The organism is Reinekea blandensis MED297, assembly GCF_000153185.1.
In the GTDB taxonomy this organism is placed as follows: domain Bacteria; phylum Pseudomonadota; class Gammaproteobacteria; order Pseudomonadales; family Natronospirillaceae; genus Reinekea; species Reinekea blandensis.
Map to the genome: position 1 here is coordinate 562,855 of NZ_CH724152.1, position 57,392 is coordinate 620,246.

55 protein-coding genes are annotated in these 57,392 nt (G+C 53.4%); 27 read left to right on the plus strand and 28 right to left on the minus strand.

Annotated elements, in window-relative coordinates; translation table 11 throughout:
• From MED297_RS14185 to MED297_RS14195, 3 genes are all read left to right on the plus strand, one after another.
• A partial coding sequence (locus tag MED297_RS14185) for an ATP-binding protein (protein ID WP_008046067.1) occupies positions 1 to 797 on the plus strand: 797 nt, incomplete at its 5' end.
• A gap of 57 nt (positions 798 to 854) precedes the next feature.
• On the plus strand, positions 855 to 1,568 hold the full coding sequence (locus MED297_RS14190; protein ID WP_008046070.1) for an SGNH/GDSL hydrolase family protein: 714 nt from the start codon (positions 855 to 857) through the stop codon (positions 1,566 to 1,568).
• A gap of 373 nt (positions 1,569 to 1,941) precedes the next feature.
• Complete coding sequence (locus tag MED297_RS14195; protein WP_154650954.1) at positions 1,942 to 2,130, plus strand: hypothetical protein; 189 nt, start codon at positions 1,942 to 1,944, stop codon at positions 2,128 to 2,130.
• A gap of 67 nt (positions 2,131 to 2,197) precedes the next feature.
• On the opposite strand, the gene MED297_RS14200 is transcribed toward MED297_RS14195, so the two are convergent.
• The 3 genes from MED297_RS14200 to MED297_RS14210 form a co-directional block, all read right to left on the minus strand.
• Positions 2,198 to 4,222 carry a beta/gamma crystallin-related protein gene (locus MED297_RS14200; protein ID WP_008046074.1) on the minus strand — a complete coding sequence of 675 codons (2,025 nt, stop codon included), beginning with the start codon at positions 4,220 to 4,222 and terminating at the stop codon, positions 2,198 to 2,200.
• A 310-nt stretch (positions 4,223 to 4,532) separates the two neighbouring features.
• Positions 4,533 to 5,237, minus strand: a complete 705-nt coding sequence (locus MED297_RS14205; RefSeq protein WP_008046076.1) for a response regulator — start codon at positions 5,235 to 5,237, stop codon at positions 4,533 to 4,535.
• Positions 5,234 to 6,856 (minus strand): ATP-binding protein, encoded by a 1,623-nt coding sequence (locus MED297_RS14210; RefSeq protein ID WP_008046077.1) that lies wholly within the window; start codon positions 6,854 to 6,856, stop codon positions 5,234 to 5,236. Before MED297_RS14210 ends, MED297_RS14205 begins: the two co-directional genes overlap by 4 nt.
• A gap of 193 nt (positions 6,857 to 7,049) precedes the next feature.
• Here MED297_RS14210 and MED297_RS14215 point away from each other — a divergent pair, with 193 nt between their 5' ends.
• The 3 genes from MED297_RS14215 (at position 7,050) to MED297_RS14225 (ending at position 10,127) form a co-directional block, all read left to right on the plus strand.
• Entirely contained in the window at positions 7,050 to 8,033 is a 984-nt protein-coding gene (locus tag MED297_RS14215) for a tripartite tricarboxylate transporter substrate binding protein (protein WP_008046079.1), read from the plus strand.
• An 84-nt stretch (positions 8,034 to 8,117) separates the two neighbouring features.
• Complete coding sequence (locus MED297_RS14220) at positions 8,118 to 8,600, plus strand: tripartite tricarboxylate transporter TctB family protein (RefSeq protein WP_008046081.1); 483 nt, start codon at positions 8,118 to 8,120, stop codon at positions 8,598 to 8,600.
• Positions 8,601 to 8,603: 3 nt separating this feature from the next.
• The gene (locus tag MED297_RS14225) at positions 8,604 to 10,127 is read left to right on the plus strand and encodes a tripartite tricarboxylate transporter permease (protein WP_008046083.1); all 1,524 of its coding nucleotides are present in this window, start codon (positions 8,604 to 8,606) and stop codon (positions 10,125 to 10,127) included.
• A gap of 65 nt (positions 10,128 to 10,192) precedes the next feature.
• On the opposite strand, the gene MED297_RS14230 is transcribed toward MED297_RS14225, so the two are convergent.
• Positions 10,193 to 10,882 (minus strand): response regulator, encoded by a 690-nt coding sequence (locus tag MED297_RS14230; RefSeq protein WP_008046084.1) that lies wholly within the window; start codon positions 10,880 to 10,882, stop codon positions 10,193 to 10,195.
• Positions 10,879 to 12,357, minus strand: a complete 1,479-nt coding sequence (locus MED297_RS14235; RefSeq protein WP_008046087.1) for an ATP-binding protein — start codon at positions 12,355 to 12,357, stop codon at positions 10,879 to 10,881. Before MED297_RS14235 ends, MED297_RS14230 begins: the two co-directional genes overlap by 4 nt.
• Before the next feature lie 194 nt (positions 12,358 to 12,551).
• Between MED297_RS14235 and MED297_RS14240 the strand changes: the two genes are divergently transcribed.
• Both MED297_RS14240 and MED297_RS14245 read left to right on the plus strand, forming a co-directional pair.
• Positions 12,552 to 12,980 (plus strand): hypothetical protein, encoded by a 429-nt coding sequence (locus MED297_RS14240; RefSeq protein WP_008046088.1) that lies wholly within the window; start codon positions 12,552 to 12,554, stop codon positions 12,978 to 12,980.
• Positions 12,971 to 13,363 (plus strand): hypothetical protein, encoded by a 393-nt coding sequence (locus MED297_RS14245; RefSeq protein WP_008046090.1) that lies wholly within the window; start codon positions 12,971 to 12,973, stop codon positions 13,361 to 13,363. The genes MED297_RS14240 and MED297_RS14245 overlap by 10 nt, the downstream gene beginning before the upstream one ends.
• Positions 13,364 to 13,402: 39 nt before the next feature.
• Here the strand turns inward: MED297_RS14245 and MED297_RS14250 are convergent, their stop codons facing one another.
• The 4 genes from MED297_RS14250 to MED297_RS14260 form a co-directional block, all read right to left on the minus strand.
• Positions 13,403 to 15,934, minus strand: coding sequence for a cellulase family glycosylhydrolase (locus MED297_RS14250; protein WP_008046092.1), 2,532 nt, complete (start codon positions 15,932 to 15,934; stop codon positions 13,403 to 13,405).
• Between the two features lie 200 nt (positions 15,935 to 16,134).
• Entirely contained in the window at positions 16,135 to 16,506 is a 372-nt protein-coding gene (locus MED297_RS14255; RefSeq protein ID WP_050762926.1) for a cytochrome c oxidase assembly factor Coa1 family protein, read from the minus strand.
• A gap of 93 nt (positions 16,507 to 16,599) precedes the next feature.
• Positions 16,600 to 16,881 (minus strand): helix-turn-helix domain-containing protein, encoded by a 282-nt coding sequence (locus MED297_RS21440; protein ID WP_008046097.1) that lies wholly within the window; start codon positions 16,879 to 16,881, stop codon positions 16,600 to 16,602.
• Positions 16,882 to 16,892: 11 nt separating this feature from the next.
• Positions 16,893 to 17,786, minus strand: a complete 894-nt coding sequence (locus MED297_RS14260) for a hypothetical protein (protein WP_008046098.1) — start codon at positions 17,784 to 17,786, stop codon at positions 16,893 to 16,895.
• A 380-nt stretch (positions 17,787 to 18,166) separates the two neighbouring features.
• On the opposite strand from MED297_RS14260, the gene MED297_RS14265 reads away from it, so the two are divergent.
• On the plus strand, positions 18,167 to 18,673 hold the full coding sequence (locus MED297_RS14265; protein WP_008046099.1) for a DUF2569 domain-containing protein: 507 nt from the start codon (positions 18,167 to 18,169) through the stop codon (positions 18,671 to 18,673).
• 225 nt (positions 18,674 to 18,898) lie between these two features.
• On the opposite strand, the gene kdgR is transcribed toward MED297_RS14265, so the two are convergent.
• The 10 genes from kdgR to MED297_RS14315 all read right to left on the minus strand — a co-directional run bounded on the left by kdgR (position 18,899) and on the right by MED297_RS14315 (position 27,652).
• Positions 18,899 to 19,684 (minus strand): DNA-binding transcriptional regulator KdgR, encoded by a 786-nt coding sequence (gene kdgR, locus MED297_RS14270; RefSeq protein WP_008046100.1) that lies wholly within the window; start codon positions 19,682 to 19,684, stop codon positions 18,899 to 18,901.
• Between the two features lie 148 nt (positions 19,685 to 19,832).
• Positions 19,833 to 20,474 (minus strand): RpiB/LacA/LacB family sugar-phosphate isomerase, encoded by a 642-nt coding sequence (locus tag MED297_RS14275; protein ID WP_008046101.1) that lies wholly within the window; start codon positions 20,472 to 20,474, stop codon positions 19,833 to 19,835.
• Between the two features lie 34 nt (positions 20,475 to 20,508).
• Positions 20,509 to 20,832: a cupin domain-containing protein gene (locus MED297_RS14280; RefSeq protein WP_008046102.1), complete on the minus strand. Its 324-nt coding sequence runs from the start codon at positions 20,830 to 20,832 to the stop codon at positions 20,509 to 20,511.
• A 26-nt stretch (positions 20,833 to 20,858) separates the two neighbouring features.
• Positions 20,859 to 21,506 carry a bifunctional 4-hydroxy-2-oxoglutarate aldolase/2-dehydro-3-deoxy-phosphogluconate aldolase gene (gene eda / locus MED297_RS14285; protein ID WP_008046103.1) on the minus strand — a complete coding sequence of 216 codons (648 nt, stop codon included), beginning with the start codon at positions 21,504 to 21,506 and terminating at the stop codon, positions 20,859 to 20,861.
• Complete coding sequence (locus tag MED297_RS14290; protein WP_008046104.1) at positions 21,503 to 22,453, minus strand: sugar kinase; 951 nt, start codon at positions 22,451 to 22,453, stop codon at positions 21,503 to 21,505. The genes eda and MED297_RS14290 overlap by 4 nt, the downstream gene beginning before the upstream one ends.
• Before the next feature lie 17 nt (positions 22,454 to 22,470).
• Positions 22,471 to 23,229 carry a 2-dehydro-3-deoxy-D-gluconate 5-dehydrogenase KduD gene (gene kduD / locus MED297_RS14295; protein ID WP_008046106.1) on the minus strand — a complete coding sequence of 253 codons (759 nt, stop codon included), beginning with the start codon at positions 23,227 to 23,229 and terminating at the stop codon, positions 22,471 to 22,473.
• Positions 23,230 to 23,413: 184 nt separating this feature from the next.
• The gene (locus MED297_RS14300) at positions 23,414 to 24,697 is read right to left on the minus strand and encodes an ABC transporter substrate-binding protein (RefSeq protein ID WP_154650956.1); all 1,284 of its coding nucleotides are present in this window, start codon (positions 24,695 to 24,697) and stop codon (positions 23,414 to 23,416) included.
• A gap of 19 nt (positions 24,698 to 24,716) precedes the next feature.
• Positions 24,717 to 25,850 carry an ABC transporter ATP-binding protein gene (locus MED297_RS14305; RefSeq protein WP_008046110.1) on the minus strand — a complete coding sequence of 378 codons (1,134 nt, stop codon included), beginning with the start codon at positions 25,848 to 25,850 and terminating at the stop codon, positions 24,717 to 24,719.
• A gap of 7 nt (positions 25,851 to 25,857) precedes the next feature.
• A complete protein-coding gene (locus tag MED297_RS14310) occupies positions 25,858 to 26,772 on the minus strand; it encodes a carbohydrate ABC transporter permease (protein WP_008046112.1) in 915 nt (304 codons plus the stop codon).
• Complete coding sequence (locus MED297_RS14315) at positions 26,765 to 27,652, minus strand: carbohydrate ABC transporter permease (protein WP_008046114.1); 888 nt, start codon at positions 27,650 to 27,652, stop codon at positions 26,765 to 26,767. Before MED297_RS14315 ends, MED297_RS14310 begins: the two co-directional genes overlap by 8 nt.
• A 259-nt stretch (positions 27,653 to 27,911) precedes the next feature.
• Here MED297_RS14315 and MED297_RS14320 point away from each other — a divergent pair, with 259 nt between their 5' ends.
• The 9 genes from MED297_RS14320 to MED297_RS14360 all read left to right on the plus strand — a co-directional run bounded on the left by MED297_RS14320 (position 27,912) and on the right by MED297_RS14360 (position 36,643).
• Positions 27,912 to 29,060 (plus strand): oligogalacturonate lyase family protein, encoded by a 1,149-nt coding sequence (locus MED297_RS14320; RefSeq protein ID WP_040557260.1) that lies wholly within the window; start codon positions 27,912 to 27,914, stop codon positions 29,058 to 29,060.
• Positions 29,061 to 29,265: 205 nt separating this feature from the next.
• Positions 29,266 to 29,880 (plus strand): DUF2306 domain-containing protein, encoded by a 615-nt coding sequence (locus tag MED297_RS14325; RefSeq protein ID WP_008046117.1) that lies wholly within the window; start codon positions 29,266 to 29,268, stop codon positions 29,878 to 29,880.
• Positions 29,881 to 30,111: 231 nt separating this feature from the next.
• Entirely contained in the window at positions 30,112 to 31,404 is a 1,293-nt protein-coding gene (locus MED297_RS14330) for an extracellular solute-binding protein (protein ID WP_040557426.1), read from the plus strand.
• Between the two features lie 168 nt (positions 31,405 to 31,572).
• On the plus strand, positions 31,573 to 32,454 hold the full coding sequence (locus tag MED297_RS14335; RefSeq protein WP_008046120.1) for an ABC transporter permease subunit: 882 nt from the start codon (positions 31,573 to 31,575) through the stop codon (positions 32,452 to 32,454).
• A gap of 8 nt (positions 32,455 to 32,462) precedes the next feature.
• Positions 32,463 to 33,305, plus strand: a complete 843-nt coding sequence (locus tag MED297_RS14340) for an ABC transporter permease subunit (RefSeq protein ID WP_008046125.1) — start codon at positions 32,463 to 32,465, stop codon at positions 33,303 to 33,305.
• A 9-nt stretch (positions 33,306 to 33,314) separates the two neighbouring features.
• Entirely contained in the window at positions 33,315 to 34,382 is a 1,068-nt protein-coding gene (locus MED297_RS14345) for an ABC transporter ATP-binding protein (RefSeq protein ID WP_008046132.1), read from the plus strand.
• Positions 34,379 to 35,107 carry a glycerophosphodiester phosphodiesterase gene (locus MED297_RS14350; RefSeq protein WP_008046133.1) on the plus strand — a complete coding sequence of 243 codons (729 nt, stop codon included), beginning with the start codon at positions 34,379 to 34,381 and terminating at the stop codon, positions 35,105 to 35,107. The genes MED297_RS14345 and MED297_RS14350 overlap by 4 nt, the downstream gene beginning before the upstream one ends.
• On the plus strand, positions 35,104 to 35,874 hold the full coding sequence (locus MED297_RS14355) for a DeoR/GlpR family DNA-binding transcription regulator (protein ID WP_008046134.1): 771 nt from the start codon (positions 35,104 to 35,106) through the stop codon (positions 35,872 to 35,874). The genes MED297_RS14350 and MED297_RS14355 overlap by 4 nt, the downstream gene beginning before the upstream one ends.
• Positions 35,867 to 36,643: an HAD family hydrolase gene (locus tag MED297_RS14360; RefSeq protein ID WP_008046143.1), complete on the plus strand. Its 777-nt coding sequence runs from the start codon at positions 35,867 to 35,869 to the stop codon at positions 36,641 to 36,643. The genes MED297_RS14355 and MED297_RS14360 overlap by 8 nt, the downstream gene beginning before the upstream one ends.
• A 19-nt stretch (positions 36,644 to 36,662) precedes the next feature.
• Here MED297_RS14360 and MED297_RS14365 read toward each other — a convergent pair whose 3' ends face one another.
• Positions 36,663 to 37,640, minus strand: a complete 978-nt coding sequence (locus MED297_RS14365) for a lipin/Ned1/Smp2 family protein (RefSeq protein ID WP_008046144.1) — start codon at positions 37,638 to 37,640, stop codon at positions 36,663 to 36,665.
• A gap of 180 nt (positions 37,641 to 37,820) precedes the next feature.
• Positions 37,821 to 38,720, minus strand: a complete 900-nt coding sequence (locus MED297_RS14370) for a phytanoyl-CoA dioxygenase family protein (RefSeq protein WP_040557261.1) — start codon at positions 38,718 to 38,720, stop codon at positions 37,821 to 37,823.
• A gap of 522 nt (positions 38,721 to 39,242) precedes the next feature.
• Between MED297_RS14370 and MED297_RS14375 the strand changes: the two genes are divergently transcribed.
• The 3 genes from MED297_RS14375 (at position 39,243) to MED297_RS14385 (ending at position 41,220) form a co-directional block, all read left to right on the plus strand.
• On the plus strand, positions 39,243 to 40,454 hold the full coding sequence (locus MED297_RS14375) for an MFS transporter (protein ID WP_040557263.1): 1,212 nt from the start codon (positions 39,243 to 39,245) through the stop codon (positions 40,452 to 40,454).
• 94 nt (positions 40,455 to 40,548) lie between these two features.
• On the plus strand, positions 40,549 to 40,965 hold the full coding sequence (locus MED297_RS14380; protein ID WP_040557429.1) for a GFA family protein: 417 nt from the start codon (positions 40,549 to 40,551) through the stop codon (positions 40,963 to 40,965).
• 27 nt (positions 40,966 to 40,992) lie between these two features.
• Entirely contained in the window at positions 40,993 to 41,220 is a 228-nt protein-coding gene (locus MED297_RS14385; protein ID WP_008046149.1) for a hypothetical protein, read from the plus strand.
• 230 nt (positions 41,221 to 41,450) lie between these two features.
• Here the strand turns inward: MED297_RS14385 and MED297_RS14390 are convergent, their stop codons facing one another.
• Positions 41,451 to 42,401: an alpha/beta fold hydrolase gene (locus MED297_RS14390; protein ID WP_008046150.1), complete on the minus strand. Its 951-nt coding sequence runs from the start codon at positions 42,399 to 42,401 to the stop codon at positions 41,451 to 41,453.
• A gap of 192 nt (positions 42,402 to 42,593) precedes the next feature.
• On the minus strand, positions 42,594 to 43,328 hold the full coding sequence (locus tag MED297_RS14395; RefSeq protein ID WP_008046153.1) for a helix-turn-helix transcriptional regulator: 735 nt from the start codon (positions 43,326 to 43,328) through the stop codon (positions 42,594 to 42,596).
• A 124-nt stretch (positions 43,329 to 43,452) separates the two neighbouring features.
• On the opposite strand from MED297_RS14395, the gene MED297_RS14400 reads away from it, so the two are divergent.
• The 3 genes from MED297_RS14400 to nfsA all read left to right on the plus strand — a co-directional run bounded on the left by MED297_RS14400 (position 43,453) and on the right by nfsA (position 46,809).
• Entirely contained in the window at positions 43,453 to 44,034 is a 582-nt protein-coding gene (locus MED297_RS14400) for a YdeI/OmpD-associated family protein (RefSeq protein WP_040557266.1), read from the plus strand.
• Positions 44,035 to 44,479: 445 nt separating this feature from the next.
• Positions 44,480 to 45,955: a cellulase family glycosylhydrolase gene (locus MED297_RS14405; protein WP_008046156.1), complete on the plus strand. Its 1,476-nt coding sequence runs from the start codon at positions 44,480 to 44,482 to the stop codon at positions 45,953 to 45,955.
• A gap of 131 nt (positions 45,956 to 46,086) precedes the next feature.
• Positions 46,087 to 46,809: an oxygen-insensitive NADPH nitroreductase gene (nfsA, locus tag MED297_RS14410; protein WP_008046158.1), complete on the plus strand. Its 723-nt coding sequence runs from the start codon at positions 46,087 to 46,089 to the stop codon at positions 46,807 to 46,809.
• 88 nt (positions 46,810 to 46,897) lie between these two features.
• On the opposite strand, the gene MED297_RS14415 is transcribed toward nfsA, so the two are convergent.
• The 3 genes from MED297_RS14415 to MED297_RS14425 are packed head-to-tail and all read right to left on the minus strand — an operon-like array spanning position 46,898 to position 48,819.
• Entirely contained in the window at positions 46,898 to 47,512 is a 615-nt protein-coding gene (locus tag MED297_RS14415; RefSeq protein WP_008046160.1) for a glutathione S-transferase family protein, read from the minus strand.
• Between the two features lie 34 nt (positions 47,513 to 47,546).
• A complete protein-coding gene (locus MED297_RS14420; RefSeq protein ID WP_040557267.1) occupies positions 47,547 to 47,900 on the minus strand; it encodes a DUF2200 domain-containing protein in 354 nt (117 codons plus the stop codon).
• Position 47,901: 1 nt separating this feature from the next.
• Positions 47,902 to 48,819, minus strand: coding sequence for a LysR family transcriptional regulator (locus tag MED297_RS14425; protein ID WP_008046164.1), 918 nt, complete (start codon positions 48,817 to 48,819; stop codon positions 47,902 to 47,904).
• A 93-nt stretch (positions 48,820 to 48,912) separates the two neighbouring features.
• Here MED297_RS14425 and MED297_RS14430 point away from each other — a divergent pair, with 93 nt between their 5' ends.
• Positions 48,913 to 49,863 carry an SDR family oxidoreductase gene (locus tag MED297_RS14430; protein ID WP_008046165.1) on the plus strand — a complete coding sequence of 317 codons (951 nt, stop codon included), beginning with the start codon at positions 48,913 to 48,915 and terminating at the stop codon, positions 49,861 to 49,863.
• Here MED297_RS14430 and MED297_RS14435 read toward each other — a convergent pair.
• The gene (locus MED297_RS14435; protein ID WP_008046166.1) at positions 49,860 to 50,135 is read right to left on the minus strand and encodes a PA4642 family protein; all 276 of its coding nucleotides are present in this window, start codon (positions 50,133 to 50,135) and stop codon (positions 49,860 to 49,862) included. The two genes, MED297_RS14430 and MED297_RS14435, sit on opposite strands and share 4 nt — an antisense overlap.
• A gap of 230 nt (positions 50,136 to 50,365) precedes the next feature.
• On the opposite strand from MED297_RS14435, the gene MED297_RS14440 reads away from it, so the two are divergent.
• Positions 50,366 to 52,129: an autotransporter assembly complex protein TamA gene (locus MED297_RS14440; RefSeq protein ID WP_008046167.1), complete on the plus strand. Its 1,764-nt coding sequence runs from the start codon at positions 50,366 to 50,368 to the stop codon at positions 52,127 to 52,129.
• Complete coding sequence (locus MED297_RS14445; protein ID WP_008046169.1) at positions 52,129 to 56,838, plus strand: translocation/assembly module TamB domain-containing protein; 4,710 nt, start codon at positions 52,129 to 52,131, stop codon at positions 56,836 to 56,838. The genes MED297_RS14440 and MED297_RS14445 overlap by 1 nt, the downstream gene beginning before the upstream one ends.
• 59 nt (positions 56,839 to 56,897) lie before the next feature.
• Here MED297_RS14445 and MED297_RS14450 read toward each other — a convergent pair whose 3' ends face one another.
• Positions 56,898 to 57,305 (minus strand): universal stress protein, encoded by a 408-nt coding sequence (locus MED297_RS14450; RefSeq protein WP_008046170.1) that lies wholly within the window; start codon positions 57,303 to 57,305, stop codon positions 56,898 to 56,900.
• Positions 57,306 to 57,392 lie beyond the last annotated feature (87 nt).

The window sequence follows — 57,392 nt, forward strand, 5'->3', positions numbered from 1 at the left end:
GGGTACAAAAAAGTATCATTAACCGTAACTTTTCCATTTTTGCTGGAATTCATCGTGCATTAAAAGCCATGCATGAAGGCGATGAACTTCGGTTCCCAACCGAAGTGCCTGCGGAAGTTGCTGATTTAGTCTGGGAAATTGAGCAGACTCTGCAACGGTCGGCCAAGCAGTTACAGCGCAGTCGTACTGCCATTGGCAACCTGGCTCATGAGCTGAAGCGCCCGCTGCAAAACCTTCGCTGGCTATCTGAACATCATCATGGTGAGCATTCAGCAGAACTGAAACTTCTGTACGATCAACTCCAGACGCTGGTCATACGAGAGCTTCGTCGCGCGTCGATTTCAGGAACGCCAACGCCGGGCAAGCGGTTTCAGCCAAACGTCGACTTGCCTGTGTTGAAGACACTGCTAAATCGGCAACATTCCCGCAATGTCTCGTTGACGCTGAACGTTCCTGACGGGGCCATGCCTTATGATCGGGATGACATGTTAGAGTTGATTGGTAATTTGCTGGATAATGCCTGGCGTTTTGCTCATACCGATATCCGGTTATCCATTATTCAGTCATCTGATCAATGGATATTAACCGTTGAAGACGACGGTCCTGGTCTTGCCAAAGACGAGTATGATGTCCTCAGCCAACGAGGGGTGACGCGTGATGAGTCCGGGTCAGACCACCAGGGTTTAGGATTACACATATGCCAGGAAGTCGTGGCCAGTTACTCTGGACGGTGGTCTTTTCAACGCTCAACATTGGGAGGTCTGGCGGTACGTGTTGAGCTGCCTGTTCGGCAGTAGTTTGTGTTATCTGTTTTTGGATCTTTCGGAGTGTCGGTTAAACACAAGGAGCCAGTCATGTTATACCCCCTATCTCTCATTGTTTTAGCCCCCATTTTAATAGCCCAGGGAAAGTATGTACGGCGGGTTACGCCTCTCCTGCCGGAACCGGTCGGCCCACGGTTCGGACACTCGGGTCAAGGTGAATTGGTACGACTGTTGGTCATTGGCGACTCCGCGGCAGCAGGTGTTGGCGTCGAGCAGCAGGATCAGGCACTGTGCGGCCAGCTGGTGTCAACATTAGCAAAGACGCATGAGGTTGAATGGCTATTGGAGGCGAAAACCGCGAACACCTCCGCACAGGTGTTATCTACCCTGAAGAGCTTACCCCGTAAACCCTGGGACGTGGCGGTGGTGTCGGTCGGAGTGAATGACGTGACGTCAATGACCCGCAGTGATGTCTGGGAACAGAATCTCACCGAATTGGTTTCTATCCTGTGTCATGAGTTTTGCTGTCGACATGTTTATCTTTCCAGTGTGCCGCCCATGCATTTGTTTCCGGCACTGCCGAACCCACTGCGTTGGTGGTTAGGGCTGCGGGCAAAGCAGTTCAACATCATTATGGATCGGGTGGCCCAAAGTGATACGCGCTGTAAGTTTGTTCAGGTGCCTTATCGGGGTGACGAAGAAGAGATTGCCGCCGATGGTTTTCATCCGGGCGCGCTTGCCTACCAAGCATGGAGTGAGCATCTCGCGGAGAAGATTCGTCGGCTGGATGTAGCATCGCAGTAGTTAACAACCATTCTTGTTTTCCCAATCTTAGCAGGTCAAATACAACCGCTGGTGCTTTTAAGTCATAACACGAATGCGAGTAATTATCAGGCCGTTATCCCATTACCCATACCCCATTACGACATAAGAACGGGTGGGTTGTATTTAAGGACTTTAGGCACTTATTTACTGTGGTGATGTGACTAACATTAGGGTCAGTCATCACCAATGGATGGTTAATTTCGCCGCATCGGGTTTGTCGTTTTACTCCGGTTCGGAGCGGGTGAAGGCTGGCAACAGTGGACGGGTTTAACGACTGGAGTGAGCGCCAATGGAGCATTCGAGCTGAGATTTTATGAAAGGGTTCTTTGTCCTATCTCCGGATGAGGAAAGCATGATGAAATTCGTTAATTGGGTCATTTTAATTACCATTATCGTTTCGGCTTTAGGGCTGGCATTGGGTGTCGCCGTCCCTGAAACTCGAAATTATGTTGCATCCATTGGTATGACGTTCGCCGTGGTCGCGGGATTTATGATTTACTCCTATCAAGCCAAGGATGACAATAACGACCCGGAATCGTAAGCCTACGGGTTTAACAGGATAAGCCGCTGAACTCAGCGGCTTTTTTTGTGACTAAGAACGTTCAGAGTTACTCAAACCGATCCTTAAGTTTTTCACGCGAGACCCGGTGCCAGACAAACAGATCCTGGTTCTGATAGTGGTCGTGCTTTTCGCCTGAGCACATCACGTAGCCCTGTATCGGGTCGCAGTGTGGCGCACCGAATAAGTGGCCGGATTCATGAATCATCACGATCTGCTGTCGGTCGAGATCATTGCCGATGAAGCCGCTGATCTGTACGTTGATCCAACCGCAGGCAACACCGCCACCCCACTCAGGTGTCATGACGACCGCGTAGTCAAAACCATGGTGGTTGGTGTTGGTGCTGACTTTGCCGCCCCAGCGTTGAGCCAACCCCAAGGTTTTAGTGATATGCGCGGTCGCTTGCTCACAACCGCCTTCCGGATAATCGGGGTCAAAGTCGAAGCCCAGAACCGGTGCCGACAGATGCTTCATATCGAGCATCTCATCGAGCCCGCCTGCGTGATAGGTGTAGCTGTTGTTAAGGTCATTGAACAACTCACTTGGCCGGGTAAATACTTCAGTAACGTAGTCACCAGGCTGGCTCGTCCAGTTCAGTCGGGCGAAGTAATCATCGTCATAGGCAATGGCCGGGAACACAGCATTGGACGTTGCGACGGTAAAGGTTTTACCCTGATAGTTTGTATCCTCGCGAGTCACTTGATGCGGGTTGGAAATCACCACCCGATTAAGCTCATAATCCCCCGAGCCGATGGCGTAGCGTTTGCTGTTTCGCAGATCGGTAATAAACGGTCCCACCGCAATAGCAATGGTTTGTGTTTGCGCGCCGGTCAGTTTGACTTGGGTTGCCGGTAACTGCACATCCTGATAGTCATTAAAGCGTTGACTGGTCAGGTAGGGCGTCACGGTTATCCAGCCTTGTTGACCGGAGCTGTTGTTTAGCGTCGCCGACAGACGAAGGGTATCGCCTTTCTTCGGCGTTTGTCCTTCCAGATTGGTTGCGGCGATGCCTGTCACGTCCGGTGTCAGATCGCAACGGAGTCCCGCCTCGCAACCATAGTCAACTTTACGGACTTTGAAGGATGTCAGGTCGTTGTTGTAACCCAGATCAGTCAGGTTTTCGAGCGAGCCGCTGAGCTGGGTGGTTTGTCCTTTAAAATTAATGTCCTGATAGATGTCGATGACGTAGCCTTCGGAGACCGAAATGGAACTGACTTTATCATTCCAGAAAGTGGGCACATTGAACTCACCGGTACCGACACAGAGTTCACCGCCGCCGAATCCCGGCAGATCGTACAGGCAAGCCGCAGCCGATTTTAAGTCGCGGGTGACTTTAAGTGAGGTCGCATCATTGTTCCAATCATCGTCAGTTAAGCAGTCATCGTCGCTGGTGAACAGTTGGGCTTTACCGTTGTAATTGATGTGTTGAAACAACTCCAGCGCATAGCCCGGTTGTACACGAACAGATGAGATCGAATCGTTTGCCAGACCTAACACGGCAAGGTCGCGCATGTTGTAATCGGCGACACTCAAGCGGGCAACGCGGCCCTCGAAGTTGCACTGGTCGTAGACTTTGGCCACCCACGGTACTTCAGTGACTTTGAGTGAGGTTGCATCGTTGTCAAAGCTGACATCGGTTAAACAGCTGTTGTCCTCGGTCAGGTGGACACTGTTGCCTTTGAAGTCGATGTGCTGAAACAGATCGAGTTCGTAACCGGGCTGAACCCGGACGGAGGAAATGGTGTCGTTGCCGATACCAACGTTGCCCAAATCACCCATGTTGAAATCACCCAACGTCAGCTTTGCGGACGCGCCTTGATAGTCACAGCCTGCGAAGACTTCGACCATCCAATCCGGTTCAACAACGGCTTCGGCGACCGGTACGTCCTGAGCGGCTTGTGCTTCCAGTGCGGCATAATCGTTTTCGGCGATTTCGTTCGTGTTGCTCGACTCATCCGCCGGTGTTTCTATGCTGATGTCGTTGCAGGCGGATAGCTGCATGATCATCAGTAAGCTGCCGCAAGCCATGGCAAGCCTCGACGGTTTCAGGTTCAGTGGTGACGGTTTCTTCATGTTCAGGTACTCCCTACCTTTTTTATGTAAGCGTTTACATGATGGTATCCGGTTTCACCTCACCCATTTCGAAGCAGTTCACACCTTGGGCACTGTCTTTGTTCGAGTTAAATGTTTTGTGATCGGGCACGAAAAAACAGGGGCTTGCAGTGATTCATTTTGAATCAAAACAAGGTCAATGGTTTGGTCTTTTAAATCCAAAGAGTTGCGTCTTAAAAGCTCAGCGCATGAAGAGCGGGGAAATAAAAATGCTGTGAGGCAGAGAACCGCGGTTGATCATCGATAACTGTTAAGGACTGAACAGGTGCGTTCAGGCATTAATGCGATAGCGTCGTTCTGGTCGCCCGACGGTGCCGTAATTCACTTCGGCGCGCAGACGTTCCTGACCGACCAGATATTCCAGATAACGACGCGCCGTGGTGCGAGACGACCCGATGGCCTGGCCCACTTCTTCGGCGGTCAGTGCCTCGCCGCTTTGCATTTGTTGCTCGATGGTTTCCAGAGTCAGGGCGTCGATGCCTTTCGGTAATCGCGTTGGGGACTTCGATGCTTTACCGGTTTGTGAGTCACCGGGTGGGATGATCAGCGTATCCAATCCGCTTTGATCGAGGGTGTCGAGTTGTTCAAGCGTGGTCAGATGGCTGCGGAAACGTTCGATGGCATCGACGAGTCGTTGCAGCACTAACGGTTTTAAAATGAACTCAAAGACGCCCGCGTGTAATGCACTGCGCAGGGTATCAACTTCGTTGGCGGCGGTGATCAGAATCACATCAACATCGCGGTGATCGGCGCGCCACTGTCGTAACAGGTCGAGACCATTACCTTCAGGAAAATGCACGTCGAGCAGGGCGAGGTCGGGCTTGAAAATATCAACCAGATCGTCCGCTTCGGCCATCGAATGAGCAATGCCCACCAGTTCGATGCCGTCGATTTTCTCCAAAAACCGGCGCTGAATTTCGGCGACCTGAGGGTCGTCTTCAACGATGATGGTACGGATGGTTCTCAGGGCATTCATCGGTGATCCTGGCCTCGTTTCGGGATGTAACAGATAACGCGTGTACCGGTTGGCAGTACAGGCTCAAAGTGAATGGTGCCACCGCAATGGTCGATAATCGTCTGCACCAGATGCAGGCCCAGGCCATGATCACCATCGGCTTTACTGGTGAAGCCTTTTTGGAAAATCTGTTCGGCTTGCTCCGGCGGAATGCCGGGCCCCTGATCCTGAACTTCGATGATCAGGTCATGCCCCAGATCCGTCATACTGAGTTGCACCTCACCGCCTGCACCGCGCTCCTGACGCGTGGCTTCCAGCGCGTTATCGATCAGGTTGCCCAACAGCGAGACGAGTTGATCGGCGGACAGTGAGCCGGGTAGGTCCGACAGTTGACTGTCCGGATCGAAATTAAGCTTCAGCCCCATCTCTTTAGCGCGGCTGTGTTTACCCAGCAGGCAGCCGGCCACGACCGGGTTGTCGATATTGCGCACAATCAGTTCCAGCACTTTCTGTTGATCGACCGCTTCGGCGCCGATCAAACGCAGTGCATCCTCTTTGGCGTTCAGCTGAATCAAGCCGGCGATGGTGTGCAGTTTGTTGGAGTACTCGTGGGCCTGACTGCGCAGCGTATCCGCGTACTGCTCGATGCGGGTCAGCTGACGACTGACCAGATCGACTTCATTGCGCGGGCGGAAACTCGACACCGCGCCGACGATGACGTCGTTCTGCTTTAACGGAATCCGGTTCACAATCATTTGTGTTCCGTTTAGCCAAACTTCTTCATCCAGTTGAGCGTCGCCGGTTTGCATGATGTCTTCCAGTGCGGAGTCGGGCAGTACCGATTGAATGGGCTGCCCAAGGACACTGCTGCCTTCGGCGAGACCCACCATGCGAATGGCCTGCGGATTAAAAGTGGTAATCCGGCCTTCACGGTTGATCGCAATAATGCCTTCGCGGACGGACTCCAGTGTGGCTTCCTGTTCTTTGAAACTGCGGGCAATTTCATCCGGTTCGAGCCCGAAAATTTCCCGCTTCAGGCGTCGGGTGATGACCATGGCAATGCCCATGCTGAACAGCAGAATGCCACCGGAGACCGCCAACAGCCAGACGGCGTACCGGGCGATGAGCGTACGGATTTGGTTCAGAGAGTAACCGACGGAGACCACGCCGATGATGTCTTCACCGGTGCTGTCGTAGACCGGCGCCCTGGCACGCATGGATGGCCCCAGACTGCCTTCGGCTTTGTTCACGTAGGCGATGCCACGTATGAGCGCGGTCTGCCCTTGGTCACCTTCGTCATCAGCCATCGACTTACCCAGCCGTTCCGGGTTCGGGTGCGCCAAACGGATCATGCCGCGATCGCCGACCACAATGAACAGCGCATCGTTCTCGTCGGTCAGTCGTTCGGTCAGGGACGCCAACAAGGTCAGATCGCGCTGTTGAATGCCATCGATGATGGACGGCATTGCGGCTACGGTTTTGGCGACCACCAGAGCACGATGGCCGATCTCATCATCAAGCGAGCGACTGAGGTTGAACCAGGCGAAACCACCAATCAATACCGCCTGGGTGGTCGCCATGACCGCCATCGCCAGCATGAGTCGGGTGTTGAGTTTGAACTTCTGTGTTACGAACGGCACAAAAAACGGCTTATTTGGACTTATTGTTGTCCGGTCAGTATAGCAGTCACCGGTTTTTCCTGTCCGTGAACAATATGAACTTAATTCCCTTTATGGCGTTTAAAGCCATTTTTTGCCTTTTCTGTTCAGGGCCATGAGCGATTCATACAGTCAGCCTTGCAAATAACAACAACAGAACAAGAGGCATTTGCATATGTTTAAGCTCGATTTCCGTGCTGTCGCGATTGCGACCGCCGCCACCCTGTCACTCGGCCTGGCCACACAAACACTGGCCGATGATCACGCCATTGAGTCCATCCACTTTCTGATTCCCGGCGGTGCCGGCGGTGGTTGGGACGGTACGGCCCGTGGTACCGGTGAAGCCCTGACCGAATCTGGTCTAGTAGGCAAAGCCAGTTTCGAAAACATGTCCGGCGGTGGTGGTGGTAAAGCCATTGGCTATCTGATCGAAAATGCCGAGAGCAATAAAGACACGCTCATGGTCAACTCGACGCCGATCGTGATCCGCTCGCTGACTAAGGTGTTTCCGCAGAACTTTCGTGACTTGACGATGGTCGCCGGCACCATTGGTGACTACGCCGCGCTGGTGGTCGCGAATGACAGCCCGTACCAGGACTTCAGTGATCTGGTTGATGCCTTTGCAGACGACCCTCGCAGTGTCACGGTCGGTGGCGGATCCACTCCGGGGTCCATGGACCATCTGGTTCCGGCCATGGCGTTTGAAGCGGCAGGGCAAGAACCAACCGCGGTCCGTTACGTGCCTTACGATGCTGGTGGTCAGGCGATGGCCGCATTGCTCGCCGGTGAAATCCAGATTCTTTCAACCGGCTTTTCCGAAGCGATTGGTCTGGCTGATGCCGGTGAAGTACGCATCATTGCCGTCACCTCACCTGAGCGAGTGCCCGCTTACGAGTCGGCACCGACCTTGGTTGAGCAAGGCTATGACGTTACGTTCGTGAACTGGCGCGGGTTCTTCGGTGCGCCGGGCATGTCCGAAGAAAAACGTCAGCAATACATCGATGTGCTCGAAGCCATGTACGACACCCCGGAATGGGAAACCGTTCGTGCTCGCAATGGCTGGGTGAACATCTTCAATCCGGGTGATGAGTTCACCGCTTACCTGACCGAGCAGGAACAGATCATTGGTGATCTGATGCGTAAGCTGGGCTTCCTGTAACACCTCTTGGGGAAACCGGAAAATCGCTTTGTGCGGTCCTCCGGTTCACCCGTTTGTGACTGATTGTTTTTGTAAGGGGGTGTTATGACTCTTGAACGCTGGCTGTCATTGGCCTTTCTCGCTTTCTGTTTGGCGTACGGTTACGCCGCTTTTATTTCCATGGATGCCGCCTTGCCACCCTTTGCCAAGTTCAGCCCGGTGTGGCCGAGTTCGTTTCCGAAAATCCTGACGGTGATCGGTCTGATACTGGCGTTAGGACAATTAACGGTCTGGCACAAGAGTGAACCAGCCGGAGACATCGACCGACGTCAACTTGGCCAGTACGCCTGGAAAACCACCGCCATGATCATCGCCTTAATGGTGGCCTATGCCCTGTTATTGCGAACCCTGGGCTTCGTGTTTGCCACCGTGTCGTTTCTGGTGCTGTCGGCCATGGTGCTCGGTGAACGCAACTGGTTGAAGGTGGCCATCATTGCGGCCATCGGTGCGTTCGGCATCTGGTACCTGGTGGATCCGGTTCTGGGTATTTTTCTGCGGCCCTGGCCGTTTGTGTTTTACGGAGGGTAGGCCATGTTGGAAGGTATGCTTGCGGGGCTGACCACCATTCTGTCCCTGAAAATGATCATGATTGTGATTGGTGGCTGTCTGATCGGGACGTTTATCGGCATGTTGCCGGGGCTTGGCCCGATGTCGATTATCGCCATCATGATTCCGGTGGCCATTACCTTAGGTGACCCATCTGCGGCACTGATCCTGTTAGCGGGTGTTTACTATGGCGCAATATTCGGCGGCTCCACGTCGTCCATTTTAATCAACGCGCCGGGTGTTGCCGGTACGGTCGCGACCTCATTCGATGGTTACCCGATGGCACGTGATGGTAAAGCGGGCAAGGCATTGACCATTGCGGCGATTGCGTCCTTTACCGGAGGCACTATCGGTGCGGTGTTGCTGATGGGCTTTGCACCGGCGTTGGTGCAGGTGGCCCTGTTATTTCACTCTGCGGAGTACTTTGCACTGATGGTGTTGGGCTTGTCGGCCATTGCGGCGTTTGCCGGCCGAGGTCAGGTCAGTAAAGCCTTAATGATGACGTGCTTGGGGCTTATGCTCGCTACAGTTGGTGAGTCCTCACTGTTCCAGATGCCCCGCTTCACGATGGGCTTGATGGATCTGCAGTCGGGCATCGGGTTCATCACTCTGGCCATGGCGATGTTTGCCTTGCCTGAGGCTATCTTGCTGATTCTGGATAAGACACGGTCGAAAACGCCGGATCAGCAACAGAACGAAATCAGTCAACTGCGCATCACCAAAGACGAAGCCAAAACCATGGCACCGGTGGTCGGTCGTCAGTCCATTCAGGGGTTTCTGATTGGCGTTTTGCCGGGGGCGGGGGCCACCATTGCCTCGTTTCTCGGTTATGCGGTTGAGCGCAATATTTCCAGCCCCAAAGAGCAGGAAGAGTTTGGTAAGGGGTCGGTGAAAGGGTTGGCGGCACCGGAAACTGCCAATAACGCCGCCTGTACCGGTTCATTCGTTCCGCTGTTGACGTTGGGCATTCCCGGCAGCGGCACCACTGCCATTCTGTTGGGTGCGCTGGTGGCTTTAAACGTCACGCCAGGTCCTCGTTTGATGACCGATCAGCCGGAGATTTTCTGGGGTGTGATCATGTCGATGTACATTGGTAACGTCGTGCTGTTGATTCTCAACCTGCCGTTGATTCCGTATATCGCCAAGCTGCTGACAGTACCGCGCAATTATCTGATTCCGTTCATTCTGTTCTTCACCCTCATGGGTGTGTACATCGGACAGAACAATGCCACTGAGTTGTTGATTCTGGTCGGTCTTGGTGTTATGGCGACGGTGTTCCGTATCGGCGGCTATCCGCTCGCGCCGCTGTTGATCGGGTTTATTCTCGGGCCGATGCTGGAGAACAATTTCGCTCGCTCCATTCAGTTGTATGACGGCATCAGCTTTTTGTGGGAACGCCCGATGACCGGCGTGTTACTGATTCTGTCGTTGTTGTTGGTGTGTTTGCCATCGGTCCGAGGGTTACTTCAACGGCGTCGACAAACCAAAGCTGAAACCAAAACTGTTTAACCGAGTCTTTTGCAGGGTTCGGGATTGGGGAACTTCGGTTCCCTTTTTTTCGGATGTAATGTGGATCAGAGATCGCAAGAATCGTCATTCGGCTCGGCTTTGTATCCGGCACCGTAAACCGATTGAATGGTCAGATTGATAGGCTCCGCCGCCAGCTTTTTCCGGATCTTTTTAATATGACTGTCGATGGTCCGTTCAGAGACGATTCGATGGTCGCTGTAAATAATAGCCGCCAGCCGGCTGCGAGAAAAAATCTTACCCGGGTGCGAGACCAACGCTTTGAGCAGTTCAAACTCCACGACGGTCAGTTCAATCTGCGTCGACGCCGTGGATACGCTCAGCGTGTCTTCATTGAACTGTAGTGCCGACTGCGCGCGTTCATAGTAGGTGGGTTCCTGACGACGCAGCACAGCCCGCACCCGAGCGACGACTTCCCGTGCACTGAACGGTTTGCAGATATAGTCATCAGCACCCTGTTCCAGACCCAGCAAGCGATCAATCTCATCGACCTTGGCAGTCACCATGATGATCGGCACGTTGGAAAACTGCCGCACTTCCTGACAAATCGTATGGCCGTCTTTGACGGGTAACATCAGATCGAGAAGGATCAGATCCGGAGTGTTGTCGCGGATCCACTCGACAGCTTGCGTTCCGTCATCCAGACAGGTGACTTCGTAGCCAGCGGCGTTCAGGTAGTCGCGATGGATCGCGGCAATTTGAAACTCGTCTTCGATAACCAGTATGTGTTGTGTCATAGTCCGCTGGTGACTCGTTGCAGGTGAATGGTCCATTTCAGTCCGCCTAAAGTTGAGGGTTCGGCCAGCAACTGACCGTTGTGAGCGTCGACAATCGTTTGGACGATGGCGAGTCCGAGCCCTGAACCACCGACGGTTCGGGATCGGGAACTTTCCGCTCGGTAAAGTGGTTGGGTCAGTTTACTGAGATCGTCTTCCTGAACGCCGGGCGCACTGTCTTCCCAGATCAGAGTGACCTGACTTTTGGTCACACGGAGGCTTATTGAAATGGAGCCGGGCACGTCGGTATAGCGTAAGGAGTTCTGCATCAGGTTATTGATCAGCTGTGTCAGGCGTCGATCATCTCCCAGAACAAACACATCTAGATCTTGTGGTGGGTACCACGACAGCGTCAAACCCTCGGGCAAGGCCGTTTTCAGCTTAGCGAGTTCATCACCAACCAGTTCGACCAGATCAACATCGTCTTTTTGATAGTCCAGTGCGCCGACGTCAGACATGGACAACTGATGCAGGTCGTCGATCAATGCGTTCAGCCGATGAATGTCATGACTGAGATCATCCAGGTATGTCGGGGTGACCGGTCGAATGCCATCTTTGAGCGCGTCGATCTGGCCTTGCAGAATGGTGACTGGAGTGCGCAGTTCATGAGACGTACTGGCGATCCAGCGTCGGTGTGCTGTCCGGTTGGTGTCGAGCGTGTCTGCCAGCTCATTAAAATCATCCCCTAGGCTGTCCAATACGTCTTTGCCCCGAACCTCCAAGCGGTGGTCATAACGCCCGCGAACCAACGCAGACGTGCCTTGTTTCAGCCGGAAAATACGGCGGGTAATCCAGGTGGTCAACCCAAGAGCGAGCAGACTCGAGACGGCCAGAAGCCCGAGGGCAATTAACAATAAGCGACGGTTGTTGTGGTTATCCATGACCGCTTGCATGGCGATCAACAGTTCCGAGTCGGCACGAACGCCGATTTCACCGAGCGGTTGCCCGTCCTTTTCGATGGGAAAGCGGTAGATGGTATCAGGGCTTTGCATATTGCCGAGTACGGTGTTGCCATCCTGATCGAACAGCAGAATGTGCGGGTTCATACCATGGCGCATGCGGGTAAATGTCGACCTTGGCGGCGGTCTCTGGACTGTCGAGTCATCGTTCTGAGGTGGTGGGTTGTTAAACGGGGCATTGTCTGACGACGGTCGCGGTCGGTCGGGCCGGTTGGTGTCCCCCGGTCGGACGATATACTCAGCCATCAGTTCACGCCAGCGATCGTGCTCTGAGAGCACCCATTGCCAGGATTGCTCGGTTTGATAGATCTCGGCCAGGGCGGTTGCCAATGGAGTGAACCTCTGGGCTTCCTGTTCTTTCAAGTAGTTGCGAAACGCGATCTCGAAGGTCAGCGTAAACCCCCAGTACAAGAGCAGTGCAAAGGCGATGTTAGCCAAGACCAACACCGAGAACAGCTTTACCCACAGGCGTCTCATAATTCTCACTCATCAGATGTCGCGCGGAGTATACGATAAATGACCGATCATTTTATTGGTCCGTTCGGGTTTCACGTTGTTTGCACATTTCGAGCGGAACTGTGAAACAAATGTGCATGTTGGTCGGCAAGGGTGGTGTTAGGGCCGCGTTCACGCAGAATACTGAGCCAAAGCCATCAAGGATGTACCCGCCAATGAAACTCATCATTATCAAGACCGAATCACCCACCGTCTGTCGAGCGTTTGCAGACCGGCTGGCTCTGGCCGGTTTTCATCGCCTGGATCGGCTCAGTCAGGTTCGAATGTTTCGACAGTTAAGCGAGATTGAGGATGGTCGTGGCGAGCCGATTGCTATACAACGCTTGAATCTGTTTGAGCAAGTGAGCGCGGGGCGATGGGCCATTCTCAGTTCACATAACCCCTCTGCTTATGGCGGTTGTATCGACCAGCCAGGGACCATGTCTGTTGAAGTGATCAGTGCGGAGCATCTGAAGTCTGCCAGCGTACTGGCGCGCATCCATTCTCTTGCGGATGAGCAGGAGCGACAGTTACGCCAGTTCCCGATCATTCGGTGGTTGTCTTCATGGTTTTCTCGAGGAAAAAGGAGTTGGGCATGGAATTGATGTTGGTCGATGACGAGGGGTCTTGTGTATTGGATGACGGTATTCGCTTTCGTTTGCAGGCGTCTGGTTATGTGTTTCTGGATCCGGATCAATATGTGCGTACCGACCTGCATACGGCAGCCCTGACGTTTGATGACATATATCGTGCCAAGCAATGGTGTCTAATGGATGCGTTGCAAACGGTTCAGGCGGGGATGGCCGTTGTTATGAACCGGGATTTTCTTGCGGATTTTGATATTGCGCGCTTTTATGCCATTGGCTGTCGCGTCACGACAGTAAGAGCGAATCGGGTGGTGCGGTTTTTACGGTCAAACCGGACGCCCCGCCAAAAGGAGGAGCGTCAAGTCAATGGACGTTACCTGAGAGCTGCAAGCGGAAGGTGATACCATCCGCAAGACCGGCTAGGGATGTTTTTCGGTGTCTCAGGGGACTACGGAACGGGTCAGATCCAGCCAGTTCAGGTTCCAGCTGCCACCCAGTACCTGAATCCTTAGTGTCTGTACGCCCGCCGCCAACCCGACCGTGCCGGTGATGGTTTGCCAGTTCTGCCAATCGCCGGTATCGGGGACCGATTGCGTATCCAGAACGGTGCCATTTACCATGATCTGAAACGCCTGATCACCGCTGCTGCCTCCGCCGCTGGCGACTCGGTACGCGATGTCATAGGTGCCGGCTTCGGCAACGTCGATGCTGTATTCAAGAAAGTCGTCCGGATCCATATAACCGACATTCTCACCACCGCCAATATCACTGCAGGTTTCAATCTGAATGCCAAGCATGTTGGACATGTCTTCCGCTTCGATTAAACCCGGCACCGGAATCGTCTTGAGCGCGGTATGCACCACGTCGCTGGCGAAGCTCTCGTCCTGTTCGTTCATAGCGTGGACACGGTAATAGTAGGTTTGTGTCGCGGACACATTGGTGTCGACATACACCAGCGCATCGAGATTGGTCGCGATCGGCTGATATCCCGACGCCAGACTGGTGGAGCGATAAACGTTATAGCCGGTGGTTTTTTCCGGGGTGGCACTGGCGTCCCAGGTGAGCGTGACCTGATCTGCGGTTTCCTGTAGCGCGACATTCAATGGCCGATCGGGCAGATCAAACAATGCCGAGCGCTGGTCCGCAGTCATGGCGTCACGCAAAGGTTCGTGGATGTCATAAGCCATGTCGCCAAAGGCGTTAAACAAGGTTTCGATGGTCTCTTTTGACGCGGTGTTGAAGTCGATCGCGGCAAAGGGACCTTCAACCAATACATCGATTCCGTTTACCGGCTGAGCTTCTACGAGATAAAACTCAGCCCAGGTATCCTGGCTGTCATTGCGTTTAAAGGTACCGGCAAGTCGGTAAGTCGCTGAAGCGTCCAGCGAAATGCGCTGATAGATACCACCGTTCACATCCGAGCCGGTCATGTGCAGTGCGGTGCCATCGGAACCGGCCGGCAGTTTGGCCGGATCGGTTGCGGCAAAGTTCAGGGTCGGCAAGGTTGAGGCGGCCCAGGATGTCCAGCCGGTGCTGCTACCAAACTCGCCGTTGATGAGCAGTTCCTCCCCGGTATCGACGTTTTTAATGCTGAGCCCATCGACCGTCACGTCCAACGCACCGGTGTTGGCAGAGGCGCCAAACTTGACGACAAAGTAGTAATCATTAATCCCACTGCGATCGGGCGTGAACTCGGTTGCGGGCGTGGTACAGGCATTGGCAAGGGTCGAGTCCCAGGCGTTGCAGTCCGCTGTCCAGGTGTCGGCTTTTGCTAGCAGTCCCAGGGTTTCTTTGTTGGTGACCATTCCCCAGCGTCCGGAACCCTGGCCGCCTTCATTGGTAATCAACTTATACGACCAGGCGGTGCTGGCCCAACCCAGATCGCCGTAATGGTCGTAGGTGGCTTGGGTAATCTCGGCCCCCAGTTCGAGACCCAAACCGGTCCAGGGTTGCATTTCACCCACCAGGAAGGGGACGTTTTTCTCCTGCAAACGAGCGTCCCATTCGCAGATGCCGCCGTTGCCATCGACACCACATTTCAGCCAATCCCGATGCACGGCGTAGCCGATCTCGCCCCAGCCAAAAATGCCCGGATAGAAATGCATTTCCAGAGCGACGTTGGTCAGGCCGATGTCCTCGGGTTTTTCATAAGCATCAATGCCGGCGGAGTGACCCGGTAAAATAACAACTTTGTCAGCATCGACGTCGCGAATGGCGTCGTAGAGTTCGATCGACTCAGTTGCAAGGTTGGCTGGAGTGGTCCCCCAGGGCTCGTTGAGGACCCCATAGGCGGCAACAGCCGAACGGTCTCGATACCGCGTCGCAATCTGCTGCCACAACCAGCGGGTTCGCGCCTGGTACTCTTCGTTATCCCAGTATTCGTTGAGTCCGGCGCAGCCACTGTGATGCTCCCAGCCCTGAGCGCCGACAGCTCCATGCAGATCCAGAATGACATAGATGTCTCGTTTCTCCGCTTCGTCGATGGCGTAATCCAGATATTGCCAGGCATCGTCGCGCAGCGTCATAGGGTTGTGTTCGTCTTCAATGAGGTTCCAGATAAACGGCAGGCGAACAACGTTGATGCCAAAGCTGTCTAACAGATCCCAATCCCGATCCGTGATCCAGTTGTCCCGGAACTGATCCATCAGTCGTTCACGTTCCGCAAACCCGAAGCGATCATCCAGCACGGCTTCCAGAGAACACTGATCGCCGATCTGATCCGTTTCCTGACCCATCATCCAGAACTCCTGCAGCAACCAGTTGCCGAGGTTGACGCCTTTCAGCACGACAGGCTGGTTGTGGTTATCGACCCACTGAGTGCCTTGGGTATGAAGCGGGGCGAGAGTCGAGGGTTGCCCCGGGTCCGGATTATTGCCTTCGTCCTGGCAGCCAATGAACGTTGCGGCGACGGTCAAAATTGCCGGAAGTCCGACCGACTTCCAGCGAGACCATTTTTGAAAAGTCTTGTTCAATGCGTATCTCCTGTTTTTATTGTGATCGTCAAACAGGCGCAGTGTCGGCACTTTTACGAGGGTGTGTCGTTCGTTTACCGGCAAACGAACGCCAAACCCGATGATTTTCGACTCGGTGGGTTAGAAATGTGAAACGATTGGCAAATCAGCTGTGCCGTCTAAAGGGGTCTCTTAAGAGGAGTGAGCATCGTTAACAGGCCCTAGTGGAAGGTCTGAACCATGGCTTGACCGTCGGTTGGCGTCACGATCACTTCATCCAGCTGCCACTCATTCAGGTGCTTTGATGCTTTGACATGCACAGTCGCTTTCGACACGTCTCCTCGGATGGCGTAATAAATGTCGGAGTGGCCTGCTGTACCGCTGTTTGTAATCGATCCTAAGACAGGCCAACCCGGTTCGATGGATTGACCGATCATTTCAGCGACTTGGGTGTTTTCTTTAATATACTGCAGTGACAACTCATAGGGCTCACCCTTTAATAAGGTAATGACCCACAACGAGAATCCCGTTGAGAAAACAGCAACGAATATTATGCCAGGTACAATGAGTTTCCAGGGTGAGTCTTGCTTCATGTGGTTCCGAACTTCCTGTGTATTTGAATGATTAAATCAGACCGAGTGTCTGCCGTTTTAACCAATGCCGTATAGGCTGTGAGTCGTTAACGGCTATGCCGTTTTAGTGACGGTGACCGGAATCGAGAGCCGTCGATACTGACTGGGAGTCATGTCGTGAGTTTTCTTAAACAGAGTATTAAACACCGACTTACTGTTAAACCCGGACGCCAGATACACCTCGGTGATGGATTCGGTTTGATGCGCCGGATCAATCAGCCTGTCGGTGGCCTCCTGAATACGATAACTGTTCACGAACTCGTAGAAGTTTTTACCGAAGTGCCGGTTAATCAATGTTGAAAACTCTTTCGTGCCATAGTCAAAGGCGTTTGCCAAGGTGTCGAGTTTTAAATCGGGATCGGTGAACAGTTTTGAGTGCGCATCCTACCGTCGATGTCGGCGATAATGCCAGGGTCGGATTCAAACGCAGGAAGTGCCGCCTTTTCATGTTGAGTACTGGCTTCATTCACGGTTTCAAAACCGGAGAAGTAACGCACGCCGATGAATACCCACAGACTCATCAGCGCAAAGTTGAGGTAATAACCGGTCAGGCCTAATTGAACAAAGAGCTTGAAGTCCATCGGGTGAGACAGGTTGCGAACCTTAGCCACACTGAGCAGCCACTCCATGACCGAAACGCAGGTAAAGGCGATCACCAAACCCCAAAGCCACTTCAAATCGCGTTGATTCAGCTGAGAAAAGCTTTGCAGTCGTGCCTGTCGATAGCGATACAATACCCACAAGCCAAGCAGGCCATACACGACTCGCAATGCGCGCCCGAGAAAATCAGCATACACATAGCCGGTATCGTAGACGTACCGTTCGCTTTTGATCAGAAACATGCGCACTGGCGTCGATTCACTGTAAAAGGTAACGATGAGAAAGACGACAAATGCGCCGGCTGGAATCAGATGCCACAGCTGCATCGGATGAAAGCGAAAATCCTTAAAGACCAGACTGCGTAAACACAGGTACAGTAACGCTCCTTCAAGAAAATAGGCAGTGGCACCGATAAAATAGAGTTGTGGCCAATGCTCGCGAACATAGAGTTTGAACTGTCCTCCCCACAGAATGAGCTCATGAAGAGGTATGCTGGCGTGCACGGCCAGGAAGGCTGCCAGCATAAAAACGCCACGGCTTCGGGCTTCGTTGGTTATCGCAAGGATCAGGGCAAAAAACAGACATTGCATAGTCGTCATCAACAGGATGACGTCATGAAAGTTAAAGAGTATTTGCCCCATGACGTGATTCCTTTTCTGCGTTAACACACGGTGGCTTAGGCCAGAATTCCATTTGAGAAGAACCTTACAACAAAATGCAAAAGAATGAGAACAGTAACTGTTCTGAGCGCCGCTGCATTTATCGGGTTGTTTGTGTCGCTTTTTACATAATGACCGTCATCGTTCTAACCGATCTATATCAAGAAAACGAGAAAAAGTGAGCTGTTTAGAAAACAAACATTAAATTTCTGTAGTAATCAATTTGAATACATTGATAGGATGTTACCGCATAACGCAAAGGATGCTTGCTTGATTACCGTAACGACACAAATGCCGCCAGAAACTCGGTCGCGATTGAATCGGTTGGGCAATAAAAAATCTCAATAAAAAAGGATGCACAGATGAATGAACGCAATGATCTGCAAGGATTGGGTGGTTGGCTGATATTGATCGGTATTGGTGTGGTGATTGGACCGTTTCGTACTTTGTTTACCTTTGGTCCTATCTATTACGGCATATTCACCGATGGCACCTTTGGATTGTTAACGAGTCAGTGGTCGGAGTTTTATCATCCGCTCTGGGCCCCGGTTCTCATTGGAGAAACCCTATATAACTCATTGATGTTGATCGTTTCGGTGGTGATGATTTATCTGTTCTTCACCAAACACTATCTGTTTCCAAAGGTATATATCGCTGTTGTTGTCGTGTCTTTGGTTTTTATTCCACTGGATTCGTGGCTGCTGTCCTTTATCTTGCCAGGCGAACCCATGTTTGGTCCGGAGGCGTTGGGGGAGTTTGCTCGCACGCTGGTGGTTGCATTGATCTGGATTCCTTACATGCTCATCTCAAAAAGAGTCAAAGCGACGTTTGTGGAAAAGATGCCTCAAAAACCCATGAGTTTTGAGTAGATCAAACTGAGACAACCGATCGAAGGTGATTCTACAAGCGGCTGTTTGTTTTCATGAATCAGCTTTATATCGTGCAAGGGTAGAGCACTGGTCGTTTCGGTCAGTTCAGCACAGCAGGAATGTCAGGTGGGTTCTTGACCATACAGGGTCACGATTTCTGAAGAGGGAGGTTATTGCCCGGGCATGAAAGGAAAGGGTTCGCGTGTTAGGCGAACCCCGTTGGCCTTAGTCTTCTGAATGGAAACCCAGGTCTTCCGAAACAGCCAGTGACTTCTGCTTCAACAGCTCAATATAGTGCGCTTTCTTTTCTTCCGTATGGCGCAGTGTCGGATAAGAAATACTCATGCCGGCGATCACCCGTCCAAAGCGGTCAAAAATCGGGGTGGCGATGCAGCGCAGCCCGGTTTCCTGTTCCTCAACGTCTTCGCCAAAACCCTGTTCGCGGACGATGTCGAGCTCTTTGATCAGCGAGTCCACATCGTTATGGGTGTTTTCGGTATGCGGTAAAAACTCAGTGTCTTTCAGCAGCTCACGAACGTCCTGTTCGGTTCGGTCGGCCAGTAATACCTTACCGATTGCGGTACTGTACAGCGGGTTGCGACCGCCTACTTTCGACTGCATGCGCAGGTTGTATTGCGAGTCTACCTTGTGCACATAAACAATGTGGTCTTCATCAATGGTGCCCAGGTGAAGGGCTTCTTTTGATTCTTCACCGATCTCGCGCATAACCCGGTCGGCACTGCCGATCAGGTCAACATATTCCAGGGCTTTGGCACTGAGTTCATAGAGTTTAAGCGAGAGCGAGTATTTGTCGGTTTCGCCTTCCTGATGCACATATCCGAGCATTTTCATGGTCTGCAGGAATCGATAAACGGTGCTTTTGGATGTCATCAGTTTGCCCGACAGTTCGGTCACACCGATGGATTGATGTTCCGCCAGTTCAGACAAAATACTGAAGACTTTCATGACGGAGGAAACGGGTTCTACCTGAGTGTTTTTTGTCGTGTCCATAATTGTTTTATAAATAGTGTAATTGTGTTTCAAAAATTATAAAACTATGTCGAAAGAAATGCTATGTCTGTCGAAAACAATTATGAAACAAGTGGTTAATCGTTTAAGTCAGGGGTGGCCAAAACCGGTTTGGGCACCCCTGAACACGTTAGGCGTCGAGAACCGAACGCACGTAGTTGGTGATCTCGTCGACCTGACTGTTTTCAAAAAAACAGGCCTGAAAACGCTCGCCTGACACGGCGGTTTTGACCAGCTCGGGGTCAATCGCGCGTAAGGTATCAAGATAGTTATCTTTCAGCACGGCCGCTTTGACATCATTCAGAATGGCAGCGTTACGCACCTGCGGTTCACGGCGCTCAATCGGATAGCCCTGGCCACGTTCACCGGTCAGTGCTTTTTCGAAAATGTAGCGCACATTCAGTTCTGCGCCCCAGCCATAGCCTTTGGCAAACGCCAGTGCCAGTGCATTGCCGTTATTGATCTGATTGAACAGGAAGGCATCGGACGGTTCCAGACAATAGCCACAGACCACGCCAGGATGCGCGTTCAGTGACATCATAGCGCCCTGGCCCGTACCACAACCGGCGAATACAAAGTCCACAGCTTTTGAGTTCAACAACAGGCTGGCCATGATGCCCAGATGGATGTAAGTCAGGTGATGGTCGTTTTCGCCATCCATGCCGACGTTAAACAGGGTGTGCCCCATTGGTTCAGCAACCGTTTTAAGTTCGTTCAACACAGTCGGGTTTTTCGCCGCCTGGCTGTTTTCCATCATAAGCGCGATTTTCATAATAATCTCCGTAAGTGATTCGTGATCGGGTGGCTCAGTCTAAAAAGTCTTTGCGCATAGGGGTGAAGTTATCCAACAGCACGCCGGGCTCAACGCAAACACAGCCATGCATGACATTCGGTTTTTTATACAGGGTATCACCGGCCTTAACGCGCTTGGTTTCGTCACCGATGGTGAAGTCAAACTCGCCTGACAGCACATAGGTCAGTTGCTCGTGCGGGTGGCTGTGCATCGGGCCCACTGCGCCTTTGTCGAAATGGACTTCGACGGTCATGATGTTGTCGCTGTACGCCATGATCTTTCGGGAAACCCCATCGCCAAGATCTTCCAGTGGAACATCTGAATTGTAAATAAACATTGGCACTCTCCTGGTCGGTGATTTTATCAGTGTGTGGTCTGATCAACATCGGCGGCAATGATAAGCGCCGTCTTGATCAGATTAATTATGTCTTTTGCCTTGCGTGCCCGGATCAGTTCCGGTTTGACAAACCAGCTGCCACCACAGGCCATGACCTGTGGAATACTGAGGTAGCTTGACAGGTTGTCTGGATTAATTCCGCCGGTGGGCATCACGGACATCATTCCGTAAGGCGCCAGTACCGCCTTCAGGAACGCGACACCGCCGGAGGCTTCCGCTGGGAAGAACTTAACCGCGGTGATATCCATCGACAGGGCACGTTCGATTTCACTGGGCGTGCAGACGCCGGGAATCATTGGCAGATTGATCTGCTGGGCGGTGCTGACTACGGCCGGATTCAACCCGGGGCTCACGGCAAAGTCAGCGCCGAGTGATTTAACCTGCCGGGCCTGGTCGGCGGTTAATACCGTGCCTGCGCCGATGCAAAGATCGGGTTGCCGTTGTTTCATCGCGGACAATACCGCTAAGGCGTTAGGTGAGCGCAGCGTGATTTCGGCAACGGGCAGGCCGGCATCAATCAGTTGATCCGCCAGCCATTCACCATCGGCGACGTCGTTCAGGTCCACCACGGGGATGATGCGAAAAGGCTTCAGTAAATCGAGGATGGTGTTCATGCCGACTGTCCTAATTTGAGATCGTTTGTCAGGTGCTTGCTGATGACGGCCCCCGGCGCTTGAATGACCCGGGAAGCGACCGTGTGTCCCCAGCTTGCAGCATCCATTGGTTCCGCGCCTAACAGGCGCTTAGCGAGGTAACCGGCCGCGAAAGAATCCCCAGCCGCGGTGGTATCAACGACGGTTTCAATCACCTGGGCCGGCACCTCAGAGAGGTGTCCGTGAACGTTTAACAGGCAAGCTTTTGCGCCGCGTTTCAACACTATCTCGGTGCAGTTGGCGTGTTGGAAAATGGCCTCAGGACGATCGAAACCAAAATGGGTCTGTTCATCTTCTTCGGTTAACAGCGCCAGGTCCGTGACGGCCAGCATCATCCGATACGCCTGACGGCTTTCATCGGTTGATGACCAAAGCATGGGTCGGTAGTTGTTATCGAAAGCGATCTTACCGCCGTTCTCCCTATAGCGGGTCAGGGCATCAAACAAACATGCGCGACCCTTGTGTGTCAGTATGGCAAGTGTGATGCCAGACAAATAAACCCAATCGAAACCGGCCAGTTTAGCCGTCAGTGAATCGGGTGTTTCATGGTCGAACATGTATTTAGCAGCCGAATCATTGCGCCAGTAGATGAATGAACGCTCGCCCTGATCATCCACCAGGATCTGATACAGCCCCGGGACTTTGTTGGGCAGGCGAGGGCACAGCTCTGTTCGAATGCCTTCCTGTGCCCAGGCGGTCACCAGCGCATCACTCAACGGATCTTCACCGATGGCCGTGAGGTAATGCACGGCCACGGTATCCGGCAGACAGCGGCGCAGATAAACCGCCGTGTTGTAGGTGTCGCCACCGAAGCCCTGCTTCAACTCAGCAAACGGTGTACCGGACAGTTCCACCATGCATTCACCGATGCAGGCGATGGAAAACATGGGAGGCTTGGCTGCAGTCATCTTCATTGGCTCTGTGATTATCGTGCTAACCAACCGCCGTCGACGGCGATGGTATAGCCATTGATGTATCGCGACGCTTCAGACGCTAAGAATACGGCTGGGCCGCCAACATCGCTGGGCAATCCCCATCGACCGGCCGGGATTCGATCAAGAATTTCTTTTGAGCGCTCGGCGTCATTGCGCAGCGCTTCGGTATTGTTGGTTGCCATGTAGCCCGGAGCAATCGCATTGACGTTGATGCCCTGACCTGCCCATTCATTGGCCAGCAAGCGGGTGACCCCCATAACGGCACTTTTTGATGCGGTATAAGATGGCACACGGATACCACCCTGGAACGACAGCATGGACGCGATGTTAATGATGTTGCCGCTGGTTTTTTGTTTCATGACCTGGCGGGCAAAGGCTTGTGACATAAAGAACACCGACTTGATGTTCACATTCATCACGTCGTCCCAATCTTTTTCGCTGAACTCAATGGCGTCGTTGCGGCGAATGATACCCGCGTTGTTGACCAGAATATCGACCTTACCGAATGCAGAAACGGCGTTATTGACGATCTGTTCGGGCGCGTTCATGTCACTCATGTCAGCCAAAACGCTGTGAAAGGTCAGACCTTTGCTTTCAAACAGTTCGATGGTTTCTGTGGGTTCAGCCAGATTAACGCCAACGATCACCGCGCCGGCTTCGGCCAGCGCCAGAGCCATTCCCTGACCCAGACCGGTGTTGCACCCGGTTACGATGGCCACTTTGCTGCTTAAACTGAAATTTTCTAACATAGATGTTCACCTTTAACCCATCACGGATGTTTCGTTCGGGTACATAGCTCTGCTCGTATCGGTTGGCTGGAAGCGGCTTTGTTCAGACACAGCGCACCTCCACCAACCCGTTTATGGTCAGATTATTGCCAGTATTTAACGGTACTGGTCCGGCGATCTCGTACCAATCTCGCCGGAGATCTGCTTACTTCTTAATGGCTCGTCGCAAGATGCGTTCGCCTTGCTTGTAAAAGCTCATTGCGGCTTCTTCAACGGTTTTCTGTCCGTGGTCCATCTGTTCGATGTTTTCCTGGAACAGGGCAACCAGTTGTGGGTTTTCGAAGTGGCCGGAGGTAGGTACTTGCTTCGGCAGTTCGTTGATTAACGCCAGGCCAGAAACGGACAGGTCGCTGTTGTTCAACGTGCCATTTTCAGCCAGCACTTCACGCGCGTATTTGTTCAATGGAACGCCACGCTGCAGACCCATCACTTCGATGCCTTCTTTCTCGTTCAACAGGAAGTTCAGCAACTTGGCGGCTTCTTCCGGCTGGTCGGAGTTTTTGGAAATCGAGAACATCAGACCGGGCTTGTAGAACAGACCGGAGCTGGCCGCACCGTCGAGGATCGGGTACTCACCCAGTGCCAGTGTCATCGGTGGCTGCAGGTTGTTGCCATACTTGTTAATGGCCGAGTTCCACATGTACAGGCCCGCCCATTCACCGTTGATCCAAGGCTTGTGTTCGTACAGGTTGGCGGCACCGAAGGACGCAATGTATTTACTGCTTGGCGTAACATGGTTTTCAACCATGTCGGCGTACAGTTGGAAGAATTCCACCATCTGGTCTTCGGAATAAGCGAAGGTGCGGTTGGCTTCGTCAATCATCGGAATGCCATATTTCTGCACCATGTAGGAGCGGTTCATGGCGATCACATCGCGGCCTTCCAGCACCAGCGGGAAGTATTTATCGCCCAGTTTTTCCTGGAACACGGGGCCGGCGGCCATCAGTTCATCCCAGGTGGTTGGGAAGTCGAGGCCGGCATCGGCCCAAACGGTTTCGTTAAAGTAGAAGATACGTGCCGCCATCGAGACAGGCAGTGAGTTCAGCTTGCCATCGATGGTGCCCAGCGCCAGCGCGGACTCATCAAACTGAGACAAATCCAGTTGCGCAGACAGTGTGCGCAGATCATGGAAGCCATCGCCTTTCGGAGAAAAGATCGGCAACCAGTTCCAGTTGGTTTGCATCAGGTCTGGTTCGGTCTTACCGGCGATTTGTGTGGTCAGACGTTCCAGGTGACCACCCCAACCGGTGTACTCGGTTTTGACGACGTTGCCGGATGCCGCTTCATAGACATCTACAGCCGCATTGGTGGCTTCGTGACGGGAGTTGCCACCCCACCAGGAAAAGCGCAGTTCTTCAGCTTGGGCGACGGTGCTGCCGGCGGCCATTGCGAGGCCGATTGACAGGCAAAGTACGGATTTTCTTATCATTGTTTTAACCTCATACGTTTTAGAGAGAGATGTTCTCTTCAGTTTCTTGATTGAAAATGTGACAGTGGCTGGTGTCGAAATAGAACGACACGTCACTGTCGAGAGACTGACTCAGCTGTTCTTCCACCACAGCGGCGGGTATCCGCGCACAGAACTGTTTATCGCCCAGCATCAGATAGACGTAAAACTCTGAGCCCATGTTCTCAAGCCGTACCACCTTGCCGGTGACGACCTGATCTTTTGGCGACTCGTCCGTGGCCAGGTGGATGAACTCAGGACGAATACCAAAGATGACCGACTCGTGATGAGCCGCGTTAATTTTTTCTGCTTTTTTCTGTTCAATGCTGATCGTCTGCCCGGCAAAACTGACCTGAACCAGACCGTCGTCGGTTTTAATCAGGTTGGCATCGATGAAGTTCATTTCCGGTGCCCCGATGAACCCGGCAACAAACAGGTTGGCCGGTGATTTATAAAGATTGGCCGGCGTATCAACTTGCATGATGTGGCCGTCTTTCATGACACAGATGCGATCGCCCATGGTCATGGCTTCGGTCTGATCGTGGGTGACGTAGACCGTAGTTGCCGACTGATTGGAGTCTTTCAGGCGCTTGTGCAAGTCAGAGATGCGTACCCGCATGGACGCGCGCAGTTTGGCGTCCAGGTTGGACAACGGTTCGTCAAACAGGAAGACGCTCGGTTTTTTCACAATCGCCCGGCCAACGGCAACACGTTGTGCCTGACCACCCGACAGCTGGCGGGGCAGACGATCGAGCAGCGGGGTAATTTCCAGCAGCTCGGCCGCTTCATTGACGTACTGGTCGATGGTGGCCTTGTCGAGGCGCGCCAGCTTCAGACCAAAACCAAGGTTTTCACGTACGGTCATGTGCGGGTAGAGCGCGTAGTTCTGGAACACCATCGCAATGCCGCGATCTTTCGGCGCCAGGTTGTTCACCGGCGTTTGCCCGATGTGGATTTTACCGCCGGAAATGCTTTCCAGACCGGCGAGCATGCGCAGCGTGGTCGACTTGGCACAGCCGGACGGACCGACCATGACCATGAACTCGCCGTCTTTGATTTCAAGGTCGATACCGTGTACCGCTTCGAAACCGTTGGAGTAAACTTTGGTGACTTTTTCTAAGGTTACGTTTGCCATTTTATTTTTATCCTTTCACACCGCCGGCAGTGACTCCTTCAATGAAGTAGTTCTGCGCAATCAGGAACACAACTATGGAAGGCACAATGGCAATCGACGCCATGGCCAGAATTTCATTCCACTGAGCACCTTCAGTGACATCAATCGACAGTTTCAGTGCCAGGGCTATCGGATACTTCTCAACGCTGGAGATGTAGATCAGCGGACCGAGGAAGTCGTTGACTGACCACATGAACTGGAACAGCGCAACCGAGATGATCGCCGGTTTCAGGATCGGCACGACGATGTACCACAGCAATTGAAAGGAGTTACAGCCGTCGATCATGGCCGCTTCTTCCATGTCGGTTGGCAGCCCGCGCAGGAACTGAATCAACATGAAGACAAAGAAGCCCTGGGTGGCAAAGGCCATAGGCAGATACAGCGGCATGTAGCTGTCGAGCATGCCCATCTCGCGGAACATCAGATATTGGGGAATCAGCAACACCGATTGCGGCAACAGAATGGTTGCGATCAGTGTGGTGAACCAGAACTTCTTGAACGGAATGTCAAAGCGTGCAAATCCAAAGGCAACAATCGTCGACGAAATAACCGTCAGGATCACCTTGGGAATGACGTACGCAAAGGTGTTCAGGAAGAACCGCGCGAAGGTGTATTCGGTACCGGTTTTCCAGCCGTTGATGAAACCGTCCCAGGAGAACTCTTTCGGGATCAGGCTCATTGAGGTAAAGATTTCATAGTTCGGTTTGAATGCTGCCGAGACCATCCAGGCCAACGGGTACAGCATGATCAATCCGGTCAGTAACAGGACGCCGTAGCGAATCGCTGCGTTAATGCGTTCTTTACGCAGCGTGCGTTTCACTTCCTGGTTAATCTGCATGGCTGTGTAATTCACAGTCTGGTTCTGAGTGGCCTGATCAGTCATTTTTGCCTCCCTTGTCACCGGAGTAGAACACCCAGTATTTGGATGATTTAAAGGAAATTGAGGTGAAGATCGCGACAATGATGAACAGCACCCAGGCGAGCGCACTGCCGTAGCCCATGTCGAAGTATTTGAAGGCGGTCTCATAGATGTACAGTGAGAACAGATACGTCGACTTAGCCGGACCGCCGGCCGTGATGACGTAAGGCGCCGTAAACTCCTGGAAGGCCTGTGTCGTTTGCATAATGAAGTTGAAGAAGATGACCGGCGTGATCAGCGGAATGGTGATCTTGGTAAACATGTGCCATTTCGATGCACCATCAATCATGGCCGCTTCGTATTGCGACTGCGGTACGCTTTGCAACGCCGCCAGGAAAATCACCATCGCCGACCCGAACTGCCACACGCGCAACAAGGTGACGGACAACATGGCAAAGTGCGGCTCTCCCAACCAGGCCACCGGTGGGATCCCGAGGTACCCGATAAAGGTATTCAGTAACCCGTCCAGTGAAAAGATGGCCCGCCATAACACGGCGATCGCCACACTCGACCCAAGGATGGATGGAATGTAGTAAGCCGTCCGGAAGAACTTGATGCCGCGCAGTTTAAAGTTCAGAACAAACGCAATGAACAGTGCGAAAGCGAGCTTCAGTGGAATGGTCAGAAACACATAAGCAAAGGTGACCCCTAAGGACTTATAAAAGGTTTCATCGCCGAGCATGTAAGCGTAATTATCCACTCCAACAAAGGAGGGAGTACTGATCAGGTCATAGTCAGTAAAACTGATGATCAGGGAAGAAATAAACGGAAAAGCCGTAAATACAACCAGTCCGATGATATAAGGACTGATATAAGCCAATCCTAACTTGCGATTTTCGTACATAGTCTGCCGTCTCAAGTGTTGTTTTTGTGGACAACCTGAAATCATGGTATCCGGTTTAGATATTATTGCAACGGTCAAATCTAAAAAAATGAAACAAGATTTTATTTTTTTGATCCAGGACATGTGGTATTTTGAAATCATAAACGGGATCGGGTTGGCGCTATGGTTGAACGCCCGCTGTTGAGCGGGTTAACACGGTGTTAGCCCAAATCGTAAAAAGACCCGAAAAAACAATGAGTTAACGAAGAGGACTGTTTACATGGGGATAGGATCGATCGTGCCGATGGCCTTTCAGACGCAGGAAGACCCGGATACCGGCGCCCGACTGACGCGACTGACACCCAAGGGTGCTATCTGCCACCGCACCTACTTTTATCAGAAAAGCTTTACCCGGGACGGCTCACATCTGTTGTTTGCCGGTAACTTTGATCAGCATTGGAACTATTACCTGCTGGACATGACCAAACAGACCGCGCGACAGCTGACCGAAGGCGAGGGCGATAACTCCTTTGGCGGTTTTCTGTCGACCGATGATACGGTCTTCTATTACGTGAAGCACAACCGCGACCTGATGCGGGTTCGCTTAAGCGATGGTGAACACACCACGGTCTACGAAGTCCCGGACGGTTGGGTCGGCTATGGCACCTGGGTGCCCAATAGTGAATGCACCAAGGTGGTCGGTATTGAGATCGACGCCGACGACTATATTGAGCTTACCGACTGGAAAAAGTTTGCTGAACTATACCACCGCAACCCACACTGCCGGCTGATCTCCATCGATCTGAGTACGGGTGAGCGCACGGTGATTTCCGATCAGAACACCTGGCTGGGTCACCCGATCTATCGGCCTTTTGACGACTCGACCGTCGCATTTTGTCACGAAGGGCCGCACGACCTGGTGACCACGCGCATGTGGATGGTCAATGAAGACGGGACCAATATTCGTAAAGTGCATGAGCAGGCGCCCGGAGAGAGCTGCACCCACGAGTTCTGGGTGCCGGACGGTTCGCGTATGATTTTTGTGTCATACCTGCGTGGTGAATCGGATCGCTGGATCTGCTCCGTCGATCCGGACGGTGCCGGCTCGTCACGGCTGATGCAGATGCCACCTTGCAGTCACATCATGAGTAATTACGATGGCACGCTGCTGGTGGGAGACGGCTCTGACACGCCGGTCGATGTTGCCAATGCCGACGGGCACGAGTTGGAAAACGACCCCTACCTGTATGTGTTCGATCTGACTCGTAAAGAGACCCGAAAACTGTGTCGTCATGACACCAGCTGGGAAGTTCTGGATGGCAGCCGACAGGTGAACCACCCACATCCGTCCTTTACCCCGGATGAAAAACAAGTGATGTTTGGGTCCGATAAAGAGGGAACACCAGCCATTTATTTGGCGGATTTGTAGCGTTTTCAGGATCTGGCGTGTCACGCGTCGCAGTCACTGTCGCCATCAGGGAGCAACGGAACGGATGCTCCCTGGCCCTGCTTTTTTTCGATCTCCGTTGCTCTGTGTTTAAAAATCGCGTATCAGTGTGCAGAAAATGCCCGGTTGATGCCGTAGGTTCTTGGAACGTTCTATATAAAAATAAAGCAAACAGGGAGAGTGAAGCATGAAAAAAACAAGTTGGTGGCTACTGTTGTTTCTGTCAATCAGCGTCGTCGGATACGCACTGTTTGCTTATTCGGTATTACCGCTGGGCAATGTCGTCCACCCGGATATGAAAGCTGTGTATCAGCAAAAGCCGCTGCTGATTTACACTCACGTTTTCGGGGCAGTGGTGGCCTTAGCACTCGGACCGTTCCAGTTTTCTTCAAAGCTGCGCCAACGCTATCTGACCGCTCATCGTTGGAGTGGCCGCGCCTACCTTTTGTTTGGTGTGTTATTTGGCGGTCTGGCCGGATTATTTTTGGCGCAGCACGCCTTTGGTGGGTTGATTTCGCAAGTCGGTTTCAGCTTGTCCGCGTTGGTTTGGTTATTTACCGGCAGCATGGCGTTGGTCTCGATCCTCAGTGGCGATACTCAGGCGCACCGGCGCTGGATGGTGCGCAACTTTGCGCTGACTTTTTCAGCCGTGACGCTGCGAATGTACCTGGGTGCCTTTACTGCAGCCGGTGTCCCTTTTGCCGAGTTTTATCCGTTACTGGCCTGGATCAGTTGGGTGCCCAATATTCTGTTGGCGGAATGGATTTTTAACCGCCAGGAGTCGCAGGCCGTAACTTCCTGAATAAGTCGCTGACTCCAGACTTTTCACCTTAACCGGCCAGTTGCATGGCCGGTTCGCTGCTTTCATTCGAACCTTTTGAATTTCCATTCGACACACATCATTCCTAAAAACGTTCATATGAAATAAAACTGACTTTCAAACGAAACAATACTGTCATCTGACAGTGCTTAACTGGCTCCTCGTTCAAATCAGTCCACACAATAAACCAAAGACTACAGACGAGGGATGATCATGTTTAAGAAGACATTGGCGGCAGCGGCGTTGAGCACACTGTCTCTGCAAGGCTTTGCTGCGACAGAAATCGAATGGTGGCACGCCATGGGTGGCGCACTGGGTGAAACGGTGAATGCGATGGCTGAAGAATTTAACGCGTCGCAGAACGATTACCAAATCACGCCGGTATTCAAAGGCAGTTACGAAGAAACCATGACGGCTGGTATTTCAGCGTTCCGTGCGGGCGAAGCGCCTCATATTATCCAGATCTTTGATGCAGGCGCCGCGACCATCATCAATGCTCGCGGTGCAGCCGTGGCTGTTCAGGACGTGATGAGCGACGCCGGTTACAACTTCGACATCAACGATTACATCTCTGGTGTGCGCTATTTCTATGCCGATGAAAACGGCAAAATGGTTGGCATGCCGTTTAACTCCTCCACGCCGGTGCTCTATTACAATAAAGAAGCCCTGGCGGCGGCGGGTGTTCAACCGCCAGCTACCTGGGAAGAGTTTGAAGACGTCGCGCAAGCGCTGAAAGACGCCGGTTACATTGCGTTGTCTCAGTCGCACACCCCTTGGATCTTCTTCGAAAACTTCCATTCGCGTCACAACCTGCAATTGGCCGATGCCGACAACGGTTTTTCAGGTCTGCCTGAAAAAGTCATGTACGACAACGATGCCCTGGCGGCGCACCTGACGGCTGTTAAGGAATGGAAAGACAACGGTTACTACGGCTATTACGGTCGTGCCTGGGGCGACAACCAGGCGGCCTTTGAGCAGGGCGAAGTGGCGATGTGGTTGGGCTCTTCCGGTTCATTCGGCGGTCTGAAACAGTCAACCGATTTCGATTTCGGTACTACCTACCTGCCGTATTGGGAGTCGGTTTATGAAGACGCTGGCTCTACCTTCATTGGCGGTGCTGCGCTGTTCACCATGGCCGGTCACTCCGATGAGGAATATGAAGCGGTTGCGGCCTTCTTCGATTATCTGACACTGCCGGAGACTCAGTACTTCTGGCATCGCGAAACCGGTTATGTGCCCATCACCAATGCCGCGTATGAACTGGCTAAAGACGATGGCTACTACGACCTGAACCCAGACGCTGAAGTGGGTATCAAACAGTTGAGCCTGCCCGGTGCCGAGTGGACGAAGGGCTATCGCATGGGCTTCTACGTGCAGACTCGCGAAGTGATCTATAACGAAATGGATCGCCTGATGGCCGGTGATACGACCGTTAAGAAAGCACTGCGCACCATTGAGAAAGAAGGTAATGCCAATCTGAAGCGATTTGCGCGAACTGTTCAGTAAGCGTGAGTTCAGGGACGTTAAATAAGCACAGGCCCAAGGACAGGGCCGCTTTGTGCTCAGGCATCAAACAATCAGCGACGGCTTTTTTCAGACCAACCTCAGCGCTCTGAAAAAAGCGGCCACTGATTCATGTTGACTTCGTAATACTCGATTCAGGCAGGTTACCTCATGGCCAAAAAGGTCCAATTCGCCCATACCTGGGTGCCCTATGTGTTTATAGCGCCACAACTGCTCATCATTGGCGTGTTCTTTTTCTGGCCGGCTTTACAGGCCCTCTATTTAAGTTTCATGCTTGAAGATCCTTGGGGACTCTCCAGCACGTTCGTCTGGTTTGAAAATTACCAGACGCTTTTTACATCCGCCGATTACCTGTCGACGACACTGTTCACGCTGGGATACTCCTTTGCCGTGGTGGTGTTGTCTTTGGGTATTGCCTTGATCTTAGCGGTGAAAGCCAACGCGGTGTTGCACGGGCAGAAAACCTATCGGCTGTTGCTGACGTGGGTGTATGCCGTGGCACCGGCCGTGGCTGGTATCACAGCCTATTTTTTGTTTAACCGCCACATTGGTGTGTTTTACGACGCGATTGTATCCACTGGCTGGTTGTTTGCCCCGGAAACCAGCACGTTCGATGCGACCGTCTTGTTGATTTTAGTCTCGGTTTGGAAACAGATACCCGTCAACTTTGTGTTCTTTCTGGCCGGTTTACAGAGCATCCCCGTCACGGTGCGCGAAGCCGCACAGATGGATTGCGAAAGCCCGACGCGGCGATTCTGGACCATTACCTTTCCGTTGCTGGCACCAACCGCGTTTTTCCTGATGGTGATTAATATCACGTACGCGTTCTTCGACACCTTCGGGTTGATCGATACCTTAACTCAAGGGCGCCCGGCCGGGTCAACCAGCACCATGGTGTACAAGGTGTATCAGGATGGCTTCCTCGGCGCGGATCTGGGCCTGAGCTCGGCGCAGTCGGTGGTGTTGATGATTCTGGTTATGGCACTGGTCATGGTCCAGTTCCGCTTTGTTGAACGACGAATTCATTACTGAGGCCGATTATGCAACGTGCAACATTTTTTGATCATTTGATTCTCTGGGCCGGTGTGATTTTTTTGGTAGCGCCGATCTGGTTATTGCTGGCGAGTTCAACGCACTCGGTCGACACTCTGATTAAAGAGGGGCTGCAATGGCTGCCGGGCAGTGAAGGGTTGTCCGCCTATAAAACGGCCTTGATGACCGCCAGCGGTTTTACCGATACCGCGACCGGACTGCGAATGTTGGTGAACTCAACCATCATGGGGCTGGGTTTTGCGGTCGGTAAAATCATCATTGCAATGACGGCGGCTTATACCCTGGTGTACTTTCGGGTGCCGATGGCTCAGTTCCTGTTCTGGTTGATTTTCAGCACGCTGTTGCTGCCTCTGGAAGTGCGCATTGTGCCGTCGTATGAGGTGGTCAGTCAGCTTGGATTGCTGAACAGTTATACCGGTTTGATCCTGCCACTGATTGCGTCAGCCACGGCGACTTTTTACTTCCGCCAGTTTTATAAAACCATTCCCGAAGAGCTGCTGGAAGCGGCGCAACTCGACAACGCCAATGCCTGGCTATTCTTTAAAGACATTCTGATTCCGCTGTCGCGTACGATGATGGCCGCGATGTTCATCATCATGTTTGTGGTGGGCTGGAACCAGTATCTGTGGCCGCTGATGATGACCACGGAAGAGTCGTACTACACGATTGTGATGGGCATTAAAAACATCCTCAGCGTGGTGCGTGAAGGTCGGGTACCGGAATACAACGTGGCTTTTGCCCTGGTGATTCTGGCCATGCTGCCACCGGTTTTGATTGTGATTATTTTCCAGCGTTGGTTCATCCAGGGTCTGGTCGAAAGTGAAAAGTAGGAGAGTGCCATGGGCGCGATAACACTGAACAACATAGAAAAAACGTATCCCAATGGTCATCACGCGATCAAAGGCATCAGTCTTGATATTCAGCCGGGTGAGTTCCTGGTGTTGGTCGGGCCGTCTGGCTGTGGCAAGTCCACGCTGCTGCGCACCATTGCCGGGTTGGAATCCGTCACCGAGGGTGAGATTCACATCGGTGATCGGCAGGTGAACTCGTTGGCACCGGCCAAGCGCGACATTGCCATGGTGTTTCAGAACTACGCCCTGTACCCGCACATGACGGTATATAAAAATATGGCTTACGGACTGAAAAACCGTGGCGTCGATAAAGCGCAGATCGATCAGAAAGTTCAGGACACGGCCAAGCTGCTTCATTTGCAGGATTATCTGGATCGTAAGCCCGGTCAGCTTTCCGGAGGTCAGCGTCAACGGGTCGCCATGGGGCGAGCCATTGTTCGCGATCCAAAAGCCTTTCTGTTTGATGAACCGTTGTCGAACCTCGATGCCAAGCTGCGCGTACAGATGCGTAATGAAATTAAGTCGCTGCAGCGCACCCTGAAAACCACCTCGGTTTATGTAACGCACGATCAAACCGAAGCGATGACATTGGCTGATCGCCTCGCGGTGGTCAATGCCGGCGTAGTCGAGCAGATCGGCTCCCCGATAGAAATTTATGAGCGACCAGAGAGCTTGTTTGTGGCGAGCTTTATCGGATCGCCGGCGATGAATTTTATGACCGGCGAACTGGCAAATGGTCAGTTGATATTGGGAGGGGAGTCCTTTGCGTTGCAAAACGCGCCCGAGTTCACCGGGTCAGTAACGGTCGGGTTGCGACCGGAACACCTGTATCGCAAAAACGAGCATCCGTTTTGCCTGAATTTCTCGATTAATATGCTCGAACCGCTCGGGGCCGATACGTTGGTTCATGGTCGGCTGGGCGAGGGATCTGAAGAGGTCACCGCGCGACTGAGCCGCACCTACCCCGCTGATGGTCCGATGATCTTGCCCTTGTATTTCAATGAGCAAGAGCTGCACTTTTTTGATCCGGCAACCGGCCAGCGGATCGACGGATGAACGTGCCTGTGAAACCGAAGATTGTTGGTCATCGCGGCGCGGCCGGCTTAGCGATCGAAAACACCCTGGCGGCCGTTGAGATAGCCGCCCGATGCGGTGCACAGGGCATTGAAATCGATGCTCAGGTGCTGGGTGATGGAACCGTCGTTGTGCATCACGATGCTCAGCTCGGTCGGGTCATGAGTGGTCATCTGCCGTTGCAGCAACTGACGCTCCCCGATCTTGACAAAATCCATCCGCTGGGTCTGGTGGCGTCAACACATAAAGAGCGAATACCGACATTGCGGGACCTGCTCGCTCATGCCGATGCGGTCGGCCTGGCGGTGAACATCGAAGTGAAAAATGACGGTCATAACCCTGAGTGGCTGGCTCGTCAGGTGTTGTCTGTCCTGGCCGATTGGCCCCGACACGACTCCGCGCTGATCTCGTCATTTGACATTGAGCTGTTGGCTGCGATTGCGTTGCTGGCGCCGACCTGGTCGTTGGGGTGGATCGTCGCTGACTTGCCGTCAAGTTGGGTCGAGACACTGAAAGGCATTCGTGCAACCAGCCTGAACCTTCATGAGGCGGCGGTCACGGAAGCCGTCGTACGCGAGGCGCACACGCACGGCTGGTTAGTGCAAAGCTGGACGGTAAACGAACCGGATGTCGCTGAGCGCCTTTCCGGGTGGGGCGTCGATGCGCTCATTACCGATTATCCCGACCGGTTGGCGGATCGCCTGTGACGCTGTTTAATCACCGACAGGAACGGATTCTGGCGCAGTTACAGACAACCGATTTGCTGCAGGTTGACGCATTGGCCGATCAGTTTCAGGTCAGTCAGCAGACTGTTCGCAAAGACATCAATCAGCTCAGCGAGCAGGGACTGGTTCGGCGCGTACATGGGGGCGTGTCGTTACCGGCGCCTTTGCACAATGCGTCGTTTGAATCGCGTCAGGCCACCAATGCCCCCCTGAAGCAACAGATTGCCCGCAAGGTTGCCGAGGTGATTCCGGACGGTGCCTGTGTGTTTTTAGGTATTGGGACGACGGTGTCTTATGCGGCACGGGCGCTGAGTGAACACCAAGACATGCGCATCCTGACGAACAATTTGCGCGCTGCTGAGCATCTGTCTGAATCGCCACATCACGAGGTGTTTGTCAGTGGGGGACGGTTACGTCCGGCGGATCAAGACGTGGTCGGCGAACTGACGACACGATTTTTTGATGGCTTTTACGCCGACTATGGCGTGATTGGCGTGGGCGCGTTACATCGCACCTTTGGACTGATGGAATACAATCCATTCGAAGCCGATGTCTCGAAAGCGATTGCCCGGAACTGCCGGCAACTGGTGCTGGTGGCGGACGACTCCAAATGGCAACGCAATGCGACGGTAAAAACCCTACCCATGACCTCGGTCGATGTACTCGTGACCAATCGCTTATCGCCGGCGCAACGGGGCACTATACCCGCGGAATGTCGGGTCTTTTATCCGGACGGTAACGATGCCTGAACAAACCGAAATTCGGTTTTTACTGACCGATGTTGATGACACCCTGACCACCGACGGGAAGTTATTGCCCGAAACTCTGGCGGCATTGGTGCGGCTTCAAAACCAGGGCATTCGAACGATTGCCGTGACCGGTGCCTGTGCCGGCTGGTGCGATCAGATGATTCGTCTGTGGCCTTTGGATGCGGTTATTGGTGAGAACGGCGCCTTTGTGTTTTATCGGGACGAAGCCGGCCGGGTTCGGACTGACTTTTACGCGGACCGGGAACAGATGGCTCAGCAACAGCGCGAGCTACGGCAACGTACCGAGTCCTACCTGACAACGGAACCGACACTCGTACTGGCTCACGATCAGGCTTTCCGCTACTGCGACGTTGCCGTGGATTTTGCACCGTCGCCACAATCGCCTGCATCACCGTTGGTGGTCCAAGCTTTTATGGACACGCTACAACGCGAAGGTTATCAAACGCTGCGCAGTTCCATTCACATCAATTGCTGGTCGGGCGAGCATAACAAACGCCGAATGACTGAGCGTTTTTTAATGCAGCAGTATGGTCTGTCGGCAACGGACATGCTCGTTCAGTGCGCCTTTATTGGGGATGCACCCAACGATGAGCCGATGTTTGCCTGGCTACCAGCGACCTATGGCGTTGCCAATATCCGACCCTACATAGACGTTTTAACTACTCCGCCCGCGACAATCCTGGATCGCCGCGGGGGATTGGGCTTTGTTGATCTGGTTGATCATTTACTACAGCCACTGCACGGTTAAATCTTCGGGCTCTAATCCGTTATTCGTCCGCATCCGGTGTCGGCAGCACGATGGTTGAGTAGTGGTGACTGTAATCGCCAACGATCGGTTGCGTATTGTCGTCACCGGCCAGTTCGCCAATGATGTAGGTGTCTTGCTTGGCAATACCCGCACGTTCGTAAGCCTCGATGTCGGTATCGGCATTGCCATATACCCGAATCAGATTCAGTCCGCCATCGATCAGCCAGTTCAGGTAATCGGTTTTGTACTGCGCCGTGTCTTTTTTCGTAAAGAGTTCGCCATCCGGGTTGCTGTGGATGTGCCACAACGGCAGAGACCGGTGAGTCATCCATTCGCGGGTGTCTTTCATCAACCAGTAAGGGCGTGCGGTCAGGTAGGTAATGCAATACCCTTTGTCGGCGTAGGCGCGGACGGTTTCAGGCGCAAAGGCATGGGCACGTGCCGTGCGAATGCCGAGGTAGTCTTTGACCGCTTCAAAGTCGTTTAAGGTGAGCGTTCCATCGATATCAAACAGAACCGCTTTGGTGCCCGGTGCAACAACGGTCAGAAATCCCTGAGCTTCGGTTTTATCGCCTTCGACAATCATCCGAACCTGATAGTGGCCGACCGGTCGGTTACCAAGCGCTGCATAGATCTTGCCATCGGAATCGGTACGATACTCACCTAAGTATTCCCAGTCGGTCATGCCGGTGCCGTAGAGGAAGACATGCACGTCTTCATCTTCAAGGTCCTTATGGAAGGTGAGATCGTAGTCGAACTTACCGGCCATGATGGCAAACTCGCCTTCGCCAACCAAAACATCGTGCACCATGTGGTAGGGCTCATACCAGGCCGACAACCACGCATTGCCCCAGTGGTTAAATCCCTGATCATCGGTGATGGGGACCGCCGGAGGTTGATTGGCGGCCGTTGAATCCGGACAGGACGCGGCAAATGCCGGTGCGACATGCGAGGTCAACACAAGCATCAGGATGGTTAGGGTCGTTCGGACAGTCATGAGGGTCAGTCTCCTTAGTGGGTAAAACAGCGATCACTGACCCTAGAGTTGTGTTGTGACGTTCACATGACCCTTCGATGACAAGCGCGATGGTTTAGAGCGAGTTAACAGAAAGTGCCTGTTACGATGGCTCATCGGATTGGCGTTATTATCCGGTGAGCCATTGATCGCACGAAACGATCAGTGAGAGGTTGGCGTCAAAGGTTGGGGGTGCGGACACGACAGATAGTCCGGCCGACGCTTCAACCCGCTGTATGGTGCTTGCACTTCGTTTTCGATGCTGTTGTACACAAACATCAGAATTTCCCGGGACCACGGCGACAGATTGTCCGGCGAGCCGTGCAGCAGATTGCAATCGTGAATCACCAGCGTTCCGGGCTTGCCGTAAATACCGGTAATGCCCTGTTCTTTCACCAGTGAGTCGATACTATCGGGGCGCGGTACGCCCGCAATCTGTTTGCGCAACGAACGTTTGTGGTTGTCGACTTCGGTGGTGCCTTCACAGGAAACGTATTTTTTATGAGAGCCGGGCACCACATAGAGGGGACCATTGTGTTCGTTGTTTTCCGTGAGCATGATCCAGGCGGTCACGGCGCGCATTCGCGGCATGCCGTCTTCCACGTGCCAGGTTTCAAAGTCGGAATGCCATGGGAAAGATTTACCCTTATAGGCCGGCTTGATGTTTAACCGGGATTGCATCAGATAAGCCTGCGATCCGAGTAGCTGTTGCACCGGCTCCAGAATTTTCGGCGACCGTGACAGTTGATCAATGTCGTTGCTGAAATTATGTAAGGCAAAGATGCTGCGCAGATCGTCGCTGTCCGGCTCCAGCACCAACTCTTCGCGGCCACGGAGAGCTTGCTTCAAGCGCAGCGCTTCCGCATTAATGTCGTCAACATGGTCGGTCATGTAATCCGGGATGATCAGATACCCGTTGTCGTTAAAAAACTCCAGATCCTGTTGCGACAATGCATGAGGAGAATCGGGGATGTGTGTGTCATACACGACCGGGTCCTGCCGATCCATGATGGTTTCGTTTTTCCCTACTCTGGATGGGTAAATATCCTGAGCAGTTGTCATGATGTTGTCCTCCCATTCGTTGTTAGTCCAGTTCGCTGCACGATACGCCGAACAGTCTGCCAGCCGGGTTTGAACCCTTCGCTTGAAAAGCGACATTCATCGTCAGCGCTATCGGTTGTGTTGATTCGACATCCGAGTCGGCTTGCGGTCACTGAGCTGACCGTCATGAATCGTTGTCTGTTGTGTGCTGAGAGGATCGGGGCCTGACCGTTTTTTTTTTCAACGTGTCGGGCGCTTTTACTGAGCTGCGTTTTTAGGTTCGCGATGCTTCAGTCTCCCGCCCCCCGGTTTGGCGTTCGCCATTGACTGATGGTTTGCCCGAATGACCTGTGCTGATTGACAGATGTTGATAGTCCGGGAAACCGTGCCGACTTATGGTCGGATGCCTACAGAGTAGGGATGTTTGTGTGACTTTCAACCCATCAACGCGTTACGCATTAAAATCGCATTACCTATTGACCTAAACTTAAGTTTAGGTTTTAGCATTCCGTCATTGTCCTTGATCAGAGAATGAAAACCGTCATGACCCTGTTGAAAAAACCACGCGTGCATCGCTACCTCGCTGGTCGCGCAACCGATATGCTCAGCGCCAGCCTGTTTACCCTGGCGCTGAGCTGGAAAATGTTGGAAGGTGGCGTCAGCGGAACCGTGGTGGCGCTGCTGGCACTTGTCTGTACGGTATCCAGTACGTTGCTTACCCCGTTTGCATCTACCTGGATGGATCGTTATTCACGTCGGCAGATTCTGGTTCAGGTTAAACTGGTATCGACCGCGTCGGCGGTCAGTCTGATTCTTCTGCCAGAATCGCATACGTTGACCATTCCGGCGATGATGGTGGTCCAGTGGGTTTATTGGGTTTGTAATGACCTTTCCTGGACCTGCGGCAATGCGTTTGTTCAGGAGAATTATCGGGCCGACGAGTATGCGCCACTGAGCTCACTACAGGAAATGATCCTACAGGGGTTCACCCTGTTGTCCGGTGCTCTCGGGTTGTGGTTTCTGAGCGTTTGGCGGTTGGACCAGTTTGCCTGGTTTGCGGTGATCACTGGGTCGGTGTCGGCGTTGCTTTATCAACTCACACCCTATCGTATGCAACCGCGCGATCTTAACCAGGAAAGCTTTGCGCAGTCGTTACGGTCGACCGCCGATATTTTCCGGGCCCGTCGGGAGTTCTTTTTGTTCGTGGCGTTGAGTTGCCTGTCCTACCCGATGCTGACTTATCTGGCCAAACTGGTGCCCGTTTATCTGTCTGAAGGCAGCTATGGCGGAGGTTGGTTGGCGTCGTGGAACCTCGGCTATGGCCTGGGCGCATTATTGTGTGGCGCAGGCATTGCCGTGTTATTACGCCGGTTTAATTTAAAAACTTTAATGCAATCGACTCTGTTGGGGCTTTCGGTGCTACTGTTTGTCATGGGAGCTGTGTTGCGACCGGAAACGCTGGTTGTGGGTGCACTGCTGATTGGGTTGTTGAATCCGATTGCGCGTATTGCACGGGCCAACCTGCTGCACCATGAAGTGCCTGTGGCCCAGCGAGGCCGAATTGAAGGGGGCCTGAAAATCTTTTCGACGGTACTGCAGAGTATCAGCTATCTGTTGATTGCGGGTTTGGCCGCCATCGATCGCATTGAATGGGGCTTTACCCTGTTTGCCGGCGTGTTGATGGCGTTTTATCTGGCGATGGTATGGGTCCGCTGGCGTATGTCATCAGACTCTACAGCAAACGCATTGCTTTAGCGTTTTAATGGTCAGAAATTGACAGCTTTCAACAACCGGGGGATGATGCCGGAAAGGAAAATCACCCCGATGTATTATACGATTGGAGTCAATGATGGACGATATAACCTACCCTATTTCCGGCGCTTGCCAATGTGGCGGTGTGACCTACGAGCTACTTGGGCCGCCGTCAATGGTCGTGGCCTGTCATTGCCGAGAGTGCCAGAAACTGTCAACCAGTGCCTTCAGTATTACCGCCATGGTGAGTGCTGAAAGTGTCAGATTTCGTGGCCTGATGAAGGATTGGAGTCGCGTTGCTGACAGTGGCAATGTCAGTGCTGCCAAGTTTTGTCCGACCTGCGGAAATCGGATTTACCATTACGATCCGAATGAGCCTGATAAGTTGAAGCTGAAACCCAGTAACCTGTCGGATACCCGCTTGATTCAGCCAACAGCGCATGTTTGGGTGAGTGAGAAACAGGATTGGTTTCAGCTTCCAGCCGGGGTCAAAACATTTGAGCGGCAACCCTAGTTTAATAGAGAGTTTGGAATAATGGCAATGGAAACGGATTTAGGCTTTACCTACAAAACAAAAAATGGCGAAGTCACCATTTATCATCATGGCAGAAAAGCAACGACGCTGCGTGGTATGAAGGCGGCGGAGTTCATCGAAGATGCGGAGTTGGAAGACAGCGACTCAATGCAACAGCTCATGGCTCGGCTGACCGGAAATTATAAACACGGTAACGAGCGAACGGCGAAGAACCACCCTCGAAACCGACGATAAAGGCACTTTAGCGGTCAAAACGTTAAGCCGCTCTTTCTCATCGGGCGAGAGTTGACCTGTTCACAAAGCTCTGTTTTTCCGTTCAGGCCTAACTGTGGTTTGCCTTCAGTCGTAATGCTTGCTAACCCTATCAAGGCCTTAAAAAAGTAAGAGCGAGCCTGCTCGCGAACGAAACAGGTAACTGGCTTTGCCAGCAGGCTGGCCCTAACATCAATAGCGAAAAAACGGTGTCATATCGGTTGTTTACTCGTTTTTTTTAGCCAATCCAAGATGACGCGTATTGTTTCCTCCGGCTCTTCCTGTGGTATCCAGTGACCGCAATCGAGACTGACTTCTTCGATGTTCGGTACAAAATCGCGAATAATCTCAAGCTTGGGAATCACATCCCGGTCACCATAAATCATCATCGCCGGATGATGAATCACCGGGTCAACCTCGCCAAGAATTTCCCAGTTTCGATCGAGGTTCCGGTACCAGTTGATGCTGGGTGTGAAACCGTTTTTCTTAAAGGCATCGCTGAATACTTTCAGGTCTTCGTCGTTTAAAATCGGATCGCCCAGTGCAATCTCAGAGCGGGCCAGATTCATCATCATCTGTCCGGGTTGAGGTGGCATCTCAGGCAGATTTTTCCGGAACAGGTTTGTTAAGAACTGCTCAGTGTTGGCGTTGAGCACGGCATCGGCCACACCCGGTTGTCGGCAAAAGTGCACCATGTAGTAATCGCTCCCCAGTATGGCTTCAAGGAACTCAGTCCACGGTTGGTCTCCGCGTATCTGATAGGGCAGGGCCAGGTTGATCAGGCGGTCAATCCGGCTAGGGTGCAGAAGAGCGAGACTCCACACGACGTTCGCACCCCAGTCATGTCCGACGAAAGTTGCTTTGCTGTAACCAAAGTGGTCGAGAAGGGCGACGAGATCGCCGGTCAAATAATGAATGTCGTAGTCGTTGACCGCCTCCGGTGCCGTTGAGTGACCGTAGCCGCGTTGGTTCGGAACAATGACATGATAACCGGCCTCGGCAAAGGCATGAATCTGATGCCGCCAGGTGTAGGCATGTTCCGGCCAGCCATGACACAAAACCAGTGGGTTGCCCCTGTGTTCTCGCCCGGCTTCAAAGACTTCCAGTTGAATACCATTGACGTCTATCAGTGTGGGGGTTGGAAAGGGTGGTAAAGCTGACATCGTTGCTCCTCAGCGTTTGCTTGTGGGGTGAGCCAGCGGTATCGTTCATTGAGCCGAACTCGACACTGGCGTTTGTCACACACCAAGGTAAAGCTAAATATGCCATTAACTGGCACATTAAATCTGAGCGCGTTGAACTGCATCCGTATGGATGGGGCTCGATAAAGAGATCAAGCTGTCGAGCGGCAGCGGTCAGATCGATTGAAAGTAAGGTTCGTAACGTTCGTGAAACTGAGGCTTGGGTTTCAGGCGAAAGGTTTTTTCTAACACCTGAGCTTTTCGGATGCGGTCGATGCGAAACAGCCGGTCAGCTTCACGTAGATGATCATAAGAAAGGATGTACCAGGTGGGCCAGTTCAGCACAATGTAGTGCGGCTCGATCACCCGGCTTGTGCGCTCACCTGATTGCGATTCATAGTCAATCTCGACAAGCTGTTGCTTTAAAAATGCTTCAGAGATTTTTGCTGTTGCCTGGCGTGGTTTCAGTAATGGGTCGTCGTCGGCTGAAGGGTTGACCTTATCGCCAATGAAAATCCGTTTGCGAATACCGGAGACCGATTTCCGTTGGTTTTCGGGGAACGCCTGAAAGAGTTTCTGGCGGATGGCCTTCAAGTGACTGGTTAAAAGTGGCGACTGCAGTCTTTCCATAATGGACAGGGCCAGTACCAACTCAATAACTTCCTGATGAGACAGATGTAAGCGTTCAATGCCCCAATGTCCATTTAAGCGAATACCTCCGCCTCGCCCCCGGTCGGAATCGATCGGGTAGCCCATGGATTTCAGCTCAGCCAGCTCGCGCATCAGAGTTCGCTGGCTTACCTCAAGTTGTTCGCGCAAGTCCGCGGTGGTCCAGTAGCCTTCAGACCGCAAAAGGGCGAGCAAGCGTTGGCGTCGGTCTAAACGTTGTGAGAAGTTCGTGTTTGACATTGCATTAATGTGCCAGTAGTTGACATATTTTAAAATAGACTAAGAATGAGCAGGTTTTCAAGCAACAATCGCTCAGCGTGACCGAATGCGGCTCAAACATCGCGATAACACAGTGAACCCAATCATGAAGACCCCAACGCCAGATGAAACCCAATCCTTCGCATCGACCAGCGAGTTACAACAGTGGTTCCAGAATAACCACTTCCAGACGACCGAACTTTGGGTAAAGATCTATAAAAAAGCCTCCGGCATCGACAGCGTGACCTGGGACGACCTCGTCGAGGAATGCCTGTGCTGGGGTTGGATTGACGGCTTGAAAAAGTCGCTCGATGACGTGTCTTACCTGCAACGAGTGACACCGCGAAAGCCCAAAAGCCTCTGGTCAAAACGGAATCGCCACTTGGTAGAGGCGATGATTGCCAATGGTCGTATGCAGGATGCGGGCCTGAGCGAAGTGATCGCGGCCAAAGCCGATGGTCGCTGGGAGCAAGCTTATCGGGTCAGCGAAAACACAGTGCCAGACGATTTCCTCGCGGCGTTAGCAAAGCGGCCTGAGGCAAAGCGGACCTTTGACCGGATGACCAAATCGGGCCGATTGGTGATTGCGCATGGGCTCGGCAATGCGAAGCGGGAAGACACCCGAGCCAGAAGGTTTGCGAAATATATAGATTTGCTGAACCGAGGAGAAAAGCCAGACCGCGTCTGAATGCTCGCCACTTGTTTAGACTCCGTCGTTGCGTCTGCCTGATGGCTTACCGGATGGCTTGAGCTTTGGAGTGGATGCCATCGATTAAAAATCTGATAACCCGGTTCCAATAAATTGTTTCATTTTTTTTGAAAAACCGGGAAATTGAAGTGGGTCGAAACTCTCTGTAAAGACCGGAAGAATAACGCATCAAACAAGGGCCGTTGGTGTTGTTCGTTACCTGATCGCGCAATACTTATCTGACGCTGAGGATTAAAGCCGTTCCCGGCTAAGCCGCAAACGAGTCTGTGCTCTGATTCCTGATAATCGCACTCATACACCAACCGGCGTTCTCTCGTCATTGCCGCCTGGATAGCGGTTGATCGGTTCGGTTGAGAACAGAGTAAAGGGTATGACCGTTTGCTGGGTTGAAACGCGTTAAAACAAGAATTCGAGGAATCACAGTATGCGACATACCTATCTCAGCCGTCCGCTCGGTTCGGCACTGTTATTACTTTCATTAGTCATACCGTTTAAAGCCTTAGCACTGGAGTGTGAATACATCGTCCTCAATAACTGGGGCAGTGGCTTCACGGCGGAAGTTGTGTTGACCAACAGCACCGAGGCGGCGGTCACCGATTGGGAAGTGGTTTGGCAGTATCAGGGTTCGACAACCATTTCACACATCTGGAATGCCGAATTGCTGTCAGAGAGTCCGATCCGGGCCTCGCACGCCGGCTGGAACGCAACCATTGCACCCGGCAGCTCGACGTCTTTTGGGTTTCAGGCAACCGGTTCTGATTCGGATGGCGTGATTACCCAGTGTGGACTTTCCGATGATGGGTCTGGCGGAGATGATGGCTCCGGCGGAGACGACAACGGTGGCGGTCACGATGGCGGTGACGGTGATGCCCTAAGTTCGGTCGAGCTGACCCAGCAGATGGGTGTCGGCTGGAACGCCGGCAACAGTCTGGATGCCATCGGCGGCGAAACGGCCTGGGGCAATCCATTATTGACGCAGGAACTCTTTGATGCCGTCAAAGATGCGGGATTCGATAACGTTCGTTTGCCCGTGGCCTGGAGTCAGTTTTCCGATGCCGAAAACTTTGTGATCAAAGAAAGTTGGTTGGCGCGTGTCGAAGAAGTCGTCAATTATGCGCTCGACGCGGATCTGTATGTGATGATTAATATTCACTGGGATGAAGGTTGGATGCAGCCTACTTATGATCAACAGGCCTATGTGAATAATCGTCTGAGCATTATGTGGGAGCAGATTGCAACACACTTTAAAGACTATGATGACCGGTTACTGTTCGCCGGAACCAACGAAGTGATGGTCGAAGGTGACTATGGTACCCCCACCTACGAGTACTACACGGTGCAAAACGGATTTAACCAAACCTTTGTGGACACCGTTCGTCAGACCGGTGGTAATAATGATGACCGATTCCTGATCGTTCAGGGCTTTAATACCAACATCGATCATGCGGTTAATTTCGCGCAGATGCCGACCGATACTGTCGATGATCGATTGTTGATGGAAGTGCATTACTACGACCCATACAACTTTACGCTGAATGGTGACAGCAATATAACTCAGTGGGGCGCCATAGCGACGGATCCGGATAAATCGGAAACCTGGGCCAATGAAACCTACGTAGACGCGCAGTTCCAGAAGATGAAGTCGCGGTTTATTGATGAGGGTATCGGCGTCATCCTTGGTGAATATGGTGTGATCTCGCGCCCCTCCGTGCCGGACCACGAAACCTATCGTGTTTACTGGAATCAATACATCACTGAATCGGCGCTTGCACACGGTCTGGTACCGGTCTATTGGGACAATGGCTACAGCGCCGAGCACGGCCTGGCCATTTTCGATCGCCACACCACGCAGCCTCTGTACCCGGCGATCATTGAAGCCATCACCGGTGCAGTAGAGTGAGCTAGATTCGCGAGGCACTTCTGAGCACAGCGCCTCAGAGGTGCCTTCTGCGGGTTCCCGGGGTTGTTTAACCGCTCTCTGTCCCCATCGTTATAGACTGTTGTTTTTTGCTGTTAATTCATGAGGTTTCTATGACGCCGGTTGTTGAATGCGCCAAAGCTCACCGTTCGATCCGAAAATTTACCGATCAGCCCATCACACCTGACCAGCTCGATGCGATTCTGCAATCCGGGATTGCCGCGTCGTCGTCCAGCCTGTTGCAGGCAGTATCGGTGATTCGAGTCACCGATCCTGAGAAACGGACGCGCTTGGCGCAACTGGCTGGGAATCAGCAGTATGTGGCAACGGCGGCAGAATTTTTGGTATTCATTATCGACTATCAGCGTCACAAAACCCTCAACCCAGAAGTTCAAACCGGGTTCACTGAACTGACCATTATCGGCGCGGTGGATGCGGGCATCATGGCGCAGAACTGCATGCTGGCGGCGGAGTCTTTGGGTCTGGGTGGTGTGTATATCGGCGGATTGCGAAACAACCCGGACGGCGTCGACGATGTACTTGAACTGCCTGAAGGCACGGCCGTCCTGTTTGGCATGTGCCTGGGGCATCCGGATCAGAATCCGGAACTGAAACCGCGCTTGCCACAGCAGGTGTTGGTGCATCAGGATCGATACCAGCCACTCGATACCGACGCGGTCGCGCGTTACGACGACGTCACCCGCGCTTATTACGCGGCGCGTTCAGGCAACAACAAAGACAGCGGCTGGTCGGAACAGATCACCACGAAGCTGGCCGGGGAATCCCGACCGCATATGAAACTTTACCTCAACCGCAAAGGTCTGGCGCTGAAGTAGACCTCTCACGAGTGGACCATGCGGGGAGTTCGGTTGCTCATGGCCTCAGTGACGTTGAGCTGTGTGACTTAACTTCCCGTATGGTCCGCTATTGCTTCAGACTGCTGAAAAACTCGGCTTTCTGGGCCGCTTCCCGCGCCATCAGTGGTTCCAGATAGCCGGCAACGTCGGCAAACTCAATCAAGCCAGCCCCAATCGCCAGGCGCAGGCTGTAAGCCAGCGTGATGTCGGCCAGAGTAAAGCGGTCTGCGACGATAAACCCTTGCTTCGGCATCTGCTCCAACGTAATTCTCAGTTTGAACTGCAACGTGCGTTCATGCAGGGCTTTGTATTCCGGCGGCATGATGCCTTCCGAGGCCAACGTGGTTTCCACCAGACGGTTTTCCAGGGTATCGCTGCAGATCGCCATCCACTTCAGATAATCCGCCCGGGCAGGCTCCTCTGGCGCGACGACGAGCTTGCGTTCCGGGTAGGCTTCCGCGAGTAACGTGCAGATGGCCGTCGACTCGATCAGCGTCTGGTCTCGCCATTGCACGGTCGGGATGGCGGCAAAGGGGTTCAGATCCCGGTACGGGAACTGGCGATGTTCCCCGAGCTTGACCCGGGCTTCGGTAATCTCCAGCCCCAGTTCATTAGCCAGCCAGCGCACCTTGCCGGAACGGTCATTGGTACCAAAGCTGTGAAGGGTGATGGTTTCAGACATGGGCTCTCTCCTTGCTTTTTGTTTTTCCCCAACATTACCCGGTACGCAGGATTTTCGCCATCGCTTTGCCCTTGGCCAGTTCATCAATGAGTTTGTCGAGGTAACGGATTTTCTGCATTAACGGGTCTTCGACGTCTTCGACCCGAATGCCGCAGACCACGCCTTTGATTAATGTCGCGTTCGGGTTCAACACCGGCGCCTCATCAAAGAACGTTCGGAAGTCTGTTTCCTGTTCGAGCACCCGTTGCATGGCGTCGATGTCATAACCGGTCAGCCATTCGATGATCTGATCGACCTCGGCCTGTGTGCGTTGCTTGCGCTCGGCCTTGGCCACATAGGCGGAATAAACCTTGGCAATGGGCATCGAGAATATTTTATGTTCGCTCATGCTAACTCCGGTCGTGAGGTAAAGGGTGCATTAAAAAGCCTGGTTTGGTCTGAGGTAACGAGTCGGCGAGGTAGTCCATCAACAGCCGTATGCGCCGGTTGTGAACCACATCGCGGTGGCAGCACAGGTAGACGGGCAGGTCAGGTAGCTTAACGCCGACATCGATCTCGATCAGCCCCAGGCTTTCTGCCAGTTCTTTATGCGTGCCGACAATACCACCATCCTGGGCTGCCAGAGCAATGTGTAATGGCATGTAGTCGGTGCGCAGAAAAAAGTCTTCATTGCGGACCGTCCAACCCAGTTGTGCGGCACCGAGTTCAAACTGTTTATCCCGGTCGTAACCCATAATTCGGTGCTCCAACAGAGCTTCCGGCGTGGTTGGGGTGCCAAAGCGGTCGAGATAGCCTTGGCTGGCATAGAACCCGAGTGGGATGTCATAGAGGTGGCGGGCAATCAGATCGAGTTGGGTCGGCGGAAACATCCGCACGGCGATGTCGGCGTCTCGTTTGTCCAGACTGGACGCACGATTGGTGACTTCAATTTCAACCGACAGCTGTGGGTTGGCGTCCATGAAGGCTGGCAGGATATTGGGCAGGTAATACTGGGCAATCATTTCGTTGACCGACAAGCGAACCCGTCCGCTCAGCGCCTGGTCCTGTCCGGATGCCCGCCGCTCCAAAGCCTGCGCCGTCTGCTCCATCTGCTGACAGCCTTCCATTAGGGAAGCGCCAAAAGCCGTTAACGTTAAACCGCGGGTACTGCGGTCGAAAAGATTCTGCCCCAAGCGCGCTTCCAGCGATTGCAGGTGACGCGAGAGGGTGGGTTGAGACACACCCAGCGCGTCGGCGGCCTGATTAAGACTGCCGGTGCGCGCGATGACAGTAAAGAAATGCCATTGTTGCCAATCAGTGTTATTCATAAGTGAATATCTAATGCCATTTTATGTCGATTCTATATTTTAATTTGAATAATAGAATGGTCCTGACTGACTCAGATGACAAGGACATTTTTTATGAAAACGGCACTGATTATTGGCATTAACGGCAATTTTGGCCGACACATGGCGTCTGCGTTAAGGGCGCAGGGGTGGCAGATTCGCGCCCTGATGCGCACACCGTCTAAGGCACCAGACTGGCTTGACGTCCAATCCATTATCGCAGGTGATGCGCGTGACGCATCGTCGGTGGAGCGAGCGGCCGAAGGGGTTGATCTGCTGGTGTATGCCGCCAATCCGCCATATCACCGTTGGCACCAGGACGCGATGGCGATGTTGGAACCTGCCGTTCAGGCGGCGGAAACACGCAAGTTGCAGCTTCTGTTCCCGGGCAATGTGTATGCCTATGCGCCGCAGACCAACCCGATTGACGAAGGCACCACGGTGAACCCACCAACGGATAAAGGTGCGATTCGCGTGCAGATGGAAGCACGCCTGCAGCAAGCCGCGTCACGCGGGGCACGGGTGCTGATACTCCGGGCCGGTGATTTTATCGGGCCCGATACCGAATGGACCTGGTTGGATCTGACCGCCAAAGTGGGCGCGCGTGCAGTTCAGATGCGCTTTCCGCATAACGAGGAACATCACCACTATTGGTCGTATCTTCCGGATCTGTGCGCCAATGCGGCTTTGTTGTTGAAGGAACCCTTGGGTGATTTTGAGGTGTTTCACGATCCGGGACTGAGTCTGACCCGGGCCGACTGGCGACAAGCCTTTGCTGAACGGCAGATTTCCGTTCGGGAATCGTCGTTTCCATGGTGGGGGTTGTGGCTGGCACGACTGGCCAGCCCGCTGATGCGAGAAGTCTGGAAGATGCGCTATCTTTGGCAGCAACCGGTGCTGATGGATGGCCGTCGTTTAATCACCACGCTGGGTGATCGCCGACAACAAACCCGGTTAGCCGACGTAATCGATCAGTGCGGTCTGCGACCGAACGTGGTTGTTTCGGTCGCGTCCGAAACTCATTAAACCAGACTGTTAAGATAGTCCTGACTTTGACGATGCTGGCGGATCAGATCCGCCAGTGTCTGCCCCTCTTTGTTGGTCGCGTTAAGATTGCGGCCTTCGCGTTTGAACAGTTCCACAAACTGCGCAAACGTTGTTTCATTCATCCGCGTATAAGCCCGGTAAAGGCAATGAAAGTCGCGGTCTGTGCCATCGTATGTGTTAAAATCCAGATATTCGCGAAGTTTTTCTTCGCTCCACTGTTCGCCTTCGACCCGCTGTTTATCTCGTTTCATATTCCTGACGTTTGCCTTAATGATAAAGTGCCGAATGATAACGGCCTTATGCTAGGCGGTGAAATAAACAGATGGCATAGTAGGCGGTGCTTTGTGCATAAGTCACCGTGGACAACTGTTCAACGGGTTCAGGCTTGGTTCAGGTCGATCCGTTATTAAGGTTTAACGATAAACGTCTGTCGAATGAAAGACAGCGACAGTAAAGAGGGTGTTCCACACTGAAGTTCTGCATGAGTAGCTATTTGAAACAACTGATCGCATTGGTGTGGATGCTTGGCTCGGTAATGGTGTTGGCTGAAGAACTGCCTTCGGCGAGTCGTTGGGATTTGAGCCTGAAACCTTACAAGTACGATCTCCAGGGCGATCTGGTTCGGGCCATCGACGACTATCGGACGGCGGTGAATCAGACCGGCATCCAACCGAGCCGGGATCGTCAGTTACGCGCCGAAACGGATCGTCTGCGACAGTTATTAGATAGTCGGGGCTATTATCAGGCACAGATTACCCCGGCATTTGATGATGATCGGGACAAACCCCGATATCGCATTGTGTTGGGCAATCGTTTTCGCATTGCCGCCATCGAGTTGCAGGGTGAACCCTTACCGGAAGATGACCGGTGGCAGTCTCTTGAGGTTGGCGACCCGCTCAGCGCGGCACAGGTTTTAGCCCAGCAGGCTCGCTTGCGTGCTCGCCTGTTGGCGCAGAACTGCTTTTACCAATTAGACGTTCGTCACGAAGTCGTGCTTAACGACGACACTCAAAGTGCCGACATCACCTTTTTAATCTCAGCGTCCATGCCGTCGACCTTTGGTGACGTGGAGTTTGAAGGGGCCGACAGTGTAAACGATGAGTTTCTTTCCCGGGTCACCGGTCTGCGAAAAGATCGCTGCTATCAGCGCGCCGACATTGACTCCGCCGTCATCAGTCTGTTCGACACCGGGCTTTTTCAGCAGGTGCGTCCAACCTTTGCGCGAGACTCACAAGGTCGGGTCCCGGTGACCTTTAATCTGGTGACCCGTAAAAGCCGCACCGTTAATGCGTCATTGGGCTGGAAAAGCGAGCAGGGCTTCGGCGTTGGTGCTGGTTGGCAGCATCGCAATCTGTTCTCCCGTGCCCAGTCGTTGTCTTTGCAAAGTCAGGTACAGGCCGAAGAGCAGTCTTTGTCAGCCCAGATTGTGATTCCGAGCTTTTTTGATCGCCGTAACCGGCTTACCTGGCGGAATGAACTGCAACATCAATCGGCGGTGGCACCGGAGTATGTGCGTTATCAGAGTACGGCAACGCTGGAGCGCAAAGCGTCGAATGACGACTATTTTGAGTACGGCATCGGGTACGATCAGGTGCATCAGGTCACCGACGACGGTTGGGAACTGTATCAGCAGTTGCGATTTCCAGCCCGCTATCGATTTGATTCGGTGACTGACCCGTTTAATCCGACGGATGGGTGGCGCTGGTCGGCACGGGTGGAACCCGTTTTTGATATTCGCCGTGATTTCTCTCCGTTCTTTAACGTGGGCACCGGTATTCAACTGTTTTTGTCGCTGGACGATTCACTGACTCTGGCATCGCGTGCACGCACCGATGCGCTGGTCATCGGCGGGGCTCTGGATTCAACACTGGCCAATGTACCGGCCAGCGAGCTGTTTAATGCCGGTGGTTCGAGCTCGATTCGTGGGTATCCCTATCAGAGTATTCGCTCCGGGCGTTTTGACAGTGACGGCGTCGAACTTGGGGGTGTCACCCGGACGCTGCTGATTAATGAACTCCGCCTGCAGTTCAACGAAAGCTGGGGCGCGGTTGCCTTTTTCGACGCGGGCCAGGTTGGGCCAACCATCGACCTGACTGGGGGTAATGAATGGTTCCGTGGTTATGGCGGCGGTATCCGCTACTACACCCGGTTTGCGCCGATTCGCCTGGACGTTGCTTTCCCGCTCGACGCTCGGGAGAGTGACGATCGGTTTCAGATTTACGTCAGTCTTGGGCAGGCATTCTGATGGCGATTCATCTTCGTACCGTCGCCCGTCATACCTGGATTACCATCCTTCGGGTAACCCTGATGTTGTTGATCCTGTTGGCGATTGCTGTTGCTGTGTTGGTTGGCACCGAAGGTGGGCGAATCACTTTGCTTCAGCAGGGGGTGAAGATTACGCAACTGGTGGCCGGTCAGGGCGTAACGGCCACAGGCATCCGATCGCCGTCGCTGGGTGATTGGCGGGTGGGCGAGTTGACCTGGCAGGATCGTGTGAACGGGCACCAGGTTCAGGTTCAGGATCTCCGTCTCAGCTGGCAGTGGTTTTACGCCTTGCAGAATCGTTGGTGGCTCGAAAACCTGCAGGCCAAGCGAGTGACGGTAGCGATTGGCGAGGGGTCCGAGTCCGCGGCTGACTCGGGTAATGGTTTGGCGGCTCTATACGATTTGTGGCCGCGTATTCCGGCGATCCGTATCGAACGTCTGCATGTCGATTCCCTGAGGGTGGAACGTCCGCGCTATTCCACACTGGAGGCGCAAGTCGATGCTCAGGGTGAAATCAACTGGGGCGCTCTGCCGCTGCGGTTGTTGTTATCGATGGAGCATGCCGACACTGGAAACAGCTACGCTCTGCAGGTATCGGCGGACGCCATTGATCGGGTCCGTCTGCAGGGCGCGTTGAACGCACAACCGGATACCGTCTGGTCTCAGTGGTTACTGTGGGATCTTTCAGAAGCCGCGCGTGCCAGCTGGAACATAAACATCGATTACAGCGAAGCCGGTCAGTTAACCGTGGACATCGATGACTGGAAGGTGCCCTGGCAGAACGATCTTCTGGCCGGGCAGGGGCAGGTGCGTTACGACATCGATTCGCGCCAGTTGAACTTTAATCCACTGGCATTCCGCCTTAATGGTAAACCCGCTGAACTGAGTGGTTGGATACAACCGGAGGCTTCTGAACTGTCTGTGCAGGTATCGCAGTGGCCGCTGGCACCCTTCTCTCAGGTGGCGGGTCTGAACGATGATTTGCAGGGCCGGTTGTCGATCTCGGCCCAATGGCTGGGCGGTTGGCGCGAACCGCGGCTGGACGGTGAGTTCAGTGCGACCGGCCAGTGGCGGGAATACCCGTTTTCATTGTTAATGAGCAGTCTGGCGGAGCGCTCTGCACTGCGGATTGCGGACGGCGAGCTGGCACTGGCCGAGAACCGGCTGAATCTTAACGGGGTGGTGGATTGGATAACCGACGAAGTAGACCTGGTGGTCGACGGTCAGCTCACGACGGACACCCTGATCCGGGAACTGTTGCCGCCCGCACTCGCTGAGTTGTCGGCACAGGGTTCGGTGAATGCGACGATTCAGGGGCCGGTTGCGGACCCCAATGTGGATTTTAACGCGCGTGTAAACGGCCAATGGCAATCCGACCCGGTTGATGCGGTGGTCAGCGGGCAGTGGCGGCGGCCGAATCTGATCATTGATGATGCCATGGTCTACTCGTCGTTGCTGCAGGCGGACGGTAACCTGCAGTGGCAAACGGCCGAGCAAAGCCTGACCAGCGAGTGGCAGGTTTCCGAGTGGCGTACGGAACTGCTGGATCGTCTGAACATTCGTTTCCCGGTGGTTTTTGAGGGGAGCGGGAACGGCGACCTTCAGGTCAACCTGAATGAAGGCGATCTGCAAATGGCCGGCGCGGTGAATGTGCAGGGGCGTTGGCAGGACTGGCCCCTCAACGCTGATGTTAACATTGCTGAACTGACCGCTCAGGGATTGTCGTTGGGCGATTCCCGTGTGTCTCTTGGCGAGCGGTCAACGACCGTGAGCGGGGACATTCGCTGGTCTGAACAGCGCCTGGCGCTGGCGTTTGATCATCAGGATTGGCCTCTGTCGACGCTGCCTCCGTGGTTTGGCTTTTGGCCAGACATTCTGTCGACGTTGGAGGGCGATTGGACCGGTCAGACCCGACTGGATGGACTCTGGACCCGACCGCAGATCCGTTCGGACAGTACGCTGGTCGGTCAGTGGTTCGGCGACCCGCTGTCACTCACCTTAGAGACCGACCCGCAAACGTCTGAGTTATGGGCCGTCCCGGAGCTGTCATTGACCTGGCTGGATGCGCAATGGCAATACTCAGGCGACTTCCGTCCCTGGCAGTTGGAAATGGACGGTCAGGCGCAGGTTGAGGGTTTGCATGCTCGTCATTTACCGGCGCTGTCCGAACGCTTTACCGGGCAGCCGCGCGGTCTGCCGGAACGGATGGACGTGTCGCTTGATGCCGATATGGCCATACGCGGTCGCATCGTGTCGCCGAACCTGTCAGGACAGGCTGCAGTTTATGGTGCGCTCGATGGTGAACCTTTTGAGCTGGAGGCCGATATTGGCTACGTCGATGTCAGTTACATCGACATCGATCAGGCAACCGGGACCTGGTCCGACGGTCAATGGTCACTGGACGGATTGGTTGACTGGCGACTGGGGCAAGCGGCGTTATTGGTCGAAACCGAGTCTCCGGATGTCGATTACCTCATTCCCTGGTTGCAACTTGCGCTGGAAAATCACCCGGCATTTCAGTGGCTGACCGGATGGCAGGGGTCGCTGAATGGCCAGATAATGATTGATAACCGGACTCAGGATTGGCTGATCAATGGCGATCTGAGCAGTGAGGGTGTGCTGAAAGGTGACGACTATACCCTGCAATGGCAGGGTCAGGGGCGTTTGCGCCAGGCACTGGACCACGAGTTCTCGGCAACCTGGGCGGATGCGGAGGCAACGGCTTCTCTGAGCAGTACGGCGCAGGCGATTGAAGGTGACATCAATCTGCAACGATTGGATTACGAGCAGCTCTCGACGTTTTTGCCGGTGGTGCCGGACTGGTTAGCCGGGGTTGTGAATGGCGACTTTACCATTCGCGGACCCTGGGGACGGCCAGACATCCGCGCTCGACTCTCCAGTACCGGGCAAATGACGCTTAACGCACCTCACGCCTTTACGGCACACGCTGAATTGTCCGCTCAGGACGGGGAATGGGCGATTGGCCAGGGGGTGTTGGAGTTCCCCGGCGTACTGGAAATGACATTGGACGGTTCGGGTGTCGGCACCGAGGGCCAGCTGGCGTTTGAAGGCTTGTTGCCGGAAACCCGATACGTCACTCAATCGGATGAGATCGGCTCTGGCGAGGCGTTTTTCCGGTTGAATGCCCAGGGTGATCTGTTACGGCCGTCATTGGACGGGGAAGTGGAGTGGCGCGCCGAGAACCAGCCCATCGCCCTGACGTCCCAGTTGCAGACGGAGGATGATCATTACCAGTTAAGTAGTGTGTTCTATGCCGATGGTCTGACCCGGATTAAAACCAATCTGCAAGTGCCCGTTCAGGCCTTGAACGAGTGGGCCGAGCAATGGACGCAGACCCCATTGGATCTGACGGTTGCCTTGAACACCCCTTTGAGCGTTCTCGACCCCTTTATTGAAGATCAGCCGGACCTGCGGATTGACGGTGATATCCAAGGTGAACTGACCCTTAGCGGAACACTGCAGGCACCGCAATGGCGAGGTCAGTTGGATTGGATTAACGGTCAGTTTGAACACGCCGGCTTTGGTAGCCTGGTGGATGATATTCAGTTGTCGCTGACCGGTGAACAGACCCTTTGGACCGTGCAGGCGCAGGCGACCGATGGCGATGATGGGCAGGTGTCTATCGACGGCGATATCCGATTCGTTCCCGGCGACACCCTCTTTGGTCACGAACTGTCGGTTGATCTGTCGTTCGCCGACGCAGCTCTGCTCAATCAGGCGCAAATGGATGCGGCGGTCGATGGTCAAATTCAGGCGACCGGTTCTTATCGGAATCTGTTATTGGCCGGCGAACTGCAGCTGGACCCGCTGAACATTCAGTCCGACACCTTCCTATGGGAAGGGGCGCCGCAATTGAACATCGTGCAAGCGCAACAAGATGAAACCCCTCAGATAGCTGAGCGTCCCGGCTACTGGCCGGAAGGCGAATGGGATCTGGATCTGGTCGTCGCCAATCGCGCCAGCCTCTATGGTCAGGGCATCAGTGCCGAGCTGGCCGGCGCTCTGAGCGTGACGGACAGTCTGTACGAGCCGGTATTGGCCGGTCGGTTTGAACTGGTCCGCGGCAGCTATACCGGTCTCGGACGGGTGTTCCAGCTCACCTCTGGGTCGGTCCAGATTCAGAACAGCCAGGTTGTGTTGGACATTCGTGGTGAACATCAGACACAGATTCAACTCGACGGGCAGTTGCGGCCCACGTTGATCAACCTTCGGATATCCGGCACGCAAGACGCTCTGAGTCTGACGCTGACGTCCGATTCCGGCCTCGAACAGGATGAACTGCTCGCCCAGTTGTTGTTTGGCAAGATTGTTTCGGAACTGGATGTTTTCCAGGCCATTCAGTTAGCTAATGTGGTCAACAAACTGCGTACCGGCAACAGCGGGTTTGATCTGATTGGCGCCACGCGTGACAGCTTTGATCTGGACTCGCTGGTGTTCGATACCGAGTCCGATGAGCAGGGGAATCTGCAGTTTAACGTCAGTGCCGGTAAGTATCTGACGAACTTCCTCTATCTCGAAGTGGAGCAGAATGTCGGTACAGAACAGGAGTTCCGGGGCAGTATTCAGTATCAGGTTACGCCGAACACCAATCTGGAACTCTACACTCAGGGAGAGGGTGGTGATTTGAACGACAACGGTATTGAGTTGAACTGGTCTTGGGATTATTAGTGAAACTGCCATCGACTTGCCGGCCGTGATTCGCTGACCGGCAAGTTACGAGTCATCGTTTAGCTCGCCTTCACGACCACGACATCGCATTCAGCCTGTGAACAGATTTTCGCAGCTGTGCTGCCGAGGGTGGGTCGACCCAGTTGAGAGCCTCCGCCACGGTGACTGCCAATGAAGATGGCACCGGCCTGAATGTCCGTCGCGGTTTTCAGGACCTGATCGCTTGGTAATCCCTGGCTGACCTTCAGATGAATACGACCTTCATTGGCGGCGATATGATGCTCGGCGAAGGCCATGAGCTGGCTGCGTATTTCATCGATGGCGTTTTCATCGGCTTTAACCGGAGCTACCGCCAGCAGCGTGATGTCGGCGTTACCGTAACGCAGATGAAACAGCGCCTTCTCCAGTATTTGCTCGCCAATCGTCGGGACAGAGACATCAATCGGTGCGAGAATATGTTGATACATAATCGTTCCTGATCCGGGTTAACTTTACGGCCTGATGTCCCTGGCTCTCGATTCAGCGAGCGCCGGAACCGGCGATAATGCCCTGAC

Coding starts and splice junctions, on each gene's coding strand:
- MED297_RS14330 (WP_040557426.1), top strand. CDS start 30,112: ATGTTTAAGAAGACATTGGCGGCAGCGGCGTTGAGCACACTGTCTCTG.
- MED297_RS14215 (WP_008046079.1), top strand. CDS start 7,050: ATGTTTAAGCTCGATTTCCGTGCTGTCGCGATTGCGACCGCCGCCACC.
- MED297_RS14230 (WP_008046084.1), bottom strand. CDS start 10,882: ATGACACAACACATACTGGTTATCGAAGACGAGTTTCAAATTGCCGCG.
- MED297_RS14235 (WP_008046087.1), bottom strand. CDS start 12,357: ATGAGACGCCTGTGGGTAAAGCTGTTCTCGGTGTTGGTCTTGGCTAAC.
- kdgR (WP_008046100.1), bottom strand. CDS start 19,684: ATGGACACGACAAAAAACACTCAGGTAGAACCCGTTTCCTCCGTCATG.
- eda (WP_008046103.1), bottom strand. CDS start 21,506: ATGAACACCATCCTCGATTTACTGAAGCCTTTTCGCATCATCCCCGTG.
- MED297_RS14315 (WP_008046114.1), bottom strand. CDS start 27,652: ATGTACGAAAATCGCAAGTTAGGATTGGCTTATATCAGTCCTTATATC.
- MED297_RS14445 (WP_008046169.1), top strand. CDS start 52,129: ATGGCGATTCATCTTCGTACCGTCGCCCGTCATACCTGGATTACCATC.
- MED297_RS14425 (WP_008046164.1), bottom strand. CDS start 48,819: ATGAATAACACTGATTGGCAACAATGGCATTTCTTTACTGTCATCGCG.
- MED297_RS14395 (WP_008046153.1), bottom strand. CDS start 43,328: ATGTCAAACACGAACTTCTCACAACGTTTAGACCGACGCCAACGCTTG.
- MED297_RS14450 (WP_008046170.1), bottom strand. CDS start 57,305: ATGTATCAACATATTCTCGCACCGATTGATGTCTCTGTCCCGACGATT.
- MED297_RS14375 (WP_040557263.1), top strand. CDS start 39,243: ATGACCCTGTTGAAAAAACCACGCGTGCATCGCTACCTCGCTGGTCGC.
- MED297_RS14390 (WP_008046150.1), bottom strand. CDS start 42,401: ATGTCAGCTTTACCACCCTTTCCAACCCCCACACTGATAGACGTCAAT.
- MED297_RS14340 (WP_008046125.1), top strand. CDS start 32,463: ATGCAACGTGCAACATTTTTTGATCATTTGATTCTCTGGGCCGGTGTG.
- MED297_RS14360 (WP_008046143.1), top strand. CDS start 35,867: ATGCCTGAACAAACCGAAATTCGGTTTTTACTGACCGATGTTGATGAC.
- MED297_RS14405 (WP_008046156.1), top strand. CDS start 44,480: ATGCGACATACCTATCTCAGCCGTCCGCTCGGTTCGGCACTGTTATTA.
- MED297_RS14225 (WP_008046083.1), top strand. CDS start 8,604: ATGTTGGAAGGTATGCTTGCGGGGCTGACCACCATTCTGTCCCTGAAA.
- MED297_RS14280 (WP_008046102.1), bottom strand. CDS start 20,832: ATGTTTATTTACAATTCAGATGTTCCACTGGAAGATCTTGGCGATGGG.
- MED297_RS14335 (WP_008046120.1), top strand. CDS start 31,573: ATGGCCAAAAAGGTCCAATTCGCCCATACCTGGGTGCCCTATGTGTTT.
- MED297_RS14430 (WP_008046165.1), top strand. CDS start 48,913: ATGAAAACGGCACTGATTATTGGCATTAACGGCAATTTTGGCCGACAC.
- MED297_RS14365 (WP_008046144.1), bottom strand. CDS start 37,640: ATGACTGTCCGAACGACCCTAACCATCCTGATGCTTGTGTTGACCTCG.
- MED297_RS14195 (WP_154650954.1), top strand. CDS start 1,942: ATGATGAAATTCGTTAATTGGGTCATTTTAATTACCATTATCGTTTCG.
- MED297_RS14300 (WP_154650956.1), bottom strand. CDS start 24,697: ATGATAAGAAAATCCGTACTTTGCCTGTCAATCGGCCTCGCAATGGCC.
- MED297_RS14190 (WP_008046070.1), top strand. CDS start 855: ATGTTATACCCCCTATCTCTCATTGTTTTAGCCCCCATTTTAATAGCC.
- MED297_RS14380 (WP_040557429.1), top strand. CDS start 40,549: ATGGACGATATAACCTACCCTATTTCCGGCGCTTGCCAATGTGGCGGT.
- MED297_RS14265 (WP_008046099.1), top strand. CDS start 18,167: ATGAATGAACGCAATGATCTGCAAGGATTGGGTGGTTGGCTGATATTG.
- MED297_RS14200 (WP_008046074.1), bottom strand. CDS start 4,222: ATGAAGAAACCGTCACCACTGAACCTGAAACCGTCGAGGCTTGCCATG.
- MED297_RS14310 (WP_008046112.1), bottom strand. CDS start 26,772: ATGACTGATCAGGCCACTCAGAACCAGACTGTGAATTACACAGCCATG.
- MED297_RS14220 (WP_008046081.1), top strand. CDS start 8,118: ATGACTCTTGAACGCTGGCTGTCATTGGCCTTTCTCGCTTTCTGTTTG.
- MED297_RS14245 (WP_008046090.1), top strand. CDS start 12,971: ATGGAATTGATGTTGGTCGATGACGAGGGGTCTTGTGTATTGGATGAC.
- MED297_RS14305 (WP_008046110.1), bottom strand. CDS start 25,850: ATGGCAAACGTAACCTTAGAAAAAGTCACCAAAGTTTACTCCAACGGT.
- MED297_RS14240 (WP_008046088.1), top strand. CDS start 12,552: ATGAAACTCATCATTATCAAGACCGAATCACCCACCGTCTGTCGAGCG.
- MED297_RS14420 (WP_040557267.1), bottom strand. CDS start 47,900: ATGAGCGAACATAAAATATTCTCGATGCCCATTGCCAAGGTTTATTCC.
- MED297_RS14435 (WP_008046166.1), bottom strand. CDS start 50,135: ATGAAACGAGATAAACAGCGGGTCGAAGGCGAACAGTGGAGCGAAGAA.
- kduD (WP_008046106.1), bottom strand. CDS start 23,229: ATGTTAGAAAATTTCAGTTTAAGCAGCAAAGTGGCCATCGTAACCGGG.
- MED297_RS14275 (WP_008046101.1), bottom strand. CDS start 20,474: ATGAAAATCGCGCTTATGATGGAAAACAGCCAGGCGGCGAAAAACCCG.
- MED297_RS14400 (WP_040557266.1), top strand. CDS start 43,453: ATGAAGACCCCAACGCCAGATGAAACCCAATCCTTCGCATCGACCAGC.
- MED297_RS14440 (WP_008046167.1), top strand. CDS start 50,366: ATGAGTAGCTATTTGAAACAACTGATCGCATTGGTGTGGATGCTTGGC.
- MED297_RS14350 (WP_008046133.1), top strand. CDS start 34,379: ATGAACGTGCCTGTGAAACCGAAGATTGTTGGTCATCGCGGCGCGGCC.
- MED297_RS14205 (WP_008046076.1), bottom strand. CDS start 5,237: ATGAATGCCCTGAGAACCATCCGTACCATCATCGTTGAAGACGACCCT.
- MED297_RS14385 (WP_008046149.1), top strand. CDS start 40,993: ATGGAAACGGATTTAGGCTTTACCTACAAAACAAAAAATGGCGAAGTC.
- MED297_RS14290 (WP_008046104.1), bottom strand. CDS start 22,453: ATGACTGCAGCCAAGCCTCCCATGTTTTCCATCGCCTGCATCGGTGAA.
- MED297_RS14370 (WP_040557261.1), bottom strand. CDS start 38,720: ATGACAACTGCTCAGGATATTTACCCATCCAGAGTAGGGAAAAACGAA.
- MED297_RS14415 (WP_008046160.1), bottom strand. CDS start 47,512: ATGTCTGAAACCATCACCCTTCACAGCTTTGGTACCAATGACCGTTCC.
- MED297_RS14260 (WP_008046098.1), bottom strand. CDS start 17,786: ATGGGGCAAATACTCTTTAACTTTCATGACGTCATCCTGTTGATGACG.
- MED297_RS14320 (WP_040557260.1), top strand. CDS start 27,912: ATGGGGATAGGATCGATCGTGCCGATGGCCTTTCAGACGCAGGAAGAC.
- MED297_RS14255 (WP_050762926.1), bottom strand. CDS start 16,506: ATGAAGCAAGACTCACCCTGGAAACTCATTGTACCTGGCATAATATTC.
- nfsA (WP_008046158.1), top strand. CDS start 46,087: ATGACGCCGGTTGTTGAATGCGCCAAAGCTCACCGTTCGATCCGAAAA.
- MED297_RS14325 (WP_008046117.1), top strand. CDS start 29,266: ATGAAAAAAACAAGTTGGTGGCTACTGTTGTTTCTGTCAATCAGCGTC.
- MED297_RS14345 (WP_008046132.1), top strand. CDS start 33,315: ATGGGCGCGATAACACTGAACAACATAGAAAAAACGTATCCCAATGGT.